General features: G+C 75.0%; 43 protein-coding genes (1 of these 43 cut by a window edge). 22 read left to right on the plus strand and 21 right to left on the minus strand.

What is annotated here, in order from left to right:
• From ACFY3N_RS29055 to ACFY3N_RS29070, 4 genes are all read right to left on the minus strand, one after another.
• Positions 1-10, minus strand: partial view of a hypothetical protein gene (locus ACFY3N_RS29055; RefSeq protein WP_390819732.1) — the 5' end (the start) only. Its footprint begins 587 nt before the window's first position; 10 of the gene's 597 nt are visible here — the first part of the coding sequence; it begins with the start codon at positions 8-10; its stop codon lies off the left edge, out of view.
• 105 nt (positions 11-115) lie between these two features.
• Entirely contained in the window at positions 116-1189 is a 1074-nt protein-coding gene (locus tag ACFY3N_RS29060; protein ID WP_390819733.1) for a zinc-dependent alcohol dehydrogenase family protein, read from the minus strand.
• A gap of 151 nt (positions 1190-1340) precedes the next feature.
• Positions 1341-5660, minus strand: a complete 4320-nt coding sequence (locus ACFY3N_RS29065; RefSeq protein ID WP_390819734.1) for an HAD-IC family P-type ATPase — start codon at positions 5658-5660, stop codon at positions 1341-1343.
• Between the two features lie 24 nt (positions 5661-5684).
• Positions 5685-6290, minus strand: a complete 606-nt coding sequence (locus ACFY3N_RS29070; RefSeq protein WP_390819735.1) for a hypothetical protein — start codon at positions 6288-6290, stop codon at positions 5685-5687.
• A 212-nt stretch (positions 6291-6502) separates the two neighbouring features.
• Between ACFY3N_RS29070 and ACFY3N_RS29075 the strand changes: the two genes are divergently transcribed.
• The 4 genes from ACFY3N_RS29075 (at position 6503) to ACFY3N_RS29090 (ending at position 10026) form a co-directional block, all read left to right on the plus strand.
• Positions 6503-7192, plus strand: a complete 690-nt coding sequence (locus ACFY3N_RS29075) for a nucleotidyltransferase family protein (protein ID WP_390819736.1) — start codon at positions 6503-6505, stop codon at positions 7190-7192.
• A 21-nt stretch (positions 7193-7213) separates the two neighbouring features.
• The gene (locus ACFY3N_RS29080) at positions 7214-7501 is read left to right on the plus strand and encodes a BON domain-containing protein (RefSeq protein WP_390819737.1); all 288 of its coding nucleotides are present in this window, start codon (positions 7214-7216) and stop codon (positions 7499-7501) included.
• Positions 7498-8259 carry a metallophosphoesterase gene (locus ACFY3N_RS29085; RefSeq protein WP_390819738.1) on the plus strand — a complete coding sequence of 254 codons (762 nt, stop codon included), beginning with the start codon at positions 7498-7500 and terminating at the stop codon, positions 8257-8259. Before ACFY3N_RS29080 ends, ACFY3N_RS29085 begins: the two co-directional genes overlap by 4 nt.
• 393 nt (positions 8260-8652) lie before the next feature.
• Complete coding sequence (locus tag ACFY3N_RS29090; RefSeq protein WP_390819739.1) at positions 8653-10026, plus strand: alpha-lytic protease prodomain-containing protein; 1374 nt, start codon at positions 8653-8655, stop codon at positions 10024-10026.
• Positions 10027-10155: 129 nt separating this feature from the next.
• On the opposite strand, the gene ACFY3N_RS29095 is transcribed toward ACFY3N_RS29090, so the two are convergent.
• Complete coding sequence (locus tag ACFY3N_RS29095) at positions 10156-11409, minus strand: cytochrome P450 (RefSeq protein WP_390819740.1); 1254 nt, start codon at positions 11407-11409, stop codon at positions 10156-10158.
• Positions 11410-11582: 173 nt separating this feature from the next.
• Here ACFY3N_RS29095 and ACFY3N_RS29100 point away from each other — a divergent pair, with 173 nt between their 5' ends.
• From ACFY3N_RS29100 to rfaE2, 7 genes are all read left to right on the plus strand, one after another.
• Complete coding sequence (locus tag ACFY3N_RS29100) at positions 11583-12107, plus strand: hypothetical protein (protein WP_390819741.1); 525 nt, start codon at positions 11583-11585, stop codon at positions 12105-12107.
• A 381-nt stretch (positions 12108-12488) separates the two neighbouring features.
• A complete protein-coding gene (locus ACFY3N_RS29105) occupies positions 12489-13451 on the plus strand; it encodes an NAD-dependent epimerase/dehydratase family protein (protein ID WP_390819742.1) in 963 nt (320 codons plus the stop codon).
• A gap of 73 nt (positions 13452-13524) precedes the next feature.
• The gene (locus ACFY3N_RS29110; protein ID WP_390819743.1) at positions 13525-15192 is read left to right on the plus strand and encodes a carbamoyltransferase; all 1668 of its coding nucleotides are present in this window, start codon (positions 13525-13527) and stop codon (positions 15190-15192) included.
• Complete coding sequence (locus tag ACFY3N_RS29115; protein WP_390819744.1) at positions 15189-16253, plus strand: glycosyltransferase family 2 protein; 1065 nt, start codon at positions 15189-15191, stop codon at positions 16251-16253. Before ACFY3N_RS29110 ends, ACFY3N_RS29115 begins: the two co-directional genes overlap by 4 nt.
• A gap of 252 nt (positions 16254-16505) precedes the next feature.
• Positions 16506-17753 carry a glycosyltransferase gene (locus tag ACFY3N_RS29120; RefSeq protein ID WP_390819745.1) on the plus strand — a complete coding sequence of 416 codons (1248 nt, stop codon included), beginning with the start codon at positions 16506-16508 and terminating at the stop codon, positions 17751-17753.
• 74 nt (positions 17754-17827) lie between these two features.
• Positions 17828-18454, plus strand: coding sequence for an SIS domain-containing protein (locus ACFY3N_RS29125; RefSeq protein ID WP_390819746.1), 627 nt, complete (start codon positions 17828-17830; stop codon positions 18452-18454).
• Entirely contained in the window at positions 18451-19866 is a 1416-nt protein-coding gene (gene rfaE2 / locus ACFY3N_RS29130) for a D-glycero-beta-D-manno-heptose 1-phosphate adenylyltransferase (protein WP_390819747.1), read from the plus strand. Before ACFY3N_RS29125 ends, rfaE2 begins: the two co-directional genes overlap by 4 nt.
• A gap of 126 nt (positions 19867-19992) precedes the next feature.
• On the opposite strand, the gene ACFY3N_RS29135 is transcribed toward rfaE2, so the two are convergent.
• The 4 genes from ACFY3N_RS29135 to ACFY3N_RS29150 all read right to left on the minus strand — a co-directional run bounded on the left by ACFY3N_RS29135 (position 19993) and on the right by ACFY3N_RS29150 (position 23173).
• Positions 19993-21279 carry an MFS transporter gene (locus ACFY3N_RS29135; RefSeq protein ID WP_390819748.1) on the minus strand — a complete coding sequence of 429 codons (1287 nt, stop codon included), beginning with the start codon at positions 21277-21279 and terminating at the stop codon, positions 19993-19995.
• Positions 21280-21591: 312 nt separating this feature from the next.
• A complete protein-coding gene (locus ACFY3N_RS29140; protein WP_390819749.1) occupies positions 21592-22155 on the minus strand; it encodes a hemerythrin domain-containing protein in 564 nt (187 codons plus the stop codon).
• Positions 22156-22244: 89 nt separating this feature from the next.
• Positions 22245-22778: a DoxX family protein gene (locus tag ACFY3N_RS29145; RefSeq protein ID WP_390819750.1), complete on the minus strand. Its 534-nt coding sequence runs from the start codon at positions 22776-22778 to the stop codon at positions 22245-22247.
• Positions 22779-22849: 71 nt separating this feature from the next.
• Positions 22850-23173, minus strand: a complete 324-nt coding sequence (locus ACFY3N_RS29150; RefSeq protein ID WP_390819751.1) for a hypothetical protein — start codon at positions 23171-23173, stop codon at positions 22850-22852.
• Between the two features lie 154 nt (positions 23174-23327).
• Here ACFY3N_RS29150 and ACFY3N_RS29155 point away from each other — a divergent pair, with 154 nt between their 5' ends.
• The gene (locus tag ACFY3N_RS29155; protein ID WP_390819752.1) at positions 23328-24215 is read left to right on the plus strand and encodes a fructosamine kinase family protein; all 888 of its coding nucleotides are present in this window, start codon (positions 23328-23330) and stop codon (positions 24213-24215) included.
• Here the strand turns inward: ACFY3N_RS29155 and ACFY3N_RS29160 are convergent.
• The 3 genes from ACFY3N_RS29160 to ACFY3N_RS29170 form a co-directional block, all read right to left on the minus strand.
• Positions 24212-25870: a catalase gene (locus tag ACFY3N_RS29160; RefSeq protein ID WP_390819753.1), complete on the minus strand. Its 1659-nt coding sequence runs from the start codon at positions 25868-25870 to the stop codon at positions 24212-24214. The two genes, ACFY3N_RS29155 and ACFY3N_RS29160, sit on opposite strands and share 4 nt — an antisense overlap.
• Positions 25871-26066: 196 nt before the next feature.
• Positions 26067-26303 carry a hypothetical protein gene (locus tag ACFY3N_RS29165; protein ID WP_390819754.1) on the minus strand — a complete coding sequence of 79 codons (237 nt, stop codon included), beginning with the start codon at positions 26301-26303 and terminating at the stop codon, positions 26067-26069.
• A gap of 271 nt (positions 26304-26574) precedes the next feature.
• Positions 26575-28065 carry a helix-turn-helix domain-containing protein gene (locus tag ACFY3N_RS29170; protein WP_390819755.1) on the minus strand — a complete coding sequence of 497 codons (1491 nt, stop codon included), beginning with the start codon at positions 28063-28065 and terminating at the stop codon, positions 26575-26577.
• A 148-nt stretch (positions 28066-28213) separates the two neighbouring features.
• Here ACFY3N_RS29170 and ACFY3N_RS29175 point away from each other — a divergent pair, with 148 nt between their 5' ends.
• From ACFY3N_RS29175 to ACFY3N_RS29185, 3 genes are all read left to right on the plus strand, one after another.
• Positions 28214-28834: an L-threonylcarbamoyladenylate synthase gene (locus ACFY3N_RS29175; protein WP_390819756.1), complete on the plus strand. Its 621-nt coding sequence runs from the start codon at positions 28214-28216 to the stop codon at positions 28832-28834.
• A gap of 78 nt (positions 28835-28912) precedes the next feature.
• On the plus strand, positions 28913-29668 hold the full coding sequence (locus ACFY3N_RS29180; protein ID WP_390819757.1) for a dienelactone hydrolase family protein: 756 nt from the start codon (positions 28913-28915) through the stop codon (positions 29666-29668).
• Positions 29669-29756: 88 nt separating this feature from the next.
• The gene (locus ACFY3N_RS29185; protein ID WP_390819758.1) at positions 29757-31259 is read left to right on the plus strand and encodes a metallophosphoesterase family protein; all 1503 of its coding nucleotides are present in this window, start codon (positions 29757-29759) and stop codon (positions 31257-31259) included.
• An 11-nt stretch (positions 31260-31270) separates the two neighbouring features.
• Here the strand turns inward: ACFY3N_RS29185 and ACFY3N_RS29190 are convergent, their stop codons facing one another.
• Complete coding sequence (locus ACFY3N_RS29190; RefSeq protein ID WP_390819759.1) at positions 31271-32236, minus strand: TauD/TfdA dioxygenase family protein; 966 nt, start codon at positions 32234-32236, stop codon at positions 31271-31273.
• 113 nt (positions 32237-32349) lie between these two features.
• On the opposite strand from ACFY3N_RS29190, the gene ACFY3N_RS29195 reads away from it, so the two are divergent.
• Positions 32350-33180: an aldo/keto reductase gene (locus tag ACFY3N_RS29195; protein WP_390819760.1), complete on the plus strand. Its 831-nt coding sequence runs from the start codon at positions 32350-32352 to the stop codon at positions 33178-33180.
• A 54-nt stretch (positions 33181-33234) separates the two neighbouring features.
• Here ACFY3N_RS29195 and ACFY3N_RS29200 read toward each other — a convergent pair whose 3' ends face one another.
• From ACFY3N_RS29200 to ACFY3N_RS29215, 4 genes are all read right to left on the minus strand, one after another.
• Positions 33235-35571 (minus strand): SpoIIE family protein phosphatase, encoded by a 2337-nt coding sequence (locus ACFY3N_RS29200; protein WP_390819761.1) that lies wholly within the window; start codon positions 35569-35571, stop codon positions 33235-33237.
• A 59-nt stretch (positions 35572-35630) separates the two neighbouring features.
• On the minus strand, positions 35631-36089 hold the full coding sequence (locus ACFY3N_RS29205) for a peroxiredoxin (protein WP_390819762.1): 459 nt from the start codon (positions 36087-36089) through the stop codon (positions 35631-35633).
• Positions 36086-36466, minus strand: a complete 381-nt coding sequence (locus ACFY3N_RS29210; protein WP_390819763.1) for a hypothetical protein — start codon at positions 36464-36466, stop codon at positions 36086-36088. Before ACFY3N_RS29210 ends, ACFY3N_RS29205 begins: the two co-directional genes overlap by 4 nt.
• 428 nt (positions 36467-36894) lie before the next feature.
• The gene (locus tag ACFY3N_RS29215; RefSeq protein WP_390819764.1) at positions 36895-37389 is read right to left on the minus strand and encodes a MarR family winged helix-turn-helix transcriptional regulator; all 495 of its coding nucleotides are present in this window, start codon (positions 37387-37389) and stop codon (positions 36895-36897) included.
• A gap of 315 nt (positions 37390-37704) precedes the next feature.
• Between ACFY3N_RS29215 and ACFY3N_RS29220 the strand changes: the two genes are divergently transcribed.
• Both ACFY3N_RS29220 and hemC read left to right on the plus strand, forming a co-directional pair.
• Positions 37705-38481 (plus strand): NPP1 family protein, encoded by a 777-nt coding sequence (locus tag ACFY3N_RS29220; protein ID WP_390819765.1) that lies wholly within the window; start codon positions 37705-37707, stop codon positions 38479-38481.
• Positions 38482-38560: 79 nt separating this feature from the next.
• Positions 38561-39496: a hydroxymethylbilane synthase gene (gene hemC, locus ACFY3N_RS29225; protein ID WP_390819766.1), complete on the plus strand. Its 936-nt coding sequence runs from the start codon at positions 38561-38563 to the stop codon at positions 39494-39496.
• A gap of 8 nt (positions 39497-39504) precedes the next feature.
• Here the strand turns inward: hemC and ACFY3N_RS29230 are convergent, their stop codons facing one another.
• Positions 39505-40026: a hypothetical protein gene (locus ACFY3N_RS29230; protein WP_390819767.1), complete on the minus strand. Its 522-nt coding sequence runs from the start codon at positions 40024-40026 to the stop codon at positions 39505-39507.
• 510 nt (positions 40027-40536) lie between these two features.
• Here ACFY3N_RS29230 and ACFY3N_RS29235 point away from each other — a divergent pair.
• Positions 40537-41328 carry a SigB/SigF/SigG family RNA polymerase sigma factor gene (locus tag ACFY3N_RS29235; protein WP_390819768.1) on the plus strand — a complete coding sequence of 264 codons (792 nt, stop codon included), beginning with the start codon at positions 40537-40539 and terminating at the stop codon, positions 41326-41328.
• A 23-nt stretch (positions 41329-41351) separates the two neighbouring features.
• Here ACFY3N_RS29235 and ACFY3N_RS29240 read toward each other — a convergent pair whose 3' ends face one another.
• Positions 41352-41717 (minus strand): ANTAR domain-containing protein, encoded by a 366-nt coding sequence (locus ACFY3N_RS29240; protein ID WP_390819769.1) that lies wholly within the window; start codon positions 41715-41717, stop codon positions 41352-41354.
• 202 nt (positions 41718-41919) lie between these two features.
• Here ACFY3N_RS29240 and ACFY3N_RS29245 point away from each other — a divergent pair, with 202 nt between their 5' ends.
• Positions 41920-42723: a VOC family protein gene (locus ACFY3N_RS29245; protein ID WP_390819770.1), complete on the plus strand. Its 804-nt coding sequence runs from the start codon at positions 41920-41922 to the stop codon at positions 42721-42723.
• Positions 42724-42744: 21 nt separating this feature from the next.
• Here the strand turns inward: ACFY3N_RS29245 and glgX are convergent, their stop codons facing one another.
• Both glgX and ACFY3N_RS29255 read right to left on the minus strand, forming a co-directional pair.
• Positions 42745-44880: a glycogen debranching protein GlgX gene (glgX, locus tag ACFY3N_RS29250; protein ID WP_390819771.1), complete on the minus strand. Its 2136-nt coding sequence runs from the start codon at positions 44878-44880 to the stop codon at positions 42745-42747.
• Positions 44877-45389: a pep a2 gene (locus tag ACFY3N_RS29255; protein WP_390819772.1), complete on the minus strand. Its 513-nt coding sequence runs from the start codon at positions 45387-45389 to the stop codon at positions 44877-44879. The genes glgX and ACFY3N_RS29255 overlap by 4 nt, the downstream gene beginning before the upstream one ends.
• A 353-nt stretch (positions 45390-45742) precedes the next feature.
• Between ACFY3N_RS29255 and ACFY3N_RS29260 the strand changes: the two genes are divergently transcribed.
• Together ACFY3N_RS29260 and ACFY3N_RS29265 are read left to right on the plus strand one after the other, a co-directional pair.
• Positions 45743-46045, plus strand: a complete 303-nt coding sequence (locus ACFY3N_RS29260; RefSeq protein WP_390819773.1) for a DUF5133 domain-containing protein — start codon at positions 45743-45745, stop codon at positions 46043-46045.
• Between the two features lie 73 nt (positions 46046-46118).
• On the plus strand, positions 46119-46691 hold a 573-nt coding region (locus ACFY3N_RS29265; protein ID WP_390819774.1), incomplete at its 3' end, for a maltotransferase domain-containing protein.

The raw sequence follows: 46691 nt of genomic DNA on the forward strand, positions 1-46691 counted from the left end.
TCCTCGCCATCGGAGGTCACCTCCTCGCGCGGGTAGCGGACGGCACCTCACTCCAGGGTGGACCCGGCCGCCCCGCGCCCGCATGGGCCGAACGGCCCGGTCCGCCGGTGCCCCGTCAGACCGCCGGGGGAACGGGCACCACCTCGTGCTGCGGAACGCCGAGGACGACCTTGAGCGCCCCGGTCTCGGCGGCGTTGCCGAAGACGTCGTAGGCCTCCTGCATGTGGTCGAGCGGGAACGTGTGGGTGACCATCTGCCGCGTGGGCAGCCGGCCGGCGGCCGCCATCCGCAGCAGGGTGGGGGTGGAGTGGGTGTCGACGAGTCCGGTGGTGATGGTGACGTTCTTGATCCAGAGGTCCTCGAGGTGCAGCGTCGCGGGGGCGCCGTGCACGCCCACGTTGGCCAGGTGTCCGCCGGGCCGCACCACGCGGGCGCACAGCTCGAAGGTCTCGGGGACGCCCACCGCCTCGATGACCACGTCCGCGCCGAGCCCGCCGGTGAGGTCCGCGATCAGCTGCTCGGGGCCCTCGCCCGCGTCGGCGACGGCCTCGGCCCCGAACTCCTTCGCGGCCTGCAGCCGGGAGGCGGCCACGTCCACGGCGACGATGCGTTCGGGACCGAACAGCCGGGCGGTGGCGATCGCGGCGAGCCCGACGGGCCCGGCGCCGACCACGACGACCGTGTCGCCGGGGCGCACCCGCCCGTTCAGCACGCCCACCTCGTAGGCGGTGGGGAAGATGTCGGCCAGCAGCACGGCGTCCTCGTTGTGCACCGCGCCGGGCAGCGGGTACACCGACAGGTCGGCGTGGGGGACGCGTACGTACTCGGCCTGGGTGCCGTCGACGAGGTGGCCGAGGATCCAGCCCCCGCCGCCCCGGCACTGGCCGTACATGCCCTCGCGGCAGTAGCCGCAGCGCCCGCAGGCGGAGATGCAGGAGACCAGGACCCGGTCCCCGGGGCGCAGGGTGCGGACGTCGCCGCCGGTCTCGACGATCTCGCCGACCGCCTCGTGGCCCAGGACGGTGCCCGGACGGACCTCGGGCACGTCGCCCTTGAGGATGTGCAGGTCCGTGCCGCAGATGGTGACGGCGTCGACGCGCACGATGGCGTCGCCGGGTTCCTTGACGGCCGGGTCGGGAACCTCTTCCCAGGCGGACTGCCCGGGACCGTGGAAGACGTAACCCTTCATGCCTGTCCTCGCCCTTCTCGCTCTGCGGCGGGCCCGGCACCGGGCGCGTCCGCGCCCGCCTGCGTCGGCGGAGCCCCGGTCGGTTTCCGGGACCGCCCCGCACCTCCATTCTGACGGCACGGGGGCGAATCCGCCGGGGCGGGACGGACCGTCAGGCCACCGGGCGGACGACGCCCGCGCGCAGGAGGGGCCGGGTCCGGCCGGCGAGGGCGCCGAGACGCAGGAGGAGGCGGGACGCGGCGTCGTACAGGCGCCGCACCGCTTCGAGGCGTTCCAGGCGCGGGGCGAGCACCGACAGGGTGATGGCCAGGGCGACGCCCGCCCAGGCGACGGGGCCGAGCGGGGCGCAGCCGAAGAAGTGGCTGACGCCCGGCGTCTGGACCAGGGCGGCGAGCACGGCCGCGGAGCCGAGGGCCGTCACCCACACCAGGGGGCTGTGGCGGCGCCCGGAGAGGGTCTGCGCCAGCTGGGCGCCGACCACCCCGCACAGGGCCATCGTGGTGGAGCGGCGTTCGGTGCCGGGGGTGAGCCGGCCGATCAGGTAGGCGGTGACCGCGCCGAGGCAGGTGGTGACGCCCCTGCGCCGGATGGAGCGCAGCAGGGGCGCGCCCAGGACGTCGAGGCCCATCGGACCGCTCGCGGCGTGCGCCGCCGTCGACGGGTCGTCGCTCGGTGTCACCGCCACCGCCATCGCGGGGAACATGTCGGTGAGCAGGTTGACCAGGAGCAGCTGACGGGTCGACAGCGGTGAGGACCCGGCGATCAGGGTGCCCAGCACGCTGAAGCCGACCTCGCCCGCGTTGCCGCCGATGAGGATGCTGACCGCGTCGGCGACGCTGCGCCACAGCGCGCGGCCCTCGCCGACGGCGTCCACCAGGACGGACAGGTCACCGGTGGTGAGCACCAGGTCGGCGGCGTTGCGGGCGGCGGCGGAGCCGCGGGCCTCGATGCCGACGCCCACGTCGGCGGCACGGATGGCGGCGGCGTCGTTGGCGCCGTCGCCGGCCATCGCCACCACCCGGCCGGCCTGTTGCAGGGCCTCCACGACGTGCAGTTTCTGCTCGGGGGCGACCCGGGCGACGACTCCGGCGCCGTGCAGCGCGCGCACCCGGTCCGAGCGGCCCATGGCGACCAGGTCGTCCCCGGTGACCACCTCCGTCTCCTCGGGCCAGCCCAGTTGCAGGGCGATGGCGCGGGCGGTCTCCGGGTGGTCGCCGGTGAGCATGACGGGCAGGATGCCGGCCCGGCGCAGTTCGGTGAGCAGCTCCCGCGAGGTGTCGCGCGGCACGTCGGCGAGGGCGATCAGTCCGGCGAACTCCAGGTCCGCGAGGCCGGCCTCGAGTTCGGCGTCCGGGTCGGGTTCCCGGCGGGGGCGCCGGGCGACGGCGAGGACGCGCAGTCCCCGGCCCGCCAGGGCGTGGGCGGTGCTCTCCGCCTCCCCGGGAAGGTCCCGGCAGGCGGGGAGCACCGTCTCGGGGGCGCCCTTGACGACGAGGAGTCCGGCGTCGCCGTCCCGGCCGACGGCCGCCGCGTAGCCGCGGCTGGCCTCGAAGGCCAGCTCTCCGTCGGCGGTCCAGCCGGTGTCGGGCGGGGCGACGTCGAGGACGGCCTCGTCGGTGGCGTGGGCGATCCGGCGGCCCTCACCGGTCTCCTCCTGCGGGCAGGCCCGCGCGGCGAGCCGTACGACCGCCACGGCGTCCTCGGTGTCCGGGGCGAGGACGGCGCCGTCGGCGGTGGCCACCCGGACCAGGCGGAGCCGGTTCTCGGTGAGGGTGCCGGTCTTGTCGAAGCAGACGGTGTCGACCCGGCCGAGCGCCTCCAGGGTGCGCGGGGTGCGGACCAGCACGCCCCGCCGGGAGAGCCGGCGGGCGGCGGCCATCTGGGCGACGGTCGCGACCAGCGGCAGCCCTTCGGGGACGGCGGCGACGGCCACGGCGACACCACCGCTGACGGCGCGCCGCACCGGGCTGCCGCGCAGCAGGGACAGGCCGGTCACCAGCGCGCCGCCGGTGAGGGTCACCGGGAGGGCCTTGCGGGTCAGTTCCTGCAGGCGCGCCTGGACCCCGGCGGGCGGCGGGGTACGGGCGGCCAGGGCGACGGCGCGCCCCGCCTCGGTGCGGTCGCCGGTGTCCACGACGAGCGCGTCGGCGCGGCCGGCCACGACGGTGGTGCCCTCGAAGACCATGCAGGCCCGCTGGGCGACCGGCGCGCCCGGGGTCGGGTCCAGGGCCTTGGCCACGGGCAGCGACTCGCCGGTGAGCGACGACTCGTCGACCTCCAGTCCGTCCGCCTCCAGCAGCCGCGCGTCCGCCGGTACGACGTCGCCGGCGCCGAGGCTGATCCGGTCCCCCGGCCGCAGCCGGGCGGCGTCGACGAGGACCGTGCGGTCGCGGGTGACCTGGCGGCGGGCCTTGGGCTGCTGGTGGGCGGCGAGCCGGGCCAGCGCCCGTTCGGCGCGCAGCCGCTGCAGGCCGCCCGCGACCGCGTTGATGTCCATCGCCCCGACGACCAGCAGCGCGTCGACGAGCGAGCCGAGCAGCGCCGAGGCGACCGCCCCGGTGGCCAGGACGGGGGTGAGCGGGTCGTCGAGCTCGCGGCGGACGGCGCCGGCCGCCTGCCAGGTCCAGCGGGCAGGGGCGGCCGCGGGCGTGCGGGTGAGCCGCGCGGCCCGCTGCCGGGAACGTTCGGCGAACAGGGCGAGTCCGCCGGGTTCGGCGTCGGCGCGGGTGTCGCGCAGCAGCTCGCGCGCCTCGTGCGGTTCCAGGGCGTGCCAGGGCACGTGCAGCCGGGGCTCGGGCGGCGTGGCGCGGGCCACGCGCAGGCCTTCCGTCCAGCCGGTGAGCAGGGCCCCGGTCGCCGCGATGTTCACCGGGGCGTGCCGGGTGAGCCGCTGCCACAGCCGGCCGCCGGGCGTGCCGCCGCGGGCCACCATCAGCCCGGACAGGGCGGCGCCGGCCCGGGCCAGGGTCTGCGAGCGGCGGCCGACCCGGCGGGCCGCCGGGACGGCCGTCAGCAGGCGCCAGACGTCGGCCAGTCCGTTCGGGGCGAGCGCGTCGGCGCCCCAGGCGAGCGCCGAGCGCGCGTCCGTGAGGGCGATCGCCACGTCGCCGGCGGGCAGTCCGTCCGCCACGTCGTCACCGTGCGCGACCACGCGGGCGACGCTCACCACGATGTGCCCGTCGTTCTGCAGCGCCCGGACGACGTCGCCGAACGGCAGATCGACGGGGGCGACCTCGTCGGCGAGGCGGGTGATGTCCTTCAGGTCGGAGCCGCCGGTGACCACGACGTGCAGCCCGGCCCGGCGGGCCGCGTCGAGGACCGCTTCGGCGAAGGGGTCGACGGGGTCCTCGAACACCGCGGGCGCGCCGCCGGCGGGACCCGCCCGGCCGCGCAGGACGTCGGCGTGCAGGACCAGGGAGTCGGCGATCTCCAGCTGCCGCAGCCGGTCGGCGCCGCGGACCAGGACGCCGGACCGGGCGAGGTGGGTGCCGAGGACCGCGTCGAAGGCGGCGGGGCCGTAGCGCGCCGCCTTAGGGGACCCGGCGAGGACGGCTTCGGCCGCCTCCCCGGTGTCGTGGGTGACGAGGAGGGTGGCGACGGCGCCCGCGACGCTGCCGGTGCCGGCGTGGGCCGCGTACGCCTGGGCGGGCGTCACCCGCAGGGGCGGGCGGGTACCGGTGGGGCAGGGGATGCTGGTGCGCCGTTCGAGGCAGACGTCGTCGTGCAGGGTCTCGAAGGCGGCGGCCCGGGCGGCCGCCTCGGTCAGCTGGCCGGCGCGCAGCAGTCCGTCGAGCAGCAGGGCCACGGGGGACTGTCCGACGCCGTGCGCGGCGGCGTTGGCGGCGGCGAGGAGGAGTTCCATGTCGCTGCGGCCCAGCCGCTGCCGCAGCAGGGCGCGGAAGCGGGGGTTCTCGCGCAGCAGGGTGACGGCGGCGGTGACCGCCTTGGGGCTCGGCGGCAGGCGCAGCGACCGGCCCGCCAGGGCGCCGGCCGCGCCGGCGGCGTCCAGCAGCAGCGCGGTGGCGGCGACCCGTACCTCGCGGGGGTCGCCGGGGTGGGCCGTCCCGCCCTCGTCCTCGGGGCCGGCGTCCTCGGTCAGTCCGAGGCGGGCGGCGAGCGCGACGGCCCGCTCGGTCACCCGGTCGCCGGCCGCGTCCGTCACGGCGGTCACCACGAGCCGGGACAGCCCCTCGTCCCAGTACGCCGTCAGCACGTCGGGGTGGTCGAGCAGTTCGGCGGCGACCTTGCGGGCGAGCGGGGCGACGGCGCCGTCCGGGTGCCGCAGGGCCAGGTGGACGCGGTGTCCGGCCCGCCAGTGCCGTCCGCCGCCGAGGGCGTTGCGGACGACGTGGCCGAGGCGGCGCGTCGTGTCGTGGACGGACGTCATGCCCTGTGCGGCGTTGCGGGCGGCGCCCGCGGCGGCACCCGCCACGGCCCCGGCGAGGGGGGCGGCGTCGAAGCGTGTGAGCATCTGCGGGGTCCCGTGGGTCGTGACTCAGCCGGTGTGCCGGGCGTCGTGGGGCTGTCCGGGCGCGGCGTCCGGGTCCGGGTGGGGGGCGTCGTGGTGCTGGGTGGCCTCGGCGACCTGTTTGAGGGCCGAGGCGGTGGCGGTGTCACCGACCTTGGCGGGCTGTTCGTGCACGGGGTGTTCCGCCCGGCCGTCGCGGTGGCGGGAGGGGGTGAGCCGGTCGCCGGGGCCCGTGGCCGGCAGGTCGCCGGGCGCGCCGGCCGCGGCCGGTGTCCCGTGCCGCTCGTCCGCGCCGGCCGGTGTGCCGCCGTCCGGTGACTCCGCGCCCGGCTCGCCGTCCGGCCGTGCGGGGCGCGGCTGGGTGAGCCAGGCGACGGCCGCGCCGGTCAGCGCCACCGGCCACTCGACGACGCCGGCCACGCCGAGCACCCCGGCTCCGGCGTAGACGGCCATCCGGCGTCCGCGCGGCGACACCGCGCCGATCGCGTCCAGGGTGCCGCCGGCCACCCTCCCCACCCGCTCCGCGCCCGGCAGGTGCCGCAGGCCCGAGGCGACGGCCCGCAGGGGCTGCGGAAGATCAGAAGGACGGGACGTGTCCTGCTCCATGTCGACCTCCACGAGCGAGTCCCTCACGGGCACTCATCACCTTCCCTGACTTTCACCCCATATTCAGCTGTAATCAACCTAATCGCCTTTCTTGTACGCCCGTGACGGCGAGGGCGCCGCACGGCGCCCCGGTCCGCGCGCCGCCTTTCGCCCGCAGCCGTGTCGGAACGGGCGCGCCGGGTACTAGGTGCAGGCACACGGCGGTCGCGCGGACCGTCCGGTCGGTGAAGGGAGTGGTCATGACGGAGAACGGCGAGGACGCCACGCTCGCCCGGCCCCCGGGGACCCGGGAACTCCGTCTGGCCACGGACGTCCCGGGACCGGTGCCGGCGCACGCCGTGCGGAGCGGCGCACGGGCCCGGGAGGACGACCCGGAGCTCCCCCGCGACCGCAACCAGGCGATCCTGGAGGCGGCCAAGCGGGTCGGCGCGGTGCTCAAGCGGGGCGGGCACCTGTTCGCGCTGGCCGGCAGCGTCGCCGTCCACGCCCACGGCGGCAGCGGGAACCTCCAGCACGACGTCGACTTCTGCGTCCGGCCCGAGGACGCCGAGTCGGTGGCGGCGACGCTCCGCGACGCCGGGCTGACGGTGTACACCCCGCCCGAGGACTGGCTGATCAAGGCCACCTGCTTCGGCCAGGACGTGGACCTCATCTTCGAGCTGGCGCACCGGCCCGTCTCCACCGAGATGCTCCGGCGGGCGCAGGAGCTCCCGGTGGAGTCGGTGCGGATGCCGGTCCTGGCCCCCACCGATCTGCTGACCGGTCTGCTGGCCGCCTTCTCGGAGCACCACTGCGACTTCGGGGCCGTCCTGCCCATCGCCCGCGCGCTGCGCGAGAAGGTCGACTGGGAGCGGGTGCGGCGCGACTGCGGGGACGAGCCCATGCCCGCCGCCTTCTTCTTCCTCCTGGAACGCCTGAACGTCATCTGACCGTCCGCGGAAGGAACGCCCATGAACACCCACGACGCCGGACCGGCGGGCGGCGCACCGGCGGCGGCGAGCCCGGAGTACCGCATCGCCCACCTCCAGGACCGTCTCGCCCAGGGCGAGCTCGGCGAACTCGGGGTGCGGGCCGAGGTACGCGGCGGGGCCGTACTGGTCACCGGGACCGTCCCCTCGGCCCGCTGCCGCGAGGACGTCCTGTCCACGGTGCGCGAGGAGCTCACCGGACTCGAGGTGCACTGCGACATCGTGGTCAGCGAGACCGCGTCGCCCGATCACGCGGAGGAACTGTCATGATCCGGATCGCCGCCGTCGGCGACATCCACATGGGACCCGACACCCGGGGCACGCTCCGCCCCGCGTTCGACACCCTGCCCGAGTGCGCCGACCTCCTGCTGCTGGCCGGGGACCTCACCCGGCACGGCACCGTCGAGGAGGCCCGCGTGGTGGCCGACGAGATCCGGGGCCTGGGCGTCCCCGTGGTCGCCGTGCTCGGCAACCACGACCACCACGACGACCGGCAGGACGAGGTCACGGCCGTCCTGCGGGACGCCGGTGCCCACGTCCTGGAGGGGGAGTCGGCGGTCGTGCGGGTCGGGGGCGTGCGCGTCGGGGTGGCCGGCACCAAGGGGTTCGGCGGCGGGTTCGTCGGGGCGAGCGCCGGGGAGTTCGGCGAGCCGGTGATGAAGGAGTTCGTGCGCCTGTCCCGCCGGTGCGCCGACGGCCTGCGGGCCTCGCTGGAGAAGCTCGGCGAGGAGGGCTGCGACGTCCGGATCGCCCTCACCCACTACTCCCCCGTGCCGGAGACCCTGGCCGGGGAGCCGCTGGAGATCTATCCGTTCCTGGGGAGCTACCTGCTGGCCGAGGCGATCGACACGGCCGGCGCCGACCTCGCCGTGCACGGGCACGCGCACGCCGGCAGCGAGCACGGCATGACGACGGGAGGCGTGAAGGTGCGCAACGTCGCCCAGCCGGTCATCGGCCGCGCCTTCCACGTCTACCACCTGCCGGTCCGCGACCGCGTGGGCGCCGGCACGGGGGCGGCGACCGCCTGAGCCCGCCCACCGCCCCAGCGCCGCCGGCCGTGCCGGCGGCGCTTTTCCCCGTCCCGGTCCGGGGCCGCGTACGGCCTCCCGTGTGAACGCCCCGCACGGGGTGCGCGCCGTGCGCGTTCCGTCCGCCCGGCATTCGGGCTCCGCGTCCCGTCGTCCGCGTCACCACGCGCGCGCCCGGGGGCACGGTCGCCTCCTTCCTCACCGAGGCGGGATCGCCCGGTCTGACGCCGGGTCCGACCCGTCCGGGTGCCCGGAGTCGTACGCACGTACTGCACCTGGCGTCCGCGCGCTTCCCGAACGCGTTAATCCCGGCGTGTCCTGACATCGCGTCGGACACCACGGGCAAGGCCTAAGTCTCCTCGGCAGCCCCTCCCAACGAAGGAGACGTACCGCATGGTCCTCAGACACGCCCGGGCCGCGCGCCGGTCGGCGTTCACCGTGCTCGGCGCCCTCGTCCTCGCCGGACTCCCCCACACCGCGGCGGCCGACCCCACGCCCGCGGCGGGGCCGGCGCCCGGCGCCGCCCAGACCCTCGGCGCCGACCGGCCGTCGCCCCACCTGCTCATAGCGCTCCAGCGCGATCTGCGGCTGGACTCGGCGCAGGCCTCCGAACGGCTGGTCAACGAGGCGGAGGCGGGCACCCGGGCGGGCCGGCTGCGCAACGCGCTCGGCGACCGGTTCGCCGGTGCCTGGGTGCGCGGCAGGACGTCCGACGAGCTCACGGTCGCGACCACCGACGCCGAGGACGCGCCGGCCATCGAGGCCGAGGGCGCCACCGCCAAGGTGGTGCGGCGGACGCTGGCCGGACTGGAGGCGGCCAAGGCGAAGCTGGACGCGGCGGCCGAGCGGGCCAGAACCCTCGACACGCCCGTCTGGTACGTCGACATACCGGAGAACCGGGTCGTGGTGCAGGCGACCAGTCAGGAGGCCGGCAACGCCTTCGTCGAGGCCGCGGGGCTCGAGGGCGAGGACGTCGGCATCCGGCTGACGACGGTCCGGCCGCGCCTGCTGCAGGACATCACCGGCGGCGACGCCTTCTACATCGACGACTCCGCGCGGTGCTCCGTCGGTTTCTCCGTCACCAGGGGCGAGCAGGCGGGCTTCGCCACCGCCGGCCACTGCGGCAGGGCCGGCGCGACCACGACCGGGTACGACCGCACCGCGCAGGGCATCTTCCAGGCCTCCGTCTTCCCCGGCAAGGACATGGCGTGGGTGGCCACTGACGACCAGTGGACGCCCACGCCCGACGTCAAGGCGCAGGAGGGCCAGGAGGTGCAGGTCACCGGCTCGGCGCAGGCGCTCGTCGGGGCGTCGGTGTGCCGTTCCGGCTCGACCACCGGATGGCACTGCGGCACCATCGAGCAGCACGACACCAGCGTCAGCTACCCCGAGGGCAGGGTCGACGGACTGACCCGGACGACGGTGTGCGCCGAACCGGGCGACTCCGGAGGGCCGTTCGTGGCGGGCGCGCAGGCGCAGGGGGTCACCTCCGGCGGGTCCGGTGACTGCACCGGCGGGGGTACGACGTTCTACCAGCCGGTCAACCCGATCCTCGGCGACTTCGGCCTCACCCTGACCACCGCCGCCGCCGCGCAGACCACGCCGGGCGGGCAGGACGACGGCGGCGAGACGTGGACCGCGGGCCGGGTCTACGAGGCGGGCACCACGGTGACCCGTGACGGTGTGCGCTACCAGTGCCTGCAGACCCACCAGGCGCAGGGCGCGTGGGCGCCCGCCGGCACTCCGGCGCTGTGGCAGCGGCTGTGACGGCACGACCGCAGGGCAGTCGCCGTGGACACCGGGGCGGACGTCCCGCCCGAGGCGGAGACCGGCGCCGGGACTTCCACCACCAGGCCTCCATGCGTCACTTCTTCAACGGGCCGAAGGAGTACGGCATCACGAGGGGACGGCGGGCGGGCGTACGCCGGACAGGAGCACGCCGCTGTGCGGGCGGGTCGGGACCCGGTGCAGCGGGATCGTGAGATTCTGCTCCGGCACCGTGTACTCCATCCGGGCGAGCCGCACCGCGAGCGCCTCCAGCACTCCGACGGTGATGCCCTCGCCGGGACAGCGGTGGCCGGTGGCCGGGTCGCCGCCGCCCTGCGGGATCAGTTCGTCGCGCTCCACGGGCCGTTCGAGGAAACGCCGCGGGCGGAAGGCGTACGGATCGCCCCACAGCGACTCGTCGTGGTTCTGGCCGTACACGTCGAGCACCACCAGTCCCCCGGCCGGCACCCACTCGCCCCGCCAGTACAGGTCCCGGGCGGCCAGACCGCCGAGGAACGGCACGAACGGGTAGAAGCGGCGCACCTCGTGGGCGAACGCGGCGGCGAACGGGGCGTCCCCGTCCGCGAGGGGCGCGCGGTGCTCGGGCCACTTGTGCAGGGCGTGCGCGACGAAGGCGACGAACCAGGCGACGGCGGTCGTCGGGCGGACGACGTTGAGCAGTTCCACCGCGGCCGTCTTCTCGTCGAGCGGCTCGCCGTCCGCGTCGCGGTGCCGGCACACCAGGTCGAGGACCGAGTCCGCCGGGGCGGTGACCGTGCCGGACCGTACGTCCCGCACCAGCCGGCCCAGCCGGTCCTCCTGCCGGGCGCGGGCGCGCCGGGCCCGCAGGTGGCGCGGCCCGGCGGTGGCGAAGCCGTCGACCATGGCGATCATGTCGCGGGCCGTCGCCTCGGCGTCGGCGTCGTCCAGGGGTATTCCGGCCCACCGGTGGACACCGGTGGCGAGCACCGTGCCCGCCTCGTCGAACAGCACGACCGAGCCGCGCCGGCCCCACGCGGGTACGGCCTCGTCCCAGGCGGCGGTCACGTGGCCGACGAGGCCGGCGATCCGGCCGGGCTCGAGCAGTGGCAGGAACAGGGACTTGCGGGCACGGTGGGCGGCGCCGTCGAGGGTGTGCACCGCCTCGTGGCCGAACAGGGTGGCGAGTACGGGTTCGGGGATGGCGCGGTGCCGGTGCACGTTCCGTTCGTCGTAGAAGAAGCGCACCGCTTCGGGGCCGCGCAGGGCGAGTGCGGGCCGGCCCAGGATCCGGGTGCGGACCACGGGGCCGGGGGTGTCGCGCATCCGGTTGGGCAGCCAGGCGTAGCCCTCGGCCAGCAGCGGCAGGGTGCGGTCGATCAGGGGGCGGCTGAGTACGTCCATGGCCGCCGGGTGCCCCGGGGGGTGGCGGGACACTCCGGGCGGGTGCGGGGCCACCCGTTCGGATGTGGCCGAGGCCACGTGCCGGAGGAGGCCGGGGTCATATCCGGACGGGCGGGGCGGCGGCTGGCGTTCCGTCCGGTTCTCCCACCCCCGGCAGCTCGGACGGCCCGGCAGTGCACACAGATCTCTCCCCGGTCATCGCGGCGACCGCGCAGTGGCTGACCCGTTCCTTCCCCTCATCCGGCGGGGCGCTGGCGGCCGCCCTGTGCGAGGTGCAGGCGCGGCAGGCGGTGACCGTCGCCGCGCGGCTGCGGTATCCGACGGAGATGGACGTCGCCCTGGTCGGGCTGACGGGGCCGGGGGGTTCGGGACGGCTCGACCGGGTGACCGGGGCGGACGCGGGTGACGGGGGCGGAGGGGGTGAGGGGGAGGCCTGGCGCACGTGGGTCGACGAGGTCGTGGCGAGTTGGGCGGTGTGCCTGCTGGCCGATGCGGGGCTGGCGGCTGTCGCGGTGGGCGCGTTGGACCCGCTGGACGGGGACGGGGGCGTCGAGTTCCGCCGGCTGGTCTCGCCCGGTGAGGCGGAGCGTGGGGCGGCGGCGTTGTTACGGCATCCGGATCTGGTGGCTCCGGTGGCGGCGCTGCACCGGTCGGCGCTGCTCGGCCGGCTTGATCCGGATCTCACGTTCGTGAGGTGATCCGACGGCTTTTCGCCGGGGCCGGTTGTTCGCGGGGGGTGTGCGCCGGCGCGGGGGTGTGCGGCTCCGGCGCCTTGCTGGGTGCCCCGCCTCGGTGTGGGCCGGGGGTGGGTTGCGCAGCCCGGCACTTACGGGGTGCCCTCGCGCCCACCCGTGCCGCCCTGGGGGCACCTCCCAGGCCTTCAAGGCACTGGGGGAGGCACGACTGCCCGCGGGAGCAGGGCGGATACCCGGGAGCAGGGCGGATGCCCGGGAGCAGGGCGGATGCCCGGGAGCAGGGCGCGTGCCCGCGGCGGACGACCGTGTGGTCACGCCGGGTCGTTCACCGGAATGCAGTAGGCGGCCGTGCCGTGAGCGGGTTCGGGGTCCAGGCTGAGCGGCATGAGCACCGTCATATCGCGGAAGTGGGAGCACGCCGTCGTCACCGGCGGCGCGGGATTCGTCGGCTCCCACCTGTGTGCCGCCCTGCTCGACGCGGGCGCCGCCGTCACATGCGTGGACGACCTCAGCACCGGCCGGCCGGAGAACATCGCCCCGCTGCTCGAACGGCCCGGGTTCACACTCGTACGGGCCAACGTGGCACGGGAGCTGCCGGTCGCCCGGCCGCCCGACCTGGTGCTGCACTTCGCCTCCCCCGCCTCCCCGGCGGACTATCTGCGGCTGCCGCTGCACACCATGGAGACGGGCAGTCTCGGCACCCGCAACGCCCTGGGACTCGCCCATGACGCCGAGGCCCGCTTCGTTCTCGCCTCCACCTCGGAGGTCTACGGCGACCCCCAGCAGAATCCGCAGGACGAGCGGTACTGGGGCCACGTCAACCCGGTCGGCCCGCGCAGCGTCTACGACGAGGCCAAGCGCTTCGCCGAGGCGCTGACCACCGCCCACGCGGAGACCCACGGCACGGACACCTGCATCGTGCGGCTGTTCAACACCTACGGCCCGCGGATGCGCGGCCACGACGGCCGCGCCGTACCGACCTTCGTCCGGCAGGCCCTGGCAGGCGAGCCCCTCACCGTGACCGGCGACGGCCTGCAGACCCGCTCGCTGTGCTACGTCGACGACACGGTGGCCGGCGTCCTCGCGGCGGCCGGCCACGGCATGCGCGGCCCCGTCAACATCGGCAACCCCGGCGAGATCACCATGCTCGCCCTGGCCCGTCTCGTCGTCGCGCTCGCCGGTTCCCGTTCGGAGATCCGCTACATCGAACGCCCGGTGGACGACCCGGCCGTGCGCTGTCCGGACATCACGCTGGCCCGCGACAAGCTCGGCTGGGAGCCCCTGGTCGGCGCCGAGGAAGGACTGCGCCGCACGATCGACTGGTTCCGCGCCGAAGCACGCCGCTGAGCGCTGCCGTCCCGCCGGCCCGGGACACCGCGGCCCCACCCCGCCGCCCGATCCGCGAAAGGCCCGTCCGCCCATGCGCATCCTCGGTATCAACGCCCTCTTCCACGACCCCGCGGCCGCCCTGGTGATCGACGGGCGGACCGTCGCCGCCGCGGAGGAGGAGAGGTTCTCCCGGCGCAAGCACGGCAAGCGCCCGCTGCCGTTCTCCGCCTGGGAGCTGCCCGAGCAGGCCGCCGCCTGGTGTCTGAAGCGGGCCGGGCTGCGCCCGGAGGACCTCGACGCGGTCGCCTACTCCTTCGACCCGGCGCTGGCCCGCCCCGCCGACGCGATGGGCCTGGACGACCCGTGGGACCACCTGCGGCTCACCTACGCGCGGGAGGCCCCCGGCTTCCTGCGGACCGCGCTGCCCGGACTCGACCCCGGCATCGTCCGCTTCGTACCGCACCACATGGCGCACGCCGCCTCCGGCGCCTTCGCCGCACCGGACGCCGGGGACTGCTGCGTCCTCGTGCTGGACGGCCGCGGCGAACGCGCCTCGCACCTCGCCGCCCGCCGGGTGCGCGGCCGGCTCGAGCCGCTGCGCGCGCAGGACCTCCCCCACTCGCTCGGCCTGGTCTACGAGGAACTCACCGAGCACCTCGGTTTCCTGCGCTCCTGTGACGAGTTCAAGGTGATGGCCCTCGCCTCCCACGGCACCCCGCGCATGCTGCCCGCACTGCGCCGGTACGTGTATCCGACCGGCGACGGCGGCTTCCACGCCACCGGCGTGCCCTGGCACGAGCTGTGCGCGCCGCGCGGCCCGGACGAACCGTGGACCCGGGACCACGCCGATGTCGCCGCGAGCGCGCAGGCGGTCCTGGAGGAGACCCTGCTGGACCTGGTGCGCTGGCTGCACGGCCGTACCCACGCGTCCGTGCTCACCCTCGCCGGGGGCGTCGCCCTGAACTGCGTCGCCAACTCCCGGGTCGCCCGCGAGGGTCCGTTCTCCCGGGTGTGGGTGCAGCCCGCGGCCGGGGACGCGGGGACCGCGCTCGGCGGCGCCCTGCTGCTCTCCGCCGGCGCCGGTGACGAGCCCGAGCCCATGACCGGCGCCGATCTCGGCCGGGACTGGTCCGACGCGGAGCTGGGAGCGTGGCTGAAGACGGCCGCCGTACCGTTCGAGCGGCCGGCGGACATCGCCGCCACCGTCGCCCGGACGCTGGCGGACAACGGCATCGTCGCCTGGTTCCAGGGGCGCGGGGAGTACGGGCCCCGGGCGCTCGGGCACCGCTCGCTGCTGGCCCACCCCGGGCACGCGGGCAATCTGGAACGGCTCAACGACGTCAAGGGGCGCGAGCAGTTCCGGCCGGTCGCACCGATGGTGCTCGCCGAGCGGGCCGCCGGGATCTTCGACGGGCCGCTGCCCAGTCCGTACATGCTGTTCGTGCACGGCGTGGCGCCCGCCTGGCGGGACCGCATCCCGGCCGTGGTGCACGTCGACGGCACCGCCCGCATCCAGACGGTCGATCCGGCGCGCGAACCCCTGGTGGCGCGGATGCTGGGCGAGTTCGAGCGGCTGACCGGGCTGCCCGTGGTCGTCAACACCAGCCTCAACACGGCGGGCCGGCCGATGGTGGACGACCCGCGCGACGCCCTGGAGTGCTTCGGCTCCTCCCCCGTCGACCTCCTGGCCATCGGCCCGTACGCGATCCGGCGCGGCGGCCTGTTCCGCTCCGGCGACGACGGCGAGGGCCCCCGGTGACCGGGCCGGCCGCCCCGGACGGGGAGTACGCGGTGGTGGTGCCGACGCTCGGCCGGCCCGGCCTCGAGCGGTGTCTGCGGGCACTGGCCGAGGCGGAGGGGCCCGGTCCGGTACGGGTCGTGGTGGTCGACGACCGTCCGGACCCGGCCGGCGCGCCGCTGACCGCCGCCGTTCCGCCGTCGCTGCGCTCGCGCACCCTCGTCGTGCCCGGCGGGGCGCGGGGTCCGGCCGCCGCCCGCAACACCGGGTGGCGGGCCGCCGGGGACGCGCCGTGGATCGTCTTCCTCGACGACGACGTGGTGCCCGGCCCCACCTGGGCCGACGACCTCGCGCTCGACCTCGCCGGGGCGAGCGTCGCGACCGCCGGGATCACCGCCCGGATCGAGGTGCCCCTGCCGCCGGACCGGCCGCCCACCGACTGGGAGCGGGGCACCGCCGGACTCGCCCGGGCCCGCTGGATCACCGCCGACATGGCCTACCGCCGCCGGGCGCTGGAGGCCGTCGGCGGTTTCGACGAACGGTTCCGCAGGGCCTTCCGGGAGGACGCGGACCTGGCGCTGCGGGTGCTCGACGCCGGCTGGACGCTGTCCGGGGGCCGCCGCGTCACCACGCATCCGGTGCGGCCCGCCGGGCGCTGGATCTCCGTACGGCTCCAGGCGGGCAACGCCGACGACGTGCTGATGACCCGGCTGCACGGGCGCGGCTGGTGGCAGCGGGCACAGGCGCCCCGGGGCCGTCTGCCCGCGCATCTGGCGCTGACCGCGGCGGGCCTGGCGGCCGCGGCCGGCGTGCTGTCCGGCCGGCCGCGCACGGCGGTGGTGTGCGCCGCCGGGTGGCTGGCGGGAACCGCCGAGTTCGCCCTGGCCCGGATCCTGCCGGGTCCGCGCACCCGCGAGGAGGTCGTGACCATGGCCCTCACCAGCGTGCTCGTCCCGCCCGCCGCGGCCTGGCACTGGCTGCGCGGCCACGTCCTGCACCGCACGGCACCACCCCACCCGCACCGGGCCAAGGCCCCCGCGCCCGCGCACTCCCCGTCGGCCGGCGAACGGCTCCCCTCATGACCCGCCGGCCCCGCCGGGGCCGCGTCCCGGCGGGCGGGGCGCACGGCCTCCACCCCGGCGGGCGTCCGCACCGCGGCCGCAGGGCCGCGGAGGGCGAAGCCGCCCGGTCCGTCCGCGGTGCGACCGGTGTGCCCGTCCGGGCCGCCGGACGACCGCGGCGGGGGCGGCCCGCGCCCGGCCGTGACGGTGGGCCGGTGCGCGTATGAACATCCCGCCGCGGCCCGTGCCGCGACCGATCACGGAGGTGCGCCCATGACCCCCGCTTCCGGCCCGCTCCCCCCGGGCGTGCTGTCCATCGCCCTGGTCTCGGAGCACGCGAGCCCGCTCGCCACCCTCGGCGGGGTGGACGCCGGCGGGCAGAACGTCCACGTCGCCGCCCTGGCCGGGGCGCTCGCCGACCGCGGCCACCGCGTCACCGTGCACACCCGCCGCGACGCGCCCGGTCTGCCCGACCGGGTGACGCTGCGCGAGGGCGTCGAGGTGCACCACGTCCCGGCGGGCCCCGCGCGGCCGGTCCCCAAGGACCGGCTGCTGCCGTACATGGACGAGTTCGGCCGCTGTCTGGCCCGGGTGTGGCGGGCGCGCACCCCGGACGTGGCGCACTCGCACTACTGGATGTCGGGGCTGGCCTCGCTGGGGGCGGCCCGGGAGCTGGGGCTGCCGCTGCTGCACACGTACCACGCGCTGGGCACGGTGAAGCGGCGGCACCAGCGGCTCGCCGACACCAGTCCGCCGGAGCGGATCGGCTGTGAGCTCGAGGTGGGGCTGGGCTGCGACCGGGTCGTCGCCACCTGCCGGGACGAGGTCGCCGAGCTGATCCGGATGGGTGTGCCGGCGGGCCGGATCGGCGTGGTGCCGTGCGGCGTCGACACGGACCGGTTCACGCCGGTGGGCCCTCTCGCGCCGCGCGGCCCGCTGCGGTACCGGCTGGTGCAGCTCGGACGGCTGGTGCCGCGCAAGGGCGCCGCGGTGTCGCTGGCCGCGCTGGCCCGGCTGCCCGACACCGAGCTGCTGGTGGTCGGCGGCCCCCCGGCCGACCGCCTCGACGACGACCCGGAGGTGCGCCGGCTGCGCGGCGTCGCGCGGGACGCCGGGGTCGCCGACCGGGTCCGGTTCACCGGCGGGGTGGACGCCGGGCGGGTGCCGGCTCTGCTGCGCTCCGCCGACGTGGTGCTGTGTCCCGCCGACTACGAGCCCTTCGGGATCGTCCCGCTGGAGGCCATGGCCTGCGGCCGTCCGGTGGTGGCCACCGCGGTCGGCGGCCAGCTCGACACGGTCGCCGATCCCGGCACCGGCCGGCTGGTGCCGCCCGGCGACCCCGGGGCACTGGCCGGGGCCGTGGCCGGCCTGCTCGCCGACCCGGCGGCCCGTCGGGCGTGCGGGGCGGCCGGCCGCCGCCGGGTGCTCAGCCGCTACGGCTGGGCGCGGATCGCCGCGGCCACCGAGGAGGCGTACTGCGAGGTCCTCGACGCCGAGCCCGCCGCGACCGGGACCGGCTGACCCGCCGGCGCCCGACCCTGGAAGGAGGTGCGGGCCCCGCCGCCGTCCCCCCGAGGCGGCACGCCCGGAACACCATGACCGAACACCCCGCGCTCGACGCCGCCCGACTGCACTGCCGGTCGCTCCAGGAGGCCCTCGACGGCTTCTGCCGGGACGGCCTCCCCAGGATCGCGGACTGGGGCGGACGCCTCGCCGCCGTCCTCACCGACGGCGGACGGCTGCTGGCCGCTGGCAACGGCGGCAGCGCCGCCCAGGCCCAGCACCTGACCGCCGAGCTGGTCGGCCGCTACCGCCGGGAGCGGCGCGCCTATTCGGCGCTCGCCCTGCACGCGGAGACCTCCAGCGTCACCGCCATCGGCAACGACTACGGCTTCGACCACGTCTACGCCCGCCAGGTGACCGCCCACGGGCGTCCCGGCGACGTGCTGGTGCTGCTGTCCACCTCGGGCCGCAGCGCCAATCTGATCGCGGCGGCGGTGACGGCCCGGCGGGCCGGGCTGCGGGTCTGGGCGCTCACCGGGCCCGGCCCGAACCCGCTGGCGGAGGCCGCGGACGAGGCGCTGTGCGTGGCGGCGGACAGCGCCGCGACCGTCCAGGAGACGCATCTGGTCGCCGTGCACCTGCTCTGCGAGTGTTTCGACGCCGCCGTGGCCGCGCCCCCCGCGCGGAGTGCGGCGGCCGTCCCCGGGAGGACGTCATGACCGGTCCGAAGCCGCTGGTGGTGGTGGGGGACGTCCTGCTCGACGAGGACATCGAGGGGGTCGCGACCCGGCTGGCCCCGGACGCGCCCGCCCCGGTCGTCGACGTCACCGGTGACCGCCGGCATCCGGGCGGGGCCGGGCTGGCCGCCGCGCTCGCGGCCCGCGGCGGCCGGGACGTGGTGCTGGTGACCGCGCTCGGCGACGACCCGGCCAGCGAGGCCGTGCGCCGGGAGCTCGGCGGCCGGCTCCGGCTGCTGGAGCTGCCGCTGCACGGGACGCTGCCGGTGAAGACGCGGGTGCTGGCGGGCGGACGGCCCGTGGTGCGCATCGACCGGGGCGGCGGGACGCCGGGCGAGCCGGACGACGCGGTGCGCGAGGCGCTCGCGAGCGCGCACGCCGTCCTCGTCGCGGACTACGGACGGCACACCGCGGGGGCGGTGCGCCCGCAGCTGGAGGACGCGGCCCGGCACACGCCCCTGGTGTGGGACCCGCATCCCAAGGGCGACCCTCCGGTGCCGGGGGCACGCCTCGTCACGCCCAACGCGGCGGAGGCGGCCGCCCTGTGCGCGGGTGCGCCAGGGGTGTCCGGGGCGTCGCTGGGTGCCTTCGCCGAGCGCGGGACGCAACTGGCGGAGCGCTGGCGGGCGGCGGGGGTCGCGGTGACCCTCGGGGACCGCGGGGTGCTGCTGACCCGGCCCGGCGGGGGCACGCCGATGCTGATCCCGGCGCCGTTCCGGGCGGACGGGGATCCGTGCGGCGCGGGCGACTGCTTCGCGGCGACGACCGTCGCGGCGCTGGCCGACGGGCTGCTGCCGGAGGAGGCGCTGCAGCGGGCGGTCGCCGAGGCCGCGGCGTTCGTCGCGGCGGGCGGGGCGGGGAATCCGGACCTGTGGCACGCGCCGGCCGTGCCCGGGCCCGCGCACGATCCGGCCGCCGACGCGTTCGAGCTGGCGGAGAGGGTGCGGGCGCGCGGGGGGACGGTGGTCGCCACGGGCGGCTGCTTCGACCTGGTGCACGCGGGGCACGTCGGGCTGCTGGAGAGCGCGCGGCGGGTCGGCGACTGCCTGATCGTGTGTCTGAACTCCGATGCGTCGGTCACCCGCCGGAAGGGGGCGGGGCGGCCGCTGACGCCGGTGACGGACCGGGCGAGGGTGCTGGCGGCGCTGGGGAGCGTGGACGCGGTGGTGGTCTTCGAGGAGGACACGCCCGAGGCGGTGCTGGGGCGGTTGCGGCCCGATGTGTGGGTGAAGGGCGGGGACTACTCCGTGCAGGAACTTCCGGAGGCGGAGGTGCTGCGGGGGTGGGGCGGGCAGGCGGTGGTGCTGCCGTATCTGGACGGGCGCTCCACGACCGCGCTGGCCCGGCGGGCGGCCGAGGCGGCGGCGGTGGCCCTGCGGGCGTCGGAGGGGTGAGCGGGGGCGGGGCGGGGAGGTCTTCGCCCCCGCCGACCCTCCCCTTCCCGTCCCTGGGCGGCTGCGCCCCAGACCCCCGTTCGGCCCTGAATGGGCCTCGTCCTCAGGCGCCGGACGGGCTGACAGTCACGCGGCTTTCTCCAGGGTGGCCTGGCGGAGGACGGCCGGGGCCGAAGTGCGGCGGGTGTGCAGGAGGTGGCCCGCCGCGATCGACGTGGCGATGACCAGGCCGCCGGTGACCAGGGCGCCGCGCGGACCGGCCAGTTCCATGAGGAGGCCCAGGGCGGGCGGGCCGCCCAGACTCCACACGGTGCCCACGCTGCCCCAGACGCCGAGCACGCGTCCGCGCAGACGGGCGGGCGGGTCGGTCTGCAGGACGGCGGTTCCGGCGGTGTCGGAGACGGACTCGACGACGGCCATGGGCAGCACCAGCACCAGCAGCACGGCCGGCGACGGTGACATCCCCGCCCCCACCTGCAGCAGCGCGCCCGTCGCGGCGAGGGCGCCGACCAGCCGCACGGACGGCCGGCGCAGCCGCGCGCCGAGCACCGCGCCGAGGATGCCGCCGGCCGCGAGGACGGTGGAGACCGTGCCGAACGCCCCGGCTCCGCCCGCGAGCGGCCCGGTGACCAGGACGGCGAGCGTGAGCCCGTAGTTGCGGCCGAAGACCGCGCTGATGCCGGTCACCCCGGCGAGCGCCATCAGCCGGGGCCGGCGGGCGAAGAAGGCGAGCCCCTCGCGGACGGCCGTGACGCTCCGCGGACGCCCGTCCTTCTCCACGGCGTGCCGGACCGCTCCCGCCGCCGGGCGCAGGAACGGGATGACCGCGGTCACGAAGAGGAAGGAGAGACCGTTGGCGAAGTAGGCGGCGGAGGTGCCGAGGAACCCGACGGTCACACCGGCGAGCGCGGCGCCCGTGAGCCGGCCCGCGTTGAACACCAGCGCGCCCACGCCGATGGCGGAGGGCACGTCCTCGGCGGGGACGAGGTCGTTGCCCAGCAGGGCGCACGCCGGGTTGTCGACGGTGGCGACGACCCCGGTGACGGCGGCCAGCACCATCAGGGACGTCATGTCGAGCCGGTCCAGCGCCACGAGGGCGGCCGTGGTGAACGCGATCACGGCCAGCAGCGCCTGGCTGACGGCGGCCGTCGGCTTCCGCGGCCAGCGGTCGACCGCCGCTCCGCCGAGGACGCTCATGAGCAGGGCCGGGGCGGCCTGCACGGACATGGACAGGCCGGTGGCCGCGGCGGACCCGGTGATCTGCAGGACCAGCAGGTTCTGCACCGTGAGCTGCATCCACGTACCGGCGTTGGACACGAAGTTCGCGGCGGACCACCAGCGCATGCTGCGGTGCCGCAGGGAGCGCCAGGGGGAGCGGGACCCGGGCTGGGCGGGGGCGGGCGGGGAAGACACAGTGGCGCCACTCGGAAGGACGAGTCGGAGGACTCAGCGGAGGGGGCGCGGGAAGCGGAACGCCGGCTGCGCTGCGCGGCGGCTCCCGTCGCCCGGACAGGGCGCGGACCATCGTGGCAGAAGGGACCGCCGAGTCGTTTCCGAGTGGCCGGGGATCACGCCGTGCGGACGTCAAGGAAGCGGTGGACCCGGGGAGTTGGGGCGTGAGTGTGGTTGCTCACAGCGGCCGGGGACGGGCGGGGGCACGGGGAGGGGCCCGACGCCGGAACGTCGGGCCCCTCCCCGTGCCCCTCACGGCCTGGCGCCCCCGCGTCAGCCGGGCTTTCCGCGTCCGCTCAGCGCGTCCCGGACCCGGTCCACCATCCCGGCGCCCGGTGCCAGCAGCTTGTTCGCCGGGGGCTTGTCCGGAGCGGCCGGGTGCGGCCGGGTCGGGGCCGTCCGCTTCGCCTGCCGGACCTTGTCACCGAGCCGGTCGAGCTGCTCCGGGGTGCAGGCGGCGCGCAGCGTCGGGAACAGGTTCCGCTCCTCGTCGGCGACGTGCTCGCGGATCTCGCTCATCAGCATGCCGATGAGCCGGTCGAACTCGGCGTCGCCCGCGTCGCAGCCCTCCAGGTCCTTCATGGTCCGCTCGGCCGTGGCGTGGTCCTCGAGCTCACGGTCGGCCAGCGCGTCCCCGTTCGCCACGTGCTCCCGCACGGCCGGGTAGAGGTACGCCTCCTCGGCCACCGAGTGCCGGATCAGCTCGATGGTGACCTGGTCGGCGTACACCTTGCGGTCCTCGTGACCGGGCGGCAGTTCCTCGATCCTGCCGAAGAGCTCCTCGACCTCCCGGTGATCGGTCACCAGTTCGTCGATGACGTCGCCTCCGTGTCCCATGCCCTTCACCTCCGGTTCGTGGTGGCACCCGGCCGGGTCCCCCCGCCGACGGGTCCCCCGCCGACGGGGGGCCAACCCGGTCCGGCGGCTCAGCAGGGCAGCTTGGCCCGGATCCGGCCGGCCGTCGCGGCGGGGCCGGCCCCGGCCCGGACGGACCGGCGCACGAGGCGGGCGTCGCGGCGCAGGTCATGGGCGGCGTGCCGGCTCCGCCAGAGCAGCGAGGGGGCGGCGCCGGTGTCGTCGGCGGCGATCAGCAGACCGCCGAGCATGGACAGGTTCTTCAGGAAGTGGATGCGCTGCTGCATGCGCTGACCGGGGTCCTCCTCCTCCCAGAAGCGGTGGGCGGCCAGCGTCGTCGGCACGAGCGTGGCGGCGACGGCGAGCGCGGCCGGACGGGACAGGCGTCCGGTGGCCAGCAGCAGCCCGCCCACGACCTGGACGGCGCCGCTGAGGCGCACGGCGTCCTCGGTACGGTCCGGCAGCACCGCGACGCGGTCGGTGAGGGGCTTGACCACGGACTCGGCGATCGGGGCGACGTTCTGGGGGTTGCGGACGGATTCCAGCCCGCCCGCGACGAACATCGACGCCAGCATCGGCCGCCCGAGGACGCGCAACAGACTCATGCCTTCTCCTGGGGTGTGGGTGGTGGGGGTGCGCCGGGTTCCCCGCCGGGCGGGGGCCATTCGGCGCGCCCTCACCAGAAGCGGGTGGTGAGCGCGGGCCGGTGGACGGCCTGGACGGCGTCGCGCAGGCACAGGGCGACGCCGATGGTGGCGCGCAGGACCGAGGGCCGTACGGTCTGGGCGGTCTCCGTGGCCAGGACCAGCAGGCAGCCCGCCGCCTGTTCCACCACGGACACCGGGAGGGTGTAGTCGCTGTCGGCGGCCGCGCGGAACGCCTTCAGCGGGATTCCGGCACCGTCGACGGTCCGCCGGGCGGCCTGCTCCAGCTGCTGTGCGGCCTGTTCGCACAGCGTGGCGGGCAGGGTGAGGGTGCGCTGGAACGCTGAACTCGTCATGCTCCGAGTGGTCCCCCGGCGCGGTTCCCTTCGATCGGCGGCGGCCGGGATTTCACCGTCCCGCGTGACCGGCCGACGGCGAACGCGGGCCCGCGGGGGCCCGTACCCTGGGCACGACCGCTCGCCCGCGCATCCGCACGTGAGGAGTCCGTCCATGAGCCTGCCTCCCGGACCGGCCGCCCGGGACGGTGACGGGCCGGGGGCCGTGGCGGCCCGGTTCACCGGCCGGTCGGTGACCGGTGTGCGTACGCTGTCCGGCTCACTCGCCGAGGTCGTCCTCGACGACGGCCGGGTGGTGGTCGTCAAGAGCGCCGAGGGGGCGGAGGCCGCGCGCGCCGAGGCGGCGGGGCTGCGCTGGCTGGCCGGGACCGGGACGGTGCGGATACCGGCGGTGCACGGTCATGACGCGCGCCGGCTGGTCGTCGACCGGGTGGCGCAGGGCCCGCCCCGGCGGGAGGCGGCGCTGCGGTTCGGCCGGGAGCTGGCCGCGCTGCACGCCGCCGGCGCGCCGGCCTTCGGGGCGCCGCCGCCCGGCGGCCCGGTGGAGGCGTTCATCGGCCTCGCCCCGATGCGCAACGTCCCCGGCGACGACTGGCCCCGCTGGTACGCCGAGCACCGGGTCCTGCCGTACCTGCGCCGGGCGGTCGACGACGGCACCGTCACCGCCGGTGAGGCGGGCGTCGTCGAGCGGGTCTGTGAGCGGCTGCCGGAGCTCGCCGGGCCCGCCGAGCCGCCCGCACGGCTGCACGGCGACCTGTGGAACGGCAATGTGCTCTGGGGCGCCGACGGGCACGTCCGGCTGATCGACCCGGCCGCCCACGGCGGGCACCGGGAGACCGACCTCGCGATGCTCGCCCTCTTCGGCTGTCCCCATCTGGACGCGGTCCTGGACGGCTACCGGGAGGTGGCGCCGCTCGCCGACGGGTGGCGGACGCGCGTCGGCGTGCACCAGCTGTTCCCGCTGCTGGTGCACGCCGTGCTCTTCGGCCGCGGCTACGCCGGGCAGGCGCTCGCGGCGGCGCGGTCGGCGGGCCGTCCCTAACGGGTCACCACGTGCCGTTCGTCGGGGACGCAGTGGGTCATGGTGAGTCCCTCCACGTCACGCGGCGGGTTGTCGCCGAGACTGGCCAGCCGCTTGCGGTCCTCGTCGGTGAGGTCCTGGCTCGCCAGGGGCTCCAGGTGGGCGACGTCCTCCGGCATGATCCCGAGGCCCTCGCCGACCCTGCGGCCGAGGTCGTTCTCCACCAGCAGGAAGTGCCACACCATGCGTTCCTGGACCGCCCGGTCGCACTGGGAGATCAGGTCGACGAAGTTCTTCACCAGGTCGTCGCGCTCCCAGTCCTCCATCAGGCAGTACCGCTGGCCCGCCTGGAGGTAGTCGTTGGTGCGCGGGATGCGCTTGCGGGTGAGCCGGCCCACGATCTCCGGGCCCTGGTCGTCGTGCGTCGGGTACTGGGCCTCCCGCAGACCGCCGGTGATCGACGGCTCGTAGTTGACGTGCGGATTCTCCCCGCCGTTGTCCTGGACGTACGCCATCTGGCCGTCGCGCTGGTTGGTGCGGACATCGGCGTGCTTGGCCTGGTTGACGGGCAGTTGCAGGTAGTTCGGGCCGACCCGGTGGCGCTGGGTGTCGCTGTAGGAGAAGGTCCGGCCGACGAGCATCTTGTCGTCGGAGAAGTCCAGCCCGTCGACGAGGACGCCGGTGCCGAAGGAGATCTGCTCGTTCTCGGCGAAGAAGTTCTCCGGCATCCGGTCCAGCACCATGCGGCCCACCGGCTTCGGCGGGAAGTCCTGCTCGGGCCAGGTCTTGGTGTCGTCCAGCGGGTCGAAGTCCAGCTCCGGGTGGTCGTGGTCGTCCATCATCTGGACGAGCAGTTCCCACTCGGGGTACTCGCCGCGCTCCACCGCCTCGTACAGGTCCTTGGTGGCGTGGCCGAGCCCTTGGGCCTGGACGTTGGCGGCGTCCTCCTCGGTCATGCTGCGCACGCCCTGCTTGGGCATCCAGTGGTACTTGACCAGCTTGGTGTCGCCGTCGGCGTTGACCCACTTGTAGGTGTTCACACCGAAGCCCTGCATGTGGCGGTAGTCCGCCGGGATGCCGCGCGGGCTGAACAGGTTGACCAGCATGTGCATCGACTCGGGGGTCTGCGACATGAAGTCGAAGATGCGCCGCGGCTGCTGCTCGAAGGTGACCGGGTCGGGCTTGAGGGCGTGGATGACGTCCGGGAACTTGATGGCGTCCCGGATGAAGAAGACGCCCAGGTTGTTACCGACGAGGTCCCAGTTGCCGTCCTCGGTGTAGAACTTCACCGCGAAGCCGCGGGGGTCGCGGGCGGCCTCGGAGGAGTCCCGGCCGCCGATGACGGTGGAGAAGCGGACGGCCAGGTCGGTGCGCTTGCCCTCCTCCTGGAAGAGCTTGGCCCGGGTGTAGCGGGAGACCGGCTCGTCGCCCCACTTCCCGTACGCCTCGAAGTAGCCGTACGCGGTGACGCCGCGGGCGTGCACCACGCGTTCGGGGATGCGTTCCCGGTCGAAGTGGCTGATCTTCTCCAGGAACTGGTAGTTCTCCAGCGTGGCCGGGCCGCGGGCGCCGACGGTGCGCTGGTTCTGGTTGTCGTAGACCGGATGGCCCTGCCGGTTGGTGAGCACCTTGCGGTCGTCGCCCGGAGCGGGTCCCCGGCTCGAAACGTCCGTCATGATCGTGGACTCCTTGCGCTTTTCGACTCGACCCCCCGCGGTGGCGCGTACGAGGGTCATGCTGCCGCGCCTCACCGCGGTCGGCGACTCGGGGAGCCGCCCGGTTGCGCCGGGCCGTGCGCGGGGGACGGCCCGCGACGGCACGGTCCGGCCGCCGCGGTCGTACGCGGCGGCCGGACCTCGCGAAGCGGCGTGCTCAGCCGCCGTTCAGGCGTGCGCGCAGCAGTTCCTTGCCGAGTTCCGCGCCCTTGCGGCTGTCCGCCTGGGCCTTGCGGAACAGGTCGGCGACCTCGGTGTCCTTGGCGCGTTCGGCGTCCTGGATGTAGCCCTCCAGGCGCAGTGCGTTGCTCAGGCACGCCTCGACGTACCAGATCAGGTTGTAGTCCTTGTCCTGCGTGCCGGTGACGCCGCCGGTCTCCGTCTCGCTGGTCATCCGGGCCTCCTCGTCGCGTTGCTCGTCACGGGCCCGCCCGCCCCGGCGTACCGTGCCGGGGCGCGGGCCTCCACAACGGCGGCCGGGTACCCGTCCTCGCCGGAGGCACACAGCGGCAGAAGGGGCGGGGGCGCGACCGGTCCCCCGTTCCGGTCGTGCCCCCGCCCGGTGCCGAAACTATGCGCAGTGGGGCGGACCTGTGTACCGCACCGGTGCCCGCTGCGGCCGCCGGAGGACTCATCCGTGCACAACTGAGTCCGAAAGGCCCGGTTCACCCACCCGTGAGGACCGGCTGTTCCAGGTCACCCGCCGCCAGATGGGCCAGGACGACCTCGTACAGGTCGGTCCCGGCGGCCAGCAGCTGGCGCTCCAGGACCGGTTCGGCGCTGCGCACGTGCTCGCGCACGGTCTGGGCGTGCACGCCCAGGCTCTGCGCGGCCCGCTCGGCGTTGCCCCCGGCGGCGATCCAGGTGCGCAGGGTGCGGCGCACGTTCCGGGTGTCCCGGTCCAGCCGCCCCAGCAGCTCCCGCGCCCAGCCGCCGACGGCCGGTCCGGCCAGCAGGTCGGCGAGGCCCGGGGAGTGCGCGGCGCCGTCGCCGCCCGCCCGCCCGTCCAGGAGGTTGATCTGGGTGTGGAGCGCCAGGTGGACCACGGCGCGGACGGCGACGTCGTCGAAGTCCACGCCGAGCATGGCCTCGACGCGTTCCATGCGGGCCCGCACGGTGTTGCGGCTGACGCCGAGGATCTTGGCGGTGCTGACGGCGGTGAACTCCAGGCCGAGGCGGGTGGTGGCGAGGAGTTCGGCGCGGGTGTGGTGCGGCAGCGCGTCGAGCGGGCGCAGCACCCGGGCCGCCCAGCCGCGCAGCGCGGCGGGTTCCATCAGCCGCTCCGGGTGGGTGCGTTCGGCGTACACGGCCGTCTTGTCGGGGCGGAAGCGCGCCACCGCCAGGGCGCTGACGGCCTGCCCGTACGCGGTGGCGGTACGGGCGAGGCTCTGCCACACGCTGCCGCCGAGGAAGGTGTCCGGGTGCCGTTCGACCAGGGACCGCAGCTCGCCGGCGGTGGCCTCGCGGGGACTGACGACGATCACGTGCCCGTCCATCGCCGGGCAGCGCACCACCAGCGCCTCCTCGCGCGTGGTGTCCAGGCACTCCGCGGCGAGCCGGTCGCGCAGGGCGGGCGCGGACTCGACGACGTAGACGCAGGCCGTCTCGGCGTCGAGCAGGCCGGGCCAGAGCCCGGCGGCGACCCGGCGGGCGGCGACGGTGTCCTCGACCATCAGCAGTTGCAGGATCGCCAGCCGCAGATCGGCGGTGGCCCGCCGCAGCCGGTGTCCGGCGGCGGCGGTCCCGTGGGCGGTCAGCAGGAGTTCGATCACCTGGGCGGTGTGGGTGACGACCTCGGAGGCGTGCCGGTCGAAGGGTGCCTCGCGGGAGACGGCCAGCACACAGGTCCCCGAGGGGTGCGCGATCCTCACCAGGCGCACATGGCGCCCCTCCCCCTCCCAGGCGGCGGAGGCGATCCGGCCGGAGCCGAGGTCGGCGACGAGGGAATCGTCCAGCGGCAGCCGGGTCCCGGCGAGCAGGGTGCCGGCGGCGTCACGGAGGGACGTCTCCGCGTGCGCGGTGGCGGCCAGCCAGTCGACGACCCTGCCGACGTCACGCCCGGCCGGACGCAGATGCTCGAGGAGTTCCCGCGCCCACACCGCGTGCTCCCCGGCCGCCGCCGGCGTCCGGCGGATTCCGTCTCCACGGCCTGTCACCTCGGCCTTCCCCTCGTCCGCTCGTCGTCCACGCCCAGGTCGGGGACGTTACCCCACCCCTGCGCGCGGCTCATCCCGGGCGCGTCGGCGCACCCGGTCCCGGACCGGCGTGTGCGGTCCCCGGGCGCGGTCGGCATAAGCTCGGTGAATGGCGAAGTACTTCGACGTGCACCCCGACAACCCCCAGCCGCGCACCATCGCGCAGGTCGCCGACAGCATCCGCTCCGACGCCCTCGTCGCATACCCCACGGACTCCTGCTACGCACTCGGCTGCCGTCTGGGCAGCCGGGCCGGCATCGACCGGATCCGCACGATCCGCAAGCTGGACGACCGGCACCACTTCACCCTGATGTGCCGGGACTTCGCGCAGCTCGGCCAGTTCGTGCGGATCGACAACGACGTGTTCCGCGCGGTGAAGGCGTCGACCCCGGGCAGCTACACGTTCATCCTGCCCGCGACGAAGGAGGTGCCGCGGATGCTGCTGCACCCCAAGAAGAAGACGGTCGGCGTGCGCATCCCGGACCACGTCGTCACCCAGGCCCTGCTGGCGGAGCTCGGTGAGCCCCTGCTGTCCAGCACCCTGCTGCTGCCCGGCGAGGACGAGCCGATGACCCAGGGCTGGGAGATCAAGGACCTGCTCGACCACCAGGTGGACGCGGTGCTCGACTCCGGCGACTGCGGCACCGAGCCGACCACGGTGATCGACTTCTCGGGCGGCGAGGCGGAGATCGTGCGCCGGGGCGCCGGCGACGTCACCCGGTTCGAGTGAGGGCGCCGCGCCGTCCGCCGCGCCCGGCCGGCGTGTCACGATGGGCGTGATCCATTCCCTTCGAGAGGCAGCGCAGCCATGACCGCCGTACAGGGAACGACCGTCGACATCCCCACCGGGGACGGCACCGCGGACGCGTATCTGACGCATCCCGCCGGCGGGGGACCCCGGCCGGGGGTGCTGCTCTACATGGACGCCTTCGGTGTGCGCCCGCGGCTGCGGGAGATGGCCGACCGGCTGGCGGAGGCCGGTTACACCGTCCTGGTGCCGAACCTGTTCCACCGGCACGGGCGGGCCCCGGTGGTCGAGCTGCCCGAGTTCATCGACCCGGGCGCTCGGCCGGAGGTCTTCGAGCAGCTCAGGCCGCTCATGATGGAGCTGACGCCCGAGCGGGCGATGCGGGACGCCGGCGCGTATCTTCGGTGGCTCGCCGCCTGCCCGGCGGTGGCGGACGGCCCGGTCGCGGTGACCGGCTACTGCATGGGCGCGGCCCTGTCCCTGCGCACCGCCGGCACCTACCCGGACCGGGTGGCCGCCGCGGCCGGGTTCCACGGGGGCCGGCTGGCGACGGACGCACCGGACAGTCCGCACCTGGTGGCCGGCCGGATCACCGCCGAGGTGTACTTCGGCCACGCCGACCGGGACCACTCGCTGCCCGGGGAACAGATCGAGCGGCTGGAGCGGGCGCTGACGGAAGCCGGTGTCCGGCACCGCTGCGAGGTGTACACCGGGGCGCCGCACGGCTACACCCAGTCCGACACGGCGGCGTACGACAAGGAGGCGGACGAGCGTCACTGGGCGGCACTGCTCGGCCTGTTGGCGCGCACCTTCTGACCACTGCCCCCAACTCGATGCCGTACGAAGGGGATTGACCGACACCCCGCTCTCCGGTCGTCCACCGCACCGTTGTTACGGTGCACCGGTGTCCGAATCCTCACGTGATACCGCCGAGGGCGCCGGCTGGGGCGCCGCCGAACGCGGTGCGTACCGGCGGCTGATGCCGCACCGGGCCGAGAAGATCTCCTGGCTCGACCCGCGCATGCTGTGGGCCGCCCGCAACGGGGTGCTGGCCTCCTGGTTCGGCGATCCCACGGGAGACACCCGCGCCCGCTGGGTGGCCCGGCGGGAGGCGGCGGGCGCGCCCGCCGACAAGGTGATCCGGCGCGACGATCCGGACCGGTTCTCGTTCCTGGTGATCGGCGACACCGGCGAGGGCGGCGAGCCCCAGTACGCGGTGGTGCCCGGGCTGCTGAGGGCGGGCCGGGACACCGCCTTCGCCGTGCTCGCCAGTGATGTGATCTACCCGGTGGGCAGCGCCGACGACTACGGCACCAAGTTCTTCCGCCCGTACCGGGACTACCCGGCGCCGATCTACGCGATACCGGGCAACCACGACTGGTACGAGGACCTGGGCGGCTTCATGCGCGTCTTCTGCGACGACGCCCCGCCGCCGCCCGGTCCGGCGGCGCGCCCGTTCAGCCGGGCCCGGCTGCGCTCCCTGCTGTGGCACCGGCCGCGCGCCGGGGACGGCGGGCGCCTGGACGAGGCGCGCGCGATGCGGTCCGCGCCCGCCCAGCGGGCGGTGCAGCCGGGGCCGTACTGGGCGATCGACGCCGGGCCGGTGCGGATCGTCGGTATCGACACGGGACTGCTGGGCACCGTCGACGCCGGACAGGGCGCGTGGCTGCGGGAGGTCTCCCGCGGCCCGCGTCCGAAGATCCTCGTCACGGGTTCCCCCCTGTACGTGGACGGCGAGCACCACCCGTGCCCGATCGAGGGCGGCGGCACCGTCGACGACGTCGTCCGCGACCCCGCTCACCACTACGTGGCCGCGATAGGCGGCGACATCCACAACTACCAGCGCTACCCGGTACGGCTGGAGGACGGACGCACCCTGCAGTACGTGGTGGCGGGCGGCGGCGGTGCCTTCACCCACGCCACCCACACCATCCCCCGGGTGGACGTCGCCGGTGTCACCGAACGGGACTTCCGCTGCTATCCGCTGCGCGGCGACTCCCTGGCCTTCTACAGCGCCCTGTACGGGCGCCGGCTGCGGCTGCGCCGCTTCTTCGCCCTCACCGACGCCGAGGCGATGGCCGTGATCGCCGAACGCCTCGGCATCGGGCCCACCCGTGCCCAGGGCGCTCCGCCGCGGGTCACCCGCCGGATGCGGCTGGTCGCCGGGCTGCTCGGCACCGGCCGCCGGCCCGACCGGGGCAAGCGGCTGCGGCTGCCCGTGCGCAAGGCCTACACGTCGTTGTTCTCCCCGGGTTCGGCCACCTACAGCCCGCCGTTCTTCAAGTCCTTCCTGCGGCTGGACGTGAGCCCGGAGGCGATCCGGCTGCGCTGTCACGCGGCCACCGGTCACCGCGCGCAGGAGGTCGACCCGCCCGTCGAGGACGAGGTGACCATCCCGCTGACCTGAGCGCGGGCCCGCTACCAGCGGCCCGGCGCGGTACCGGTGAGCGGCTGCGAGGGCCGGCCGTCCACGCCGACCGGGACGTCTCCGGCGAGCATCACCCGGTGCATGATCCGCGGGTGGTCGAGGTGGGCCGTGTCGCCCGGGGCCAGGTGGATGGTGGCCCGGTTGTCCCAGAACGCCACGCTGCCCGGCTCCCAGCGGAAGCGCACGGTGTACTCGGGCCGGGTGGCCTGCTCCAGGAGCATCCCCAGGACGGCCGCGCTCTCGGGGCGGGACAGACCGGTGATCTGCTCGACGTAGTAGCCGTTGACGAACAGCACCCGCTCCCCGGTCTCCGGGTGGACGCGTACCAAGGGGTGTTCCGAGGCGGTCTGGCGGTCCAGCAGATGGCGCAGATAGGCGTCGTCGCCGGGCCGGGGCTGGTAGCCGACCCCCAGCCGGTGCTCGGCGCGCAGCCCGTCGGCGAACGTCCGCACCGGGGCGGACAGTCCGGCGTACGCCGCGGCCAGGTTCGACCAGGTGGTGTCGCCGCCGTAGGGCGGGACGGTCTCGGCGCGCAGGATCGTCGCGGCCGGCGGGTCGACGCGGGCGCCGTGGTCGCAGTGCCAGCCGCGCAGCAGGGTGTGGCGGCGGCGCCGCAGCCACTCGTCGTGCTCCATGCCGAAGCGTCCGCCGAGCTCCAGCCGGTCGGCGGTGGTCTCGATCTCTGGGAAGTCCGGCGGGGACGCCCCGCCGCGCCGGGGCAGCACGACCGGTTCGCCGAACCGGCGGGCCAGCGCCACGTGTCCGGCGTGGTCGAGTCGCTGGCCGCGGAAGAACACCACCTTCCAGCGCAGCACCGCCGCCCTGATGGCGGCGATCACGGTGTCGTCGAGGTCACCGGCGAGGTCGACACCGGTGATCTCGGCCCCGATGTGCCCGGCCGCCGGACGCACCTCCACCGGCGGGGCCTCCCCCGTGCCGTCCCTGTCCGTCGTCATGCGCTCCCCACTCCCTCGGTCGTCACCACCGGTCTCCCTACCCGTCCGGTTGATCATTGACCCCCTCGTCCCCGACGCTGGGAGGACGACACTGTCAACGGGAAGGCACCCTGGTGAGCAGCATCCCGAGCCACACCCTCAACGACGGCACCACGATCCCCGCCCTGGGCCTGGGGACCTGGCCGATGGACGACGCCGAGGCGGAGCGGGCGGTGGCCGAGGCCCTGCGGACGGGCTACCGCCTCGTCGACACGGCGGCCAACTACCGCAACGAGACCGGTGTCGGCCGTGCCGTGGCCCGGGCCGGCGTCCCGCGCGAGGAGGTCGTCGTGACGACGAAGCTCCCGGGCCGGCACCACGGCTACGAGGAGACCCTCGCCTCCTTCGAGGAGTCCCGCGCCCGGCTCGGCCTGGAGTACGTCGACCTCTACCTGATCCACTGGCCGCTCCCCCGCGTCGACAGGTACGTCGACTCCTGGAGGGCCATGGTGAAGCTGCGTGAGGACGGGCTCGTCCGGTCGATCGGCGTCTCCAACTTCACACCCGCCCACATCGAGCGGCTGGAGCGGGAGACCGGGGTGCTGCCCTCGGTCAACCAGGTCGAGCTGCACCCCTTCTTCCCGCAGGAGGAACTGCGCGCGTACCACGCGGGCAAGGGCGTGCTGATCGAGAGCTGGAGCCCGCTCGGCCGTGGCTCGACGCTCCTGGACGACCTGGCCGTGGCCGCCGTCGCCGAGGCGCACGGGGTCACCCCGGCGCAGGCGGTGCTGCGCTGGCACGTCCAGCTGGGCGTGCTCCCCGTCCCCAAGTCGTCCGATCCCGGGCGGCGGCGCGCGAACCTCGACGTCTTCGGCTTCGAACTGGACGCCGCCCAGATGCGGACGATCGCCGACCGCGCCCACCGGCGGATCGGCGGGGACCCCGAGGTCCACGAGGAGTTCTGACCGGGTGCCCGGGGCCGGTGCGCGCGGCGGTGACGCACGGAGAGGAACGGCGGATCACGGCTGCGGCAGCGGCTGCTCCGCCCAGATCGTCTTGCCGCCGTCCGTCTGGCGGCTGCCCCAGCGCTGGGTGAGCTGGGCCACCAGCAGCAGTCCGCGGCCGCCCTCGTCGTAGACGTGGGCGCGGCGCAGATGCGGTGAGGTGGAGCTGGCGTCGGCGACCTCGCAGATGAGGGTGCGGTCGCGGATCAGCCGCAGCTGGACGGGCGGCACACCGTACCGGATGGCGTTGGTGACCAGTTCGCTGACGACGAGTTCGGTGACGAAGGCGATCTCGTCCAGCCCCCACGCGGCCAGCCGTTCGCCGGCCCACTGCCGGACGGCGGCCACCTCCTCGGGGTCCGGCGGCACGTCCCTGGTGGCGACCTGGTCGGCGCCCAGGGCCCGGGTGCGGGCCAGGAGCAGCGCCACGTCGTCGCCGGGCTCCCGCGGCATGACGTCCTTCAGGACGCCGTCGCAGAGGGACTCCAGCGAATCGGCGGGCACCGCCAGGGCGCGGCACAGCTCGTCGGTGGCGCGGTCGATGTCGCGGTCGCGGTCCTCGATCAGGCCGTCGGTGTAGAGGGCGACGACGGAGCCCTCGGGCAGCCGGAGCTCCGTCGCCTCGAACGGCAGCCCTCCGACGCCCAGCGGGGGACCCGCGTTCACGCCGATGAGCCGGCACGTCCCGTCGGGCAGTAGGAGGGCGGGTGCGGGGTGCCCGGCGGAGGCCGCGGTCAGGCGGCGGGAGACGGGGTCGTAGACGGCGTACAGGCAGGTGGAGCCCAGTTCCCCGACGTCCTCGCGGTCGTCGGCGGCGAGGTGGATGACCAGGTCGTCGAGGTGGGTGAGGAGTTCGTCGGGCGGGAGGTCCACGTCGGCGAGGGTGCGTACGGCGGTGCACAGCCGTCCCATGGTGGCCGTGGAGGGGATGCCGTGGCCGACGACGTCACCCACGACCAGGGCGACCCGGCTGCCGGACAGCGGGATGACGTCGAACCAGTCGCCGCCGACGCCGGCCGCCGACGCGGAGGGCAGATAGCGGTGGGCGACCTCGACGGCGGCCTGTCCGGGCAGCCCTTTCGGCAGCAGGCTGTGCTGGAGGGTCAGCGCGGTGGTGCGTTCACGGGCGAAGCGGCGGGCGTTGTCGACACAGACGGCGGCGCGGCTGGCGAGTTCCTCGGCGAGCGCGGCGTCGTCGTCGACGTACCCCTCGGGGTGGATGTTGCGGACGGCCACCGCGACCCCGAGGGTGGTGCCGCGGGCGCGCAGCGGCACGGCCAGCAGCGAGTGGACGCCGGCGACGCGCGGGCCGCCGGCCGGGGCGGGGAGGCCGCGCTCGGCCATCCACCGGTCGAAGTCCGGCTCACCGGCGCGGGCGAGCACCGCCCTGCACTCGCGCAGCGCCAGCGCGGGCGGTGAGCAGGGCGGGTAGAGATCCGTCTGGCCGAGGCGCACGGCCGCCTCGGGGGCGCCCTCGGCGGCGGATCCGTGCGCCACCCGGCGCAGTACGACCCCGGTGTCCGGCCGGGCGGGGGGTTCGTCGGTGCCGAGGACCCAGTCGTGCAGGTCGACGGCGGCGAAGTCGGCGACCGCCGGCACCAGGATGGCCACGAGCTCCTCGGCGGTGCGGACGACGTCGAGGGTGGTGCCGATGGCGGTCGCGGCCTCGTTCAGCAGGGCCAGCCGCCGCCGTGCCCGGTGCTGCCCGGTGCTGTCGAACGCCGCGAGGGCGGTGCCCACCGACTCGCCGGAGGACCCGATGACCGGCCACATCTCCATGTTCCAGGCGTGCGGGAGGGGCTGGGTCGGCGCCCGGCTGTATATCTCGTAGTGCAGGGGCTCGCCCGTCTCGGCGACCCGGCGCAGACGCCGGCCCAGGCCGCGGGTGTACTCCTCGTCCTCCATGGGTTCCAGGCAGGACCGTCCGACGAGGCTCTCCTGCGGCTCGCCCAGCAGGCGGCAGGCGGTGTCGTTGACCAGGAGGTAACGCTGGTCGGGGTCGACGACCGAGATCGCCAGGGACGCCTGCTTGAACGCCCGCGCGGCCAGGGAGGTCTCCGCCGCGTCGGACGGCTCGGCGGTGATCAGGTGTCCGGCCGGGGCACCCCGGGCGCCCAGCAGGGGCCGGACCGTCAGCCGGGCCGGTACCGGGCGGCCGTCACGGTGACGCAGCGTGACCGGACCCGAGGGGAGGGGCGCGGCACCGGACGGCGTGTCCTCGGCGAGCAGCGCCCGTACGGTCCGTCCCACGGCCTCCTCGGCCGGGTGTCCGGTCAGCCGCCGGGCGCCCTCGCTCCACCCCGTCACGATGCCGCGGGCATCGACGACCATCGCGGCGGAGGCGTCATCCATTCGTCCAGGATCATCCCATTGCGGTCTTGTATCAACCGCGACGGTCCGCCCGGGACGTCCTACGCGCGGAGCGCGGCGAGCGCCCGGTCCGCGTGGACGTTCATCCGCAGCTCGCTGCGCACGACCTCCAGGACGGTGCGGTCCCGGCCGATGACGAAGGTGGCCCGTTTCGTCGGCGCCAGGGCGATCCCCCGCTTCACGCCGAACCGCTCACGGACCGTGCCGTCGGCGTCGGACAGCAGGGGCATGCCGAGGGAGTGCCGTCCGGCGAACTCCGCCTGCCGCTCGACGGCGTCCGAGCTGATGCCCACCGGCCGCGCGCCCACCGCGGCGAACTCGGCGGCGAGGTCGCGGAAGCGGCAGGCCTGCGCGGTGCAGCCGGGGCTCAGCGCGGCCGGGTAGAAGAACAGCACCACCGGCCCCTCGGTGAGCAGCTCCGAGAGCCGGCGGACGGTGCCGGTCTCGTCCGGGAGCGCGAAGTCCGGGGCCGTGTCGCCCTTCTCCACCCGCGCGCTCACGACCGGCCCTCCGCACCCTTGGCGACGCCGCGCGCCCACAGCACCAGCGGCACCTGCAGGGGCAGCCGGCCGAGGGCCGCGGCCCTCTGCGGGACGGGGCGGTGCCGCCAGTCGACGGCCATCTTCACGTTGGCGGGGAACACGCCGACGAAGAAGGCCGCCGCGGCGAGTGCGGCGGCCCTGCGGGTGCGGGGCAGTGCCAGCCCGGCGGCCAGCGCGAGTTCGACGGCGCCGCCGGCGTGGGTCCAGGTCCGGGGCGAGCCGGGCAGGGAGCGCGGCACGATGTGGTCGAACCGGCGGGGGACGGCGAAGTGCGCGGTGCCCGCGGCGGCCAGCAGGCCGGCGAGCAGCAGGGGCGAGCGTTCGGACCGGGACACGGTTCCTCCTCTGATGACCTGCCGCGCGATATTACCCGACGGTAAGTAGGTGGGGGCGGCCGGGTTCCGGGCCGGCCGGGACCGCCGTCGGCGCACGCCCGGCGGGCGGCCCGGGGAGCGGCGGAGGACGTCGGTGAACGCGTCGGCGGAGGCCGGGCCGCGGCGGTGCGCGACGGCCGTCACCGGCAGTCCGCCGGCCGGCGTCCGCGGGGCGCGGTGGAGCCGCGGCCGGGTGCGCCGCCGCGGGAGCGCCGTGCCGGGCCCGCGGCGGAAGGCTCCGCCGGGGGCGCGTTCGCCCAGGCCGGCCGAACGCCCGGCGTCCCGGGTCCCGGCCGGCGCGTCACCCGCCGTCCGCGGTGTCCCCGCCCGGCCGTCCGCCACCGCGAGGGGCGCGGGAGCCCGCTCCCGTGGGCGTTTCGGCGCCGCCGTCAGGCGGTGCGGGCGGGTTCCGGCTCCTCCGCGGCGTGGGCGAGGAAGTCGTCGACCATGCGGTGGAAGAGGGTGGCGAGCTGCCGCAGGTCGTCGGGCGACCAGTCGGCCAGGGCCCTCTGCATGCCCCGGACTCCCGTCTCCCGGATCCGGGCGATGGCCTCCCGGCCGCTCCCGGTGAGTTCGATGCGCTGGGCGCGGCGGTCGTCGGGGTCCGGGACGCGGGTGACGTGGCCGGATTTCTGCAGCTGCTGCACCGTGCGGGTGACGTGCGAGGCCTCCACGCCCAGCCGGGCGGCCAGCTCCCCCGGCCGCATCGGCTCGCTGTCCGCCATCTGCCGCAGCAGTGCGACGGCGGCCCGGTCCAGCGGCACGCCCGCCAGGGCCATCAGCCGTTCGTGCTGCCGTGCGCGCGTGCTCAGGTAGGTGAGGCGGTGGAGCGCGCGCTCGATCTCGGCCACTTCCGCAGGGGCGGGGACGTCGGGTGTGGACATGTACCACACTTTACCATCTCATTGCGTAACTCAATCAAACGCCCGCCCCTCCCGCCACCGCCCCGACGGCACCCCGGCGACGGGCGCGCGGCGGTCCATGAGGGCGTCCGCCATGTCCGGCCCGCCACCACGCCGGCGACGGCAGCGGACATTCCAGACACCCCGGTGCGACCCGGATCCCGGCGCGGCGGATGTTGGGCCGCGCTTCACCAGCGGTACGCCCGCACCCTCTTGGCATGTATACGTCCAGACGGAATGCTGAACTCCCCAGCCCCCCACAGCCGTTGGCTGCGCCCGGACCAAGAGGAGGACGCAGTGCCGTCGAGCACGTTCCGAACGCACCGCAGGAGATGGCTGACCGGCCTGGCCGGCGCGGCCGCGCTCGTCATCGCCTTCCCCGCCACCGCCTTCGCCGCACCCCCTCCCGCCCTGCCGGCCAACGCGGACGCCCTGGAGCGGACGTACCAGCCCGCCTACGACTACGACACCGACGGCTGCTACCCGACGGCGGCGATCGGCCCGGACGGCTCCGTCAACACCGGCCTCAACCCGACCGGCGCCCTCAACGGCAACTGCCGTGACGCCTCGGACCTGGACAACACCAACGGCTACTCCCGCGCCAAGTGCAACAACGGCTGGTGCGCCATCGCCTACGGCCTGTACTTCGAGAAGGACCAGGCCCTGCCGGGCACCAGCCTGGGGGGCCACCGCCACGACTGGGAGCACGTCGTGGTGTGGGTGCAGAACGACACCGTCCAGTACGTCTCGACGTCCAACCACGGTTCGTTCTCGGTCCACGCCCGCTCGGCGGTCCGCTTCGACGGCACGCATCCGAAGATCGTCTACCACAAGGACGGCATCGGCACCCACTGCTTCCGCCTCGCGGGCCCGGGCGACGAACCGCCGGAGAACCACCGGGGCGGCTGGCAGTACCCGGCGCTGGTCGGCTGGAACGGCTACCCGGCGGGACTGCGCGACAAGCTCAGCTCGTACGACTTCGGCAGCGCCCACTTCGGGCTGAAGGACGGCAGCTTCGCCTCGCACCTCGCCGCGGCCAAGCCCTCCGGCATCCCGTTCGACCCGAACGCCTGATCGTGCGGGGCCCGCCTGTGCCGGGACGCCGTTCAACGTCCCGGCGCAGGCGGCACCCCCCGGGGTCTATCGTGTCGGCATGTCCCTCCCCGAAGTGATCCGCGTCGTCTCCCGTGACTCGCCCATGGCGCTCGCCCAGGTGGAGCGCGTCCGGGCCGAGCTGGCCGCCGCCCGTCCCGGTGTGCGCACCGAGGTCGTACCGGTGAGGACGACCGGGGACAAGTGGCTCGGCGATCTGTCGGAGGTGGAGGGCAAGGGCGCGTTCACCAAGGAGGTGGACGCCGCGCTGCTCGCCGGTGAGGCGGACGTCGCCGTGCACTGCGTCAAGGACGTGCCCGCCGACCGGCCGCTCCCGGCGGGCACGGTGTTCGCCGCGTTCCTGAAGCGGGACGACATCCGCGACGCCCTCGTGCACCCCGGCGGTCTCACCCTGGACGAACTCGCGCCCGGCACCCGGATCGGCACCTCCTCGGTGCGCCGGGTCGCCCAACTGGCCGCCACCCACCCGCACCTGACGTGCGTACCGCTGCGCGGCAACGCCAACCGGCGGCTGGACAGGCTCGCCGCCGGGGATGCGGACGCCCTGCTGCTGGCGGTCTCCGGCCTGGAGCGGATCGGCCGCACCGACGCGATCAGCGAGGTGCTCTCCCCCGAGGCCATGATGCCGCCCATCGGCGCGGGCATCCTCGCGCTGCAGTGCCGTGAGGACGACACCGGACTGATCGACGCGGTCGGCGCCCTCGGCCACCCGGACACCCATCGCGAGGCCGCCGCCGAACGCATGTTCCTGCATGTGCTGCAGGGACACTGCAACAGCCCGATCGCCGGCTACGCGCAGGTGCACCGCGGCGGCGAACTGTCCCTGCGGGCGTGCGTCTTCACCCCGGACGGCAAGACCCGGCTGAACGCGCACGAGTGGGCGGGGCGGCTCGACCCGGCCACGCTCGGCACCTCGGTCGCCGTGGCGCTGCTGCGTCAGGGCGCCCGCGAGATCATCGACGGCATCCCGCACTGACGCGACGCTCAGGCGGTGCCTTCCTCGGCCTGTCGCTGCAGGAAGACGCTCACCTGCTGGGCGAGGCCGTCCCGGCACGCGCCCGCGGACGCCCCCGCGGACCCCTCGTGCACGCCGACGCCGCCCGCCCACAGCCGGCGCCCGGCCCACTCCTCGTCGACGCGCAGCTGGACCTGGACGTCGACCTGGCCCAGGGACGCCTCGGGGCCGGCCGCGTAGAGGACGGCGGTGGCGCGGCGCAGCGGATAGACGTCGAAGCCCTCGATGAACTGCGAGTTGCGCCAGTCGATGAACGCGCTCTCGCCGTCGGGGCCGGTCCGTACGTCGATCTGGCCGTCCTCGACGTGAATGCAGAAAGGCCGGTCGCCGCGATTCTCGACGGTCACGCGGACACTGAAGTACGTCAGCCCCTCGGCGGCGTCGTCCCGTCCCCTCGGCGGTTCGCCGGATTCCAGACGGTGGACGCGGACCCGCAGACCGGCATGCTCGTCGTACTCCTGCCAGTCCCCGACCACGTTCGGCTCGTACACGGTGCACCTCTCGACTTCTGTCCGATGCTTCCTATCCGCGGCCTCGGCGCACTGTCAAACGCGGAGAATGCGCCGTGGTCAGGCGGTTCGCCCGAGCCGATCGGTGATCAAGCGCTGCGCTGGAGGAATCCCCGCGGCCGGCCGGCCGGCGGCCGGCGAGGGCGTGCCGCACATCACGTCCGGACCTCACGTCCGGCGCCGTGATCACCGGCGCCCCCTCCGGGCGGTCCGCGACGGCGGGGCCGGCCCGGGCCGGCCCCGCCCGTCCGGCCGCGGGGTTTTCACGCCGTGAATTCACTTGATTTCACACCGTGCTTTTTCCGGTGATTCCCCCGCCGAATTCCGGAAAGCGTTTTGGAATGACGGACCGGGGGGAAGGAAATTCTCAGTGCTTCGGACAGGAGGCACGTCCGTGGGAACCGCTTCGCCGGCCGCGGGCCTGTCGTGGTCCGAGCCGCCGCCTCCCACGGGTTCTGTCCATCCGGCACCCCGCTCAGGGAGGTGCGCGTGATGCGTACCGTCAGTCCCAGGAAGCAGCACTCCCACGACGACGCCCCCGACACGGCGGGGGACTTCGCGCGCCTGGCCCGGCTGCCCGAAGGACCCGAACGCAGGATGCTGCGCGACGCGCTGGTCACGGCCTGGCTGCCCATGGCCGAGCGCATCGCCGTCCGTTTCCGGGGCCGCGGCGAGGCCCTGGAGGATCTGTACCAGGTGGCGGCCCTCGGTCTGGTCAAGGCCGTGGACCACTACGACCCGGCGCGCGGCAACGCCTTCGAGGCGTACGCCGTGCCGACCGTCACCGGCGAGATCAAGCGGCACTTCCGCGACCACATGTGGACGCTGCACGTGCCGCGCCGGGTGCAGGACCTGCGCAACCGTGTGCGGCACGCGGCGAAGGAACTGGCGCAGACCACGCCGGGCCGGGCTCCCACGGTCGCCGAGATCGCCGCGCACGCCCGGCTGACCGAGAGCGAGGTGCGCACCGGGACGGAGGCCCTGGAGTGCTTCTCCGCGCTGTCCCTGGAGGCGGAGATGCCGGGCACCGAGGGCTACGCCCTGGGCGACGCGATCGGCGGCCCCGACCCGGCCTACGACACCGTCGTCGACCGGGTGGCGGTGCGGCCCTGTCTGGAGGCGCTGCCGGAGCGCGAACGGCTCATCCTCTATCTGCGGTTCTTCCGGGGAATGACGCAGAGCGGCATCGCCGAGCAGCTCGGCATCTCGCAGATGCACGTCTCCCGGCTGCTCAGCGGCTGCTTCGCCCAGCTGCGCGAGGAACTGCTCGCCGAGGCCGGCTGAGCGGGACGGGCTCCGCCGGGGCGTCAGCCCTCCGGCGGCACGCCCGGGATCTGGGTGGGGCCGAGCCGGTCCAGGACCTCCTCCAGCACCGTCCGCACCTCCGCCGGCAGGAGCCCGGTGCGCCCCCAGACGAGGATCAGGTCGGCCACGGTGCGCAGCTTGATGTTCGTGCGCTGGGAGACCTCCTTCAGCACCGTCCAGCCCTGGTCGGGCGAGACCCGTCCGAGGACGACGACCATGCCGATCGCCTGGTCCACCACCGCGTGCGAGACGACCGCGTCCTTCAGCTGCTGTACCTCTTCCTCCAGTTGGAGGATGCGGTCCGCGCCCCCGTCCGTGGGCATGGTCACCTCCGGGTCCGGTGTGCCGCTCTCGTGGTGCCTTCGCATGGTGCTTGAGTGCCTTCGACCAGTGTCCGATCCATCCATCGTCACCACTGGGGCCGCCCTGCGCCACCGGGGTGGCCCGGGGACGGCGGGGCCCTTCGTCCCGGCGCCGCCGGGGTGCTCGGCAGGCGCCCGGAGGGGTACCCGGTGGACACTGGTGCCATCCGGGTGGCTGCCAGGCCGACGAGATCAGGACGCGACTGCCATGAACCACGACATGCCCTCCCCCGCCGGCGCGACGGACGTCTTCTCGACGCACTCCGTGTTCGGGGCACCCTGCTGGGTGAGCCTGACCAGCCGCGACATGAAGACGACCGAGGAGTTCTACGGGGCCGTGCTGGGCTGGGAGTGGCGTCCGGTGCGCCTCGGCGACCGGTTCCGCATCGCCCTGTCCGAGGGCCGGCCGGTGGCCGGGATCGCCGGGGTCGCCGGCATGTGGCAGATGGCGGTGGCGTGGACGCCGTACTTCGCGGTGCCCAGCGCCGACGAGGCCGCGGCGCGGGTGCAGGAGCGCGGCGGCACCACGGCGGTCGGCCCGATCTCCCTGCCGCCGGGGCGCGCGGCGCTGCTGGCCGACCGGGACGGGGCGACGTTCGGGGTCTGGGAGGGCGAGCTGTTCACCGACTGGCCCACCTGGCGCCGCGCACAGCTCGCGTTCATCCGGCTGCACACCCGTGACGCCTTCGACGCCGCGATCTTCTACGGCGGGGTCTTCGACTGGGCGTCCGACAAGCCGGGCTGCGTCGAGGTGCGGTACGAGGGCGAGGAAGTGGTGCTGCGCAGCGGAGGGGACGTGGTGGCGCGGATCGAGTCGGGGGCGGCGGAGTCGGCTCCCGACCCGGCGATCCGGCCGCACTGGCAGGTGCACTTCGCGGTGAAGGACGTGGCCGCCTGCGCCCGCGCCGCCGAGCGGCACGGCGGCAGCGTCCTGTCCCTGGGCGCCGACGAGGCCGTGCTCCGCGACAACGAGGGCGCCCAGTTCACGGTGACGTCACGCCGCGAGCGCTGACCCGGGGGGACGCCCCGCCGGTCAGCGGGACGGGCGGGACAGCAGGACCAGGCTCCGGGGGCCCACGGGGAGGTTGGCGGCCGCCTTGTGCTCCGCCTCGTCGGGGACGCCCTCCGGGTCGGCGGTGTCGATCAGGGCCGTCCAGCGCTCCCCGTACGCGGCGCCCGGCAGGCGGAAGCGGGCGGGCTCCCAGTGGCTGTTGAGCAGCAGCAGGAAGGAGTCGTCCACCACGCGCCGGCCGCGCGGGCCGGGTTCGGCGATGGCGTCGCCGTTGAGGAACACCCCGACCGAGTGGGCGTCGGAGCGCTGCCAGTCGTCCTCGGTCATCTCCCGCCCGTCGGGCAGCAGCCACACCAGGTCGGGCAGCGGCTGGCCGGCGTGGCGCACGGTCTCGCCCCGGAAGAAGCGGCGGCGGCGCAGCACGGGGTGGGCGAGGCGCAGGGAGATCAGCCGCCGGGTGAAGTCCAGCAGGTCGCGCTGTTCGCCGGTGAGCCGCCAGTCGATCCAGCTGGTCTCGTTGTCCTGGCAGTAGGCGTTGTTGTTGCCGTGCTGGGTGCGGCCCAGTTCGTCGCCGTGGGAGAGCATCGGGATGCCCTGGGACAGCAGCAGGGTGGCGAGGAAGTTGCGCTGCTGGCGGGCGCGCAGCTCCAGTACGGCCGGGTCGCGGGTGACGCCCTCCACACCGCAGTTCCAGGACCGGTTGGAGTTCTCGCCGTCCTGGTTGCCCTCGCCGTTGGCCTCGTTGCGCTTGTGGTGGTACGAGACGAGGTCGCGCAGGGTGAAGCCGTCGTGCGCGGTGACGAAGTTGACGCTGGCGCGCGGACGGCGCCCGTTGTGCGCGTACAGGTCGGCGGAGCCGGTCAGCCGGGAGGCGAACTCGCCGAGGGTGTGTTCCTCGCCGCGCCAGAAGTCCCGTACGGCGTCCCGGTACAGGCCGTTCCACTCCGACCACAGCGGGGGGAAGTTGCCCACCTGGTAGCCGCCCTCGCCCACGTCCCAGGGCTCGGCGATCAGCTTGACGCGGCTGATCACGGGGTCCTGCTGGATGAGGTCGAAGAACGCCGACAGCCGGTCGACCTCGTGGAACTGCCGGGCCAGGGTGGCCGCGAGGTCGAAGCGGAAGCCGTCGACGTGCATCTCGGTGACCCAGTACCTGAGCGAGTCCATGATCAGCTGGAGGACGTACGGGTGGCGCATCAGCAGGCTGTTGCCGGTGCCGGTGGTGTCGTAGTAGTGGCGCCAGTCGCCGTCCACCAGGCGGTAGTACGCGGAGTTGTCGATGCCCCGGAAGGAGAGCGTGGGGCCCTTCTCGTTGCCCTCGGCGGTGTGGTTGTAGACGACGTCCAGGATCACCTCGAGCCCGGCCGCGTGCAGGGTCTTCACCATGTTCTTGAACTCGGTGACCTGCTGCCCGCGGGTCCCGTGGGCGGCGTAGGCGTTGTGCGGCGCGAAGAAGCCGATGGTGTTGTAGCCCCAGTAGTTGACCAGGTCACGGCCCTGCAGCACACCGTCCTGGACGAACTGGTGCACCGGCATCAGCTCCACGGCGGTGACGCCCAGCGAGGTGAGGTGCCCGACCACGGCGGGGTGCGCGAGACCGGCGTAGGTGCCCCGGAGTTCGTCGGGGACGTCGGGGTGGGTGCGGCTCATGCCCTTGACGTGGGCCTCGTAGATCACCGTGTCGGAGTAGGGGCGGCAGGGCCGGGTGTCGCCGCCCCAGTCGAAGGCCGGGTCGGTCACCACGCCGAGCACGGTGTGTCCGGCGCTGTCGGCGGGGTCGGGGCCGTGCGGGTCGCGCTCGTACAGCGAGGGGTGGTTGTCGATCTGCCCGTCCACCGCGGTGGCGTAGGGGTCGAGGAGCAGTTTCGCCGGGTTGCAGCGGTGGCCGGCCGCCGGGGCCCACGGCCCGTGCACCCGGTAGCCGTAGCGCTGTCCGGGGCCGACGCCGGGGAGGTAGCCGTGCCAGACGAAGCCGTCGACCTCGGTGAGCCGTACGGTGCGGTGCCGGCCCTCGTCGTCCACCAGAACCAGTTCGACGCGTTCGGCGACCTCGCTGAAGAGCGCGAAGTTGGTGCCCTCGCCGTCGTAGGACGCGCCCAGTGGGTAGGGGCGCCCGCTCCAGGCGGGCGCCCCTTTCCGGTTCTGTCTCCGGGTCACCGGACTTCCTCCAGGATGCCGGCCGGCGTTCGTACCCGGCCGGTGAGCGTGGCGACGCTCACCTCGCGGGGGAGGTCCAGGCCCTCGCTCTCGCGCGGGTCGGGCGCGGTGGGCACGAGGGGGACGCGTTCGCCGGCGCGGGCGCGCTGCGAGAACCAGATGACCTTGCTGCCGTTCTCGGTGGCGCAGCAGCCCCAGCCGTCGCTGCTCGCCGCGATGTGCTCGAGGCAGCCGCGCAGTTCCTGGTCGGGGCGCAGGGCGCGGTCGTTGTCCCCGATGGCCGTGATGAGGTGCTGGCCGTTCCACCACATCTCGATCGACGTGTTCTTGTCGGTGGCGTGCTCGTCGATGGCCCGCAGCAGCATCTCGGCGCCGCCGCAGACGGGCTCCATCAGGTTCTCCAGGTCCCAGAACCGGAGGTGGGCGGCCAGTATGCGGCTGACCTGTCCCACCCTCTCGGGGCTGACTTCCACGTCGAGGTGGTAGTAGCAGGGCACTGCGGTCTTCATGGTCGTTGGCTCCTCACGCGAAGCTCTCGTCCCTCCTCGCCCCCACGGGGCGAGCCCCCGAACACAGAACGTGAGCGGGTATCGCTTCTGAGTCACCTTCAGGGTGAGGGGGTTGGTCCGTTCGTGCAACACGAGCACACGGCCGTGACGCACGGGACGACATGCGAGCGGGAGGGACCGCGACGGACCGCCCCGAGTGATTGAAAAGCCAACAAGACGTTCCGTCATCACCCGTGCACCATGTGTGAAGACCTCGATCGCCGTTACGGGTCCGTGCACCTGCGCGCACGGCCGCCGCCCCGACCGCCGGGACAACGCGCCTCGAATCGAGCCCCGGAAAGGTGCACGGCGCCATGCTGCTACCCGCCAAAGCCGAAGTCGCCCGGCAGCTGCGCCGGTACCGGGCCTGGGAACGCGTGATGCTGGCGGCCCCGACCGATCACACGGTGCGGGCCACCTTCGAGGACGCCGGCTACACCCTCTGCGTGCTGATGGGCAAGCGCTGCGCGCGGGAGGCGGCGGACGCCGCCGAACGGTATCTGCGCACCACCCTCGTCACCTATCTGCAGGAACAGAACGACACGCCCCGCCCGGCGGCCGCGGCCCGACGGGGTCCCCCTGCCGTCGAGCGGCGCTCCCCGGCGGGAAGGCAGTGACCTTCCCGCCGCTGTTTGGTCCCACGCCCGGGCGACCGCCCGGGCGTCGAGCACGGCGGAGGTGCACAGACCCATGAAGACGACCCGGACCATCGGTCGTATCCCGGTACGGGACGTCCGGCCGTCCGTCGACTGCGGCAGGCGGCCGGCCAAGGCCGTCGTGGGCGAGACGTTCGAGGTCACCGCCACGCTCTTCCGGGAGGGGCACGACGCGGTCGCCGCCAATGTGGTGCTCAAGGACCCCGAGGGGCGTCCGGGGCCGTTCACCCCGATGCGGGAACTGGCCCCGGGCAGTGACCGGTGGGGCGCGGAGGTCGTCGCGGACGGCCCGGGCCGGTGGACCTACCGCGTCGAGGCCTGGGGCGATCCCGTGACCACCTGGCGCAGGACCGCCGGCATCAAGGTTCCGGCGGGCATCGACACCGGACTGGTGCTGGAGGAGGGCGCCGACCTCCACGAGCGCGCGGCCGCCGGCATCCCGCGGGAGGACGGACAGGCCGTGGTCCTCGCCGCGGCCGGGACCCTGCGGGACGACTCCCTGCCCTGCGCCACCCGGCTGGCGGCGGCGTTGACGCCGGAGGTGGAGGCGGTGCTGGCCCGGCATCCGCTGCGGGAGCTGGTCACCAGCAGCGACCCGCTGCCGCTG

It is taken from the genome of Streptomyces sp. NPDC000348, assembly GCF_042898795.1.
Classification (GTDB): Bacteria; Actinomycetota; Actinomycetes; order Streptomycetales; family Streptomycetaceae; genus Streptomyces.

Bases quoted from the DNA above. Each gene is read 5' to 3' on its own strand.
- ACFY3N_RS29060 (WP_390819733.1), bottom strand. From the start codon at position 1,189: ATGAAGGGTTACGTCTTCCACGGTCCCGGGCAGTCCGCCTGGGAAGAG.
- ACFY3N_RS29065 (WP_390819734.1), bottom strand. From the start codon at position 5,660: ATGCTCACACGCTTCGACGCCGCCCCCCTCGCCGGGGCCGTGGCGGGT.
- ACFY3N_RS29075 (WP_390819736.1), top strand. From the start codon at position 6,503: ATGACGGAGAACGGCGAGGACGCCACGCTCGCCCGGCCCCCGGGGACC.
- ACFY3N_RS29080 (WP_390819737.1), top strand. From the start codon at position 7,214: ATGAACACCCACGACGCCGGACCGGCGGGCGGCGCACCGGCGGCGGCG.
- ACFY3N_RS29085 (WP_390819738.1), top strand. From the start codon at position 7,498: ATGATCCGGATCGCCGCCGTCGGCGACATCCACATGGGACCCGACACC.
- ACFY3N_RS29090 (WP_390819739.1), top strand. From the start codon at position 8,653: ATGGTCCTCAGACACGCCCGGGCCGCGCGCCGGTCGGCGTTCACCGTG.
- ACFY3N_RS29095 (WP_390819740.1), bottom strand. From the start codon at position 11,409: ATGGACGTACTCAGCCGCCCCCTGATCGACCGCACCCTGCCGCTGCTG.
- ACFY3N_RS29105 (WP_390819742.1), top strand. From the start codon at position 12,489: ATGAGCACCGTCATATCGCGGAAGTGGGAGCACGCCGTCGTCACCGGC.
- ACFY3N_RS29110 (WP_390819743.1), top strand. From the start codon at position 13,525: ATGCGCATCCTCGGTATCAACGCCCTCTTCCACGACCCCGCGGCCGCC.
- ACFY3N_RS29120 (WP_390819745.1), top strand. From the start codon at position 16,506: ATGACCCCCGCTTCCGGCCCGCTCCCCCCGGGCGTGCTGTCCATCGCC.
- ACFY3N_RS29125 (WP_390819746.1), top strand. From the start codon at position 17,828: ATGACCGAACACCCCGCGCTCGACGCCGCCCGACTGCACTGCCGGTCG.
- rfaE2 (WP_390819747.1), top strand. From the start codon at position 18,451: ATGACCGGTCCGAAGCCGCTGGTGGTGGTGGGGGACGTCCTGCTCGAC.
- ACFY3N_RS29140 (WP_390819749.1), bottom strand. From the start codon at position 22,155: ATGGGACACGGAGGCGACGTCATCGACGAACTGGTGACCGATCACCGG.
- ACFY3N_RS29145 (WP_390819750.1), bottom strand. From the start codon at position 22,778: ATGAGTCTGTTGCGCGTCCTCGGGCGGCCGATGCTGGCGTCGATGTTC.
- ACFY3N_RS29150 (WP_390819751.1), bottom strand. From the start codon at position 23,173: ATGACGAGTTCAGCGTTCCAGCGCACCCTCACCCTGCCCGCCACGCTG.
- ACFY3N_RS29155 (WP_390819752.1), top strand. From the start codon at position 23,328: ATGAGCCTGCCTCCCGGACCGGCCGCCCGGGACGGTGACGGGCCGGGG.
- ACFY3N_RS29160 (WP_390819753.1), bottom strand. From the start codon at position 25,870: ATGACGGACGTTTCGAGCCGGGGACCCGCTCCGGGCGACGACCGCAAG.
- ACFY3N_RS29165 (WP_390819754.1), bottom strand. From the start codon at position 26,303: ATGACCAGCGAGACGGAGACCGGCGGCGTCACCGGCACGCAGGACAAG.
- ACFY3N_RS29175 (WP_390819756.1), top strand. From the start codon at position 28,214: ATGGCGAAGTACTTCGACGTGCACCCCGACAACCCCCAGCCGCGCACC.
- ACFY3N_RS29180 (WP_390819757.1), top strand. From the start codon at position 28,913: ATGACCGCCGTACAGGGAACGACCGTCGACATCCCCACCGGGGACGGC.
- ACFY3N_RS29190 (WP_390819759.1), bottom strand. From the start codon at position 32,236: ATGACGACGGACAGGGACGGCACGGGGGAGGCCCCGCCGGTGGAGGTG.
- ACFY3N_RS29200 (WP_390819761.1), bottom strand. From the start codon at position 35,571: ATGGATGACGCCTCCGCCGCGATGGTCGTCGATGCCCGCGGCATCGTG.
- ACFY3N_RS29215 (WP_390819764.1), bottom strand. From the start codon at position 37,389: ATGTCCACACCCGACGTCCCCGCCCCTGCGGAAGTGGCCGAGATCGAG.
- hemC (WP_390819766.1), top strand. From the start codon at position 38,561: ATGTCCCTCCCCGAAGTGATCCGCGTCGTCTCCCGTGACTCGCCCATG.
- ACFY3N_RS29235 (WP_390819768.1), top strand. From the start codon at position 40,537: ATGCGTACCGTCAGTCCCAGGAAGCAGCACTCCCACGACGACGCCCCC.
- ACFY3N_RS29240 (WP_390819769.1), bottom strand. From the start codon at position 41,717: ATGCGAAGGCACCACGAGAGCGGCACACCGGACCCGGAGGTGACCATG.
- ACFY3N_RS29245 (WP_390819770.1), top strand. From the start codon at position 41,920: ATGAACCACGACATGCCCTCCCCCGCCGGCGCGACGGACGTCTTCTCG.
- ACFY3N_RS29255 (WP_390819772.1), bottom strand. From the start codon at position 45,389: ATGAAGACCGCAGTGCCCTGCTACTACCACCTCGACGTGGAAGTCAGC.
- ACFY3N_RS29260 (WP_390819773.1), top strand. From the start codon at position 45,743: ATGCTGCTACCCGCCAAAGCCGAAGTCGCCCGGCAGCTGCGCCGGTAC.